Source organism: Microbacterium sp. UBA1612 (genome assembly GCF_002321605.1).
Taxonomy (GTDB): Bacteria; Actinomycetota; Actinomycetes; order Actinomycetales; family Microbacteriaceae; genus Microbacterium; species Microbacterium luteum.
This window is the reverse complement of sequence record NZ_DCMW01000036.1, coordinates 1-56,010: the sequence shown is the minus strand read 5'-3', so window position 1 is coordinate 56,010 and position 56,010 is coordinate 1. Positions and strand designations below refer to the sequence as shown.

Here is a 56,010-nt window from a genome sequence, read left to right as displayed (position 1 = left end):
CGTCGGGAGCCGTGGCGGTGCGACGCACGAGGCGGACGACTTCATGGCCGTCGGCGCGCAGGTCGTCGACGAGCGCTCGCCCGATCAGTCCGCTCGCGCCCCCGATGACGATGCGACCCGGTGAAGAATCAGGCAAGCGTCGCCTCGAGCGTGATGTCGATCCCGGCGAGGGCCTGTGACACGGGGCATCCGGTCTTCGCCTCCTCGGCGATGCGGGCGAACGCATCCGCATCCATTCCCGGCACGACCGCGTTGACGTTGAGGTGGCTGCCGGTGATGCCGGTGCCGGGCTGGAACGTGACCGATGCGGTCGTGTCGACCGATTCCGGAGGGGTGCCGTTCCCGGCGAGTGCGTGGGAGAGCGCCATGCTGAAGCACGAAGCGTGCGCGGCCGCGATGAGCTCCTCCGGCGTGGTGGTCGACGTGGATCCCTCGCTGCGCGCCTTCCAGTTCACCGGGAGGGAAGCAGCCCCCGAAGACACCAGCGAGACGGTGCCTTCGCCGTCGGTGAGGGAGCCTTTCCAGGCGGTGGTCGCTTCGCTCGTGACGGTCATGATGCCCCTGTTCCTCGTGGCGGTGACGGATGATCCGCCGGTGGCGGACGCCGTCAGCCTAACGGGGCGCTCAGCCGTCCGCGACGGCTTGACAGCTGGCGTGCGGCGGGTCGGTCAGACCGCGGGGCGCTCGCGCCCCACGACGCCCGCCCGCTGGAGCACGAGGTAGAGCTGGCAGCCGAGGCACAGCCCGAAGACGGCGTTGAGGAAAGCGGCCGCGAACGCGAGCGATGCGGCAACGGGCAGTGCCCACGGCACACCGGCGAGGTGCAGCGCGAGACCGATGACCGAGACGAAGAGGCCGACGCCCTGGGCGAAGCGCGGCGGGCGCGGGTCCTCGCGTTCGGTGGGCTTCGGCAGACGTGGCGCGATCACGCGGCGGAACAGCACGCTCCACGGCGCGGTGCGCGGCGCGATCACGCCCCACAGGAAGAGAAGGGCGATCACGATCAGCAGGAGGAACGCCGGGTCCAGAGCGCGCTGCGCGAGGCTCGCCTCCTGAATCGCCCACCCTGCGTCGGGCGTGAACGCCGCCGCGGCCAGGGGCTGATCGGCGAACCATTCGCCGGCTCGCTGCGTCGCGAGTCCCCTCAACGCGAGGAAGACGTCGATCAGCAGCAGAAGCGAGGTGATGGCGGCGGCGAAACGAGGGCCGCGCGGGTCGATGCCTGTGTCAGACATGGGCGCTGCTCCCCGTCAGGTGCGCCAGCTCCAGCTCGAGCATGTGACGGTTCGGCACGCCGCCCACGCGCGACTGCACGGCGCCGCGGGCGTCCAGGATGAGCGTCGTCGGCGTCTGCAGCACGTGGAAGTGCTTGGCGATGTCCGGACGGTGAGTGAGGTCGATGTCGAGGTGGCGGACGCCGTCGCGTGCTTCGGCGATCTGCGAGAGCGTGCGGTGCACGCCGGGACACTTGGCGCACAGTTCGGTGCTGAACTGCAGCAGCGTCGCGCGCTCGCCGAGGCTGTCGGCCCCCAGGCGCCGCGGCTGGATCACCTCGTGTGCGACGCCGCGACGGAGGCGACCTTGGCGGGCGCGCACGAGCATTCCGATGCCGGCGGTGACGGCGATCAGCACAGCGACGCCGAGGAGGGAGGCCAGGATGTCCACAACCCACAAGGCTAGACGTTCGCGCGCCGCGGGAGGCCGAATCCGGTGCGAACGCGACCACCGTCGTAACACGGCGACCCGGCGCGGCGCGGGTAGGGTGGCACCGTGACCGACGCCGACATCCAGTTCCGCAGTGACATGACCGTCGATCTCGTCAGATCGAGCGCCTCGGATTCCGACGTTCTGTTCGCGGCACGCGTGTCGACGCAGGGTGAGCAGACGCTCGAGTCCGCGCAGAGCGGCGAGGAGGCCTCGGGTCGTGACCGGGGTCTCGTGAACTTCCTGATGAGGGATCGCCACGGCTCGCCGTTCGAGCACAATTCCATGACCTTCTACGTGCAGGCGCCCATCTTCGTCTTCCGCGAGTTCATGCGGCATCGCATCGCGTCGTACAACGAGGAGTCCGGACGCTACCGCGAGCTTCGGCCGGTGTTCTACGTGCCTGCTCGCGAGCGCAACCTGGTGCAGGTCGGCCGGCCGGGAGCGTATGAGTTCCTTCCCGGCGACGACGAGCAGTTCGCCCTGGTCGACGAGGCCACGCGTGCTGCGAGTGTGCAGGCGTTCGAGGCGTATCAGCGCATGCTGGAGGCCGGGGTCGCCCGCGAGGTGGCGCGCATCGTGCTCCCGCTGAACATCTACTCGTCGATGTACGTGACGATGAACGCCCGTGCGCTGATGAATTTCCTCTCGTTGCGCACCAAGGTCGAGGGCACGCACTTCCCGTCGTTCCCCCAGCGGGAGATCGAGATGTGCGCCGAGCAGATGGAGGCGCAGTGGCGTGAACTCATGCCGCTGACCCACGCGTCGTTCAACGCCAACGGACGCGTGGCGCCGTAACCATGGTCACGGCGCTGATCACCGGAGCAAGCTCGGGACTCGGTGCGGAATACGCGCGCCAGCTCGCGGCGCGCGGCGCCGACCTCGTGCTCGTCGCGCGGGATCTCGAGGCGCTCGACGCGGTCGCCGGAGCCATCCGTGCCTGCCACCGCGTAAAGGTGGAGGTGGTCAGCGCCGACCTCGCCGTCTCCGACGAGGTGGATCGCGTCGCCGCGCGGCTCACGGCCGCCGATGCGCCGGTCGAGCTCCTGGTCAACAACGCCGGTTTCGGTCTCCCTCTCGACTTCGCGGCGAACGACGTCGCACGCGAGGTCGATCATCTGCGCGTCCACGTCGAAGCGCCGCTCCGCCTGTCCCACGCCGCTCTTGAGGGCATGCTCGCGCGCGGTCACGGCCGCATCGTCAACGTCGCATCCGTCGCCGCCTATCTGCCGCGGTCGACCTACGGGGCGTGCAAGCGCTGGCTGGTGGACTTCAGTCGTTGGGCGAACGCCGCCTACGCGGCGCGTGGCGTGACGGTGACCGCGGTGTGCCCGGGCTTCACGCACACCGGCTTCCACGAGCGGATGGGGCTGGCTCCCGGGCGCGAGGGCGTGCCCGGGTGGATGTGGCTGGACGCGCGCGAGGTCGTGACCGCGTCACTGCGCGCCGCCGCGAAGGGACGCGGGGTCTCGATTCCGTCGTTGCGCTACCAGGCGCTCGCGCGCGTGGCTGCTCTCCTGCCGGCATCGCTCGGCGCGAGCGTCGGCACGCGCGGTCGCTGAGCGGACGCCGCGAGACGATAGCCTGGAGGCATGACGCTCGACGCCAATCCCTTCGGCCAGGTGCTCGTAGCCCTCATCACCCCGATGACGGCCGACGGAGAGGTCGACTGGCCGGCGACGGAGAAGCACATCGACGACGTCGTGTCCGCCGGTGCGGACGGGGTCGTCGTGACCGGCACCACGGGGGAGACCTCGACCCTCACCGACGCGGAGAAGCTGCGTCTGGTGGAGGTCGGCAAAGACGTCGCGGCCGGTCGAGCCAAGATCATCACCGGCGGAGGCTCCAACGAGACCGCGCACGCGATCGAGCTGTACAAGGCCAGTGAGAAGGCCGGTGCCGACGGCATCATGATCGTCACGCCGTACTACAACAAGCCCACCCAGGCCGGCATTCTGACCCACTTCCGGCTCGTTGCCGACGCCACCGATCTGCCGGTCATCCTCTACGACATCCCGGGCCGCACCGGCGTGCCGATCGCCTACGAGACGCTCCTCCGCGTGGCCAAGCACCCGAACATCCTCGCCGTGAAGGACGCCAAGGGAGACTTCAGCGAGGTCAGTCGGGTGCTCAATCAGACCGACCTGATGTACTTCTCGGGCGACGACGCCAATGTCCTGCCGCACCTGTCGATCGGCGCCAGCGGACTCATCGGGGTCACCGCCAACATCGCTCCGGCGCCCTACCGCGCAATCGTCGATGCCGTCAACGCCGGCGACCTCGCCACCGCGACGGCGCAGCATCAGACCCTCGAGCCTCTCGTGCGAGCGGTGATGACGCATGTTCCCGGGACGGTCGCGGCGAAGTACATCCTGCACGGCCTGGGACGCATCTCCAGCCCTCGCGTGCGCCTGCCGCTGGTCGGTCCGGAGGAATGGGAGGCGGCCATGATCGAAGACGAGCTCGCGCTGGTGAGCGGAGTCGACGGTGCGGAGTTCCGCAACTTCCGCCCCGACCGCAACGCCGCCGCCGGCGGAGCGCTCCCGAAGGTCTCGGGGACCACCCGATGACCCCTCCCACGTCGGTCGCCATGCCGCCCGGACTCGAGAAGGGCACGCTCCGCGTCATCCCGCTCGGGGGTCTCGGGGAGGTCGGTCGCAACATGACCGTCTTCGAGATCGACGGCAAGCTGCTCGTCGTCGACTGCGGTGTGCTGTTCCCCGAGGAGCATCAGCCGGGTGTCGACCTCATCCTGCCCGATTTCGAGCCGATCAAGTCGCGCCTGAACGACATCGTCGGGGTGGTGCTCACCCACGGCCACGAAGACCACATCGGCGCCGTGCCCTACCTCCTGAAGCTCAAGGGAGACATCCCGATCATCGGATCCGGGCTCACCCTCGCGCTGACCGAGGCGAAGCTCAAAGAGCACCGCATCAAGCCCTACACCCTCACGGTCGCCGATGGCCAGCGCGAGCAGGTGGGTCCGTTCGACCTCGAGTTCATCGCCGTCAACCACTCCATCCCGGATGCGCTCGCCGTGGCCATCCGCACGGTCGCCGGCACCGTTCTGGCCACGGGCGACTTCAAGATGGACCAGCTCCCGCTCGACGGGCGCCTGACCGACCTGCGCTCCTTCGCACGTATCGGCGAGGAGGGGATCGATCTGTTCATGGTCGACTCCACGAATGCCGACGTGCCCGGGTTCACCCCGCTGGAGCGGGAGATCGGGCCGGTCCTCGACCAGGTCATCGGCAAGGCGCCGCGCCGCGTGATCGTGGCGAGCTTCTCCAGCCACGTGCACCGCGTGCAGCAGGTGCTGGATGCCGCCCACGCCCACGGCCGGCGCGTCGCCCTCCTCGGACGCAGCATGGTGCGCAACATGACCATCGCCGAGAAGCTGGGCTATCTCACGGTGCCCTCCGGTGTGCTCATCGACTACAAGAAGGCGCGCGATCTCCCCGACGACCGGATCGTCTACATGTCGACCGGTTCGCAGGGTGAGCCGATGGCCGTGCTCAGCCGCATGGCCAACCTCGATCACGAGATCGAGCCCGGCCCCGGCGACACCGTCATCCTCGCCTCCAGCCTCATCCCGGGCAACGAGAACGCCGTGTACCGCGTGATCGACGGTCTCACCAAGCTCGGCACCAACGTGGTGCACAAGGGCAATGCCAAGGTGCACGTGTCCGGCCACGCAGCGGCAGGCGAGCTGCTCTACTGTTACAACATCCTGCGCCCGCGCAACGTCCTGCCGATCCACGGCGAATACCGCCACCTGATGGCCAACGCCAAACTCGCCCAGGACACGGGCGTTCCCGCCGAGCGCACGCTGCTCGCCGAGAACGGCACGGTCATCGATCTTCGCGACGGCGAGGCGCTCGCGGTGGGTCAGCTCGATCTCGGCTTCGTCTACGTCGACGGCTCGTCGGTCGGCGAGATCACCGACGCCGACCTGAAGGACCGTCGCATCCTGGGCGAGGAGGGCTTCATCTCCGTGATCGTCGTCGTCGATGCCGCGACGGGCAAGATCATCAGCGGTCCGGAGATCCACGCGCGCGGTTTCGCCGAGGACGACAAGGTCTTCGAAGACGTCAAGCCGAAGATCGCCGCCGCGCTGGCCGAAGCGGCGCAGTCGGGAGTGCGAGACCAGCACGCGCTGTCGCAGGTGGTGCGGCGGACGATCGGACGCTGGGTCAATCAGCGTCTGCGGCGTCGTCCGATGATCGTTCCGCTGGTCATCGAGGCGTGATCGCCCCGGTGTAGGACCGCTCCAGCCCCGGGCGCAGGCGCACGAGGAGCTCCTCGCCGACCGTGTCGATCGATTCCGCGACGGTCGTAGCGCTGTGCTCGCCGTGCGCTCCCGGCCCGAAGATGTACACGCGGTCTTCGACGCGCGCGCCCGGATATCCGGCGACGGTCGAGGTCGCGCCGTCGACCGTCAGCAGGCGGCGCGCGCCGGCGTCGGTGCCGACGGTCACGCGGCCGCCGAGGGCCGACGGGACGCCGTCGAGCGATCCGATGTCGATCACCACCCGGTCCCCGGCCACGTCGATCACGTCGGCGACGAGCGTCGCGGCCGGCGAGATGCCCGGCAGATCCGGTCCGCCCGCGGAGCGGATGCCGTATCCGAAGGCGCCGACACGCACCAGATCATCGCGGAACTCCGGACGGGCGAACGCGGCCGCGCTCGCCGCAAGGTGCCGCACGTCCGGGGTGAGGCCGGCCGCGCGAGCGATCGCGACCGCATCGAGGAACAGGGCACGCGAGGCGTCGTCGTCGGCGTCACTGGTCTCGGCGATGTGGGTCCACAGGCCCACGACGCGGATGCGTCCGTCGGCTTCCGCCCGTGCGGCGCGTGCGACGACATCCGACCACTCCTCCGGGCGCACGCCGTTGCGATGCAGGCCGGTGTCGACCTTCAGATGCACACGCAGGTGCCGATCCGCGGCGATGATCCGTTCCAGGTAGGCGGCGTCGCCGACGCCGAGATCCAGGTCGGCGTCGGCGGCACCCTGCAGCGAGTCGGCGTCGAGGGTCGTCGTCCACGCGAAGATGCGCGAACCGCCGCCGACCACGCGGCGCACGCGCAGTCCACTGTCGATGTCGAAGGATCCGAACCAGTCGATCCCGGCCGCCGAGGCCGCTTCCGCGACGGGCTCGAGACCGTGCCCGTAGGCATCGTTCTTGACCACGAAGAGCGTCTCGGCGGGGGAGACGGTGCGGCGCACCGTGGCCAGATTCTCGCGGAGGCGGTCGAGATCGACCGCGAGGCGCGCGGGCATCAGGCCACGCTCCGTCGCGGCACGCACGCGCCGATCACCCCGGCCAGCTCCGCCCGCGTCCATCCCGTCGCCTCGGCCCAGCTGTCGAGGCTGCGCCGAGCCGGGCCGTCGCCTCCGAACAGCGAGACGGGCGCTCCGGGGACGACGGACGAGCCGTCGGGCCCGAGGTCGACCACGCATACGTCCATGGCGATGCGACCGATGACCGGGCACATCCGGCCCTCGACGCAGACCGAGATGCGGTTTCCGAGCGCTCGGGCCACGCCCTGCCCGTAGCCGCCGGCGACGAGCCCGATCCAGGTGTCGGCCGCTGCACGGTGGGTGTACCCGTACGAGACGCCTTCGCCCGCCCGGAGCGGTTTCGTCGAGAGGATGCACGATGAAGCGTGCATCGCGGGGTCGGCGCCCGCGGAGAGTCCGTAGAAGACCGCGGAATCCCCGTGCGGCGCGACCCCGTGGAGCCCGGCCGCTCGCAGGCGGGGGGCGTCGGCGGGCTCCACACACGCCCGGTCGACCCCCGCGGCCAGCAGGGCCCGCACTCCGGCGTCGATGCCATGGCCCCAGGCGTCGCGACGGAGGTCGACGACGATGCCGGCGGCGGCCGCGGCTCGGGCGCCGGTGACGAGGGCCCCGTCGGAGACCTCGACCGAGAGCCCGGCCGGCGTCAAAAGCCGATCACCTCACGGTAGCGCGGGCGGTGACCGGTGCGGCGGCCGAGGACCGAGGGCTTGATCTCGTAGACACCCGTGCCCCAGTTGCCCTCGATGAGCACGGGACCCTTCTCGGTGATCGCGACATCCCATCCGACGTACTGCACCTGCGGCACGACGCGCGCGGCGCGATCGATGAGGTCGAGCGCCTCCTCGAGCATCGGCAGGCGGAACTCGGCGATCGGGAATCCGGTGTCGGGGTGTCGTTCCCACACGTGGCCGTGCGAGTCGTATCCGTCGCCCATCGCCTTGCCGTGCTCGTCGAGCATCGTGTAGAAGCCGCCGAAGTCCATCTGGTCGGCGGCCTGTCCGCGCCCGAACTTCTGCGCCATGGCGAGGATGTGGGTCTTCTCACCGTCGAAGAAGGCCGCGATGCGCGTCGAGTTGACGGTGCCGGGACAGACGGCGGCCAGGTCGGGGTGCTGCACGATGTTCTCCTCGATGAGCAGCTCACCGCGCTCGAGGAGTCCGCGGTGGAAGGCCGCAGCGTCGTCGACGTCGTCGATCGTGTAGCGGGTGATGGCCGAGCCCGCCTGGCCGGTCTGGCGCTTGGTGATGATCGTGGGGTGCGTCGCCATGAACGCCGCGAGCTCGTCGGCGTTGCCGGCGTCGAGCATCATCCAGTCGCGGCCGAGAAGATCGGAGAACTCGCGCACGAACGCGAACTTGTCGTGGAAGAGGTGCCGGTAGTCCGGGTGGTCGTACTTCTGGGAGATCGCGTTCGAGATCGGATGCGTCATGAACGTCTTGCGCTCGGCGCGGGTGAGCATGGCGAAGTCGTAGTCGACGTAGTCCTGGAAGCCGACCTTGTGGAACGCCGCCTGCCAGTACATGTCCGCGACCACCGTCGCGACGGGCTTGCCGAACTGTCGAGAGACCTCGCGCGCACGCTCGACGACGGATCCGGCGTTGAGGTTGCGGACGCGGTAGACGAGGTAGTTCACATGCGACCGGAGGCCGAGACTGCGCGATGCCATTCGTTCTCTCTCGATGGGCGGGACGGGAAACTCTCCCCGCAGAGCCTAATCGCCCGCGCGGCGCGGTGCCTGTGCACCGCCGAGTCGCTCCCGGGGAACGTCGGCGCCCTCGCCTACCGTGGATCGCATGGCCAAGAGCTCCACCTCCACCTCGCGCGGGCGGGCGCCCGGGAAGGGCTCCTCGACGCGCGCCCGCAAGCCCGACCCGACGCCCACGCGCTACGTGGGAGACGAGGACAAGCCGGCTCTGACCGTGCGCGCGTGGATGGGACTCGCCCACGGGGTCGGAGGCCTGTTCCGGGCGTTCGGTCCGGAGACGCTCGAGAAGGACCAGCGCCGTGACGGCCTGCCGCTCCTGCTCGTCCTCCTCGCGGTGATCGGTGCGGTCGTGGAGTGGTTCTTCATCGGCACCGAGGCGGGCGCCGCCATCAGCGCCTACTCCGTCGGCGGCCTCGTCGGGCGCGTCGCGTTCGTCATGCCGGTGCTCCTGGTGTTCCTCGCGGGGTGGATGTTCCGCCACCCGTCCTCGGTGCACGACAACGGCCGTATCGGCATCGGCTTCGGCCTCTTCGTGGTCACCATCGCCGGTTTCTGCCATATCGCCGGCGGGCGGCCGCAGCCGCGTGAGGGGCTCCCGGCCCTGAGCGGCGCCGGCGGCGTCTTCGGGTGGATGATCGGCGAGCCGCTCGCGATGCTGCTCACCGACGTCGGCGGATGCATCGTGCTCGGCGTTCTGACGCTGCTGAGCGTGCTCATCCTGACCAAGACCCCGCCGAACCGCATTGGCCGACGTCTCGGCGACCTCTATGCGTGGATGTTCGGCGCCGAGCGCACCGAGGCGGGATCGCCGCGGTTCACAGACGACGGCGACGCCGCCGACGGCGACGGCTCCGACGATGGTGTGCCCTGGTGGCGGCGGAACAAGAGCGGCCGTGAGAAGGACGCCGACGGAGAGCTCGGATCCCAGGACCTCACCGAGCTGCTCGCGCCGGGCGCGCCCGAGGGCGGCTTCGAGAAGGCGATCCAGCCGCCGGCACCGGAGCCGACGACGATGCCCCGCCCCGCCGACGACGCGGTCACCGAGGTCATCGATCCGGTGTCGCTGGCCGGACTGTCCGCGTCGGGCTCGCAGACGTCGCTGCGCGACGACGCCGACAGCGAGTCGGATGATGATCTGCCCGGCCTGTCCGGCATCGGCGGCGACGCGCCGCGGGACCAGCCGAGCGCGCCGTATCGCCTGCCGTCCGTCACCGCACTCGCCCAGGGGACGCCCCACAAGTCGCGGTCCGAGGCGAACGATGCGGTCGTCGCCGCCATCACGGGCGTTTTCGAACAGTTCAAGGTCGACGCGACCGTCACCGGCTTCTCGCGCGGCCCGACCGTCACGCAGTACGAGATCGAGCTCGGGCCGGGCGTGAAGGTCGAGCGCATCACCGCGCTCACCAACAACATCGCCTATGCCGTCGCCTCGAACGAGGTGCGCATCCTGGCGCCGATCCCGGGCAAGAGCGCGATCGGTGTCGAGATCCCGAACACCGACCGGGAGATCGTCACCCTCGGTGACGTGCTGCGTTCGCAGACGGCCGTCCAATCGACGCATCCGATGACCATCGGCGTCGGCAAGGACGTCGGGGGCGGCTTCGTGGTGGCCAACCTCGCGAAGATGCCTCACCTGCTGGTCGCCGGATCCACCGGCTCGGGCAAGTCGAGCTTCGTGAACTCCATGATCACGAGCCTGCTGATGCGTGCGAAGCCCAGCGATGTGCGCATGGTGCTGATCGACCCGAAACGGGTCGAGCTGACCTCCTACACCGGGGTTCCCCACCTGATCACGCCCATCATCACGAATCCCAAGAAGGCGGCCGAGGCGCTGCAGTGGGTCGTGAAGGAGATGGACATGCGTTACGACGACCTCGCCTCCTTCGGCTTCCGCCACATCGACGATTTCAACAAGGCCGTCGTCGCCGGTGAGGTGAAACTGCCCGAGGGCAGCGAGCGCGTGCTGAAGCCCTATCCCTATCTGCTGGTCGTCGTCGATGAGCTCGCCGATCTCATGATGGTCGCACCGCGCGACGTCGAGGACTCCATCGTCCGCATCACGCAGCTGGCCCGCGCGAGCGGCATCCACCTCGTGCTCGCGACGCAGCGACCGAGCGTCGATGTCGTGACGGGCCTCATCAAGGCCAACGTGCCGTCGCGCCTCGCCTTCGCCGTCACGAGCGTGACCGATTCGCGCGTCATCCTCGACCAGCCGGGGGCCGATCGGCTCATCGGCCAGGGCGACGGGCTTTTCCTGCCGATGGGAGCCTCGAAGTCCCTCCGTGTGCAGGGCGCGTGGGTCAGCGAGAGCGAGATCGAGAAGGTCGTCTCGCACGTGACCAATCAGGCACGCCCCGAGTACCGCTCGGACGTCGAAGCGGCCGTGGAGAAGAAGGAAGTCGATGCCGACATCGGCGACGACCTCGAGCTCCTCCTGGCCGCAGCCGAGCTGGTCGTGTCGACCCAGTTCGGTTCGACCTCGATGCTCCAGCGCAAGCTGCGTGTCGGCTTCGCCAAGGCCGGGAGGCTGATGGACCTGCTCGAGTCACGGGAGATCGTCGGGCCCTCTGAGGGCTCGAAGGCCCGCGATGTTCTCGTCACCAACGAGCAGCTCCCGGGGGTGCTCGCGCGCCTGCGGGGGGAGGACGGACCCGCAGAGACCCCCAAGCCCTCCGCTGCGCCGGCTGACCCCTACGAGGCCGATCCGCTGGAGGCTCAGTACGAGGGCAAGCCGGTGGTCCAGGTGGATGAGGATGAGGATGCCTGGGGCCTGACCGGGCGAGAATGATGACCATGGCCGTTCCTCGTCAGCTCCCCAATGCCATCACGATCGTGCGCATCCTCTGCGCGCCGGTCTTCCTGTGGATGCTCCTCGCCGACGATGGCGCCGACGGTGGTCTGCGCTGGGCGGCCGCGGTCCTTTTCGTCGTCGCGATCGCGACCGACGGTCTGGACGGACACCTCGCGCGGGCGAACGACATCGTGACCGATCTCGGCAAGCTGCTCGACCCCATCGCCGACAAGGTGCTGACCGGCTTCGCCTTCGTGGGGCTCTCGATTCTCGGGGAGCTCCCGTGGTGGGTGACGATCGTCATCCTGATCCGCGAGATCGGCATCACGGTCTATCGCTTCGTCGTCGTGAGCGACCACGTTCTCGCCGCCGCCTGGATGGGAAAGCTCAAGACGGTGGCTCAGGGCGTCGCGCTGGCCCTCGCTCTGCTGCCACTGTGGACCGTGGTCGGCGACGGCATCTTCTGGGTCAACGGCGTCGCGATGGCGATCGCCCTCGTCCTCACGATCGCGAGCGGCGTCGACTACGTGGTGTCCGAGGTGCGCGGAGCGCGCCGCTCGCGCCGATGAACGACGCGGCGACGCTCGTCGAGGCGCTGCGGCGGAGGGGGTGGTCGCTCGCCACCGCCGAATCGCTCACCGGCGGACTCGTGTGCGCTGAGCTGACGGCTGTGCCGGGGTCCTCAGCCGTCGTGCTCGGTGGCGTCGTGGCCTACGCGACCGAGCTGAAGGCGGTGCTCCTCGACGTCGCGCGAGATCTTCTCGCCGCGCACGGTCCGGTGCATCCGGAGGTGGCGGCCGCCATGGCCGAGGGAGTGCGTCGACGGCTCGGTGCCGACGTGGGCGTGGCCACGACGGGCGTCGCCGGTCCCGCTCCACAGGGCGAATCTCCCGTGGGCCGGGTCTATGTCGCGGTCGCGTCGCCGAACGGCCGCCGTGTCGAGGAGCTCTCGCTGCAGGGCGAGCGCGATCAGATCCGTCGGCGAAGCGTCGACCGCGCGCTCGCGCTCGCGACGTCGATGATCTGACTGAATTCGACGCTCGCCGAGGGTGTTCGGGAATGCCTGGTGTTTCCCTTCGGTTACATTCGGTGATTCCCACCCCATGCAAAGGGGCCGGGATTAGATTGGACATCACGGTGTTGTACTGTGGTGCACCCGGCGATCGGAATCACAAGTGAGGAGGGGCCCGACATGATCCTTGTGCGTCAGGAGATCGGGGAAGTCCTGCGGGACTTCCGTCAGCAGAAGGGGCAGACCCTCCGCCAGGTCGCCAGCCGCGCCAGCGTCGCGCTCGGCTACCTCAGTGAGGTGGAGCGCGGCCAGAAGGAGGCTTCGAGCGAGATCCTCGCCTCACTGGCCGAGGCTCTCGACGTGCCGATCTCCACGATCATGCGCGAGGTGGGCGACCGCCTGTCCGTGCTCGAAGGTCTGCAGACGTTCCCGGACGTGGTCCCGGACGACCTCGTCGCTTCCGTCGACGCCGAGCTGACGCTCCGGTGACCGCCCTCCCTCACGGGAGAGTCCATGCGGCGCAGTGAATTCCGTCGCGCCGTCGACGATGAGTTCGGTCCCCGAGGCGGAGCGCTGCTCGACGATCTGGTCATCCCGGGGATCGGCGACCGCACGGCGTCGGCCGCGTTGGATGCCGGCGTGCCGCCGCGCGAGGTGTGGATCGCCCTCTGCATCGAGATGGACGTTCCGCCGGAGCGACGGCACGGTGTCGGGCGACTCGAACCCCGTCGATGACGACACGCCGCGTGCCTCGAAAATGTGTTCGAATCGTGCCGTAGTGTGCTGCACACGGGTCGTTTCGACCACGTGATCCCCGGCCGGTGCCGGATCTCCGACGCGATGTCGGAGCCCCCTCCTACCGTGGATCGCGTCATCGAGACCCCACGCCTTGTCGCAGCATCCGATCCGCCGGAGAGGAGCGCGACAGCCTACAGGCGACGGATTGCGAGCATAAGGAGCACGCCATGCCATCACCCGCTGACCGCGAGAAGGCCCTCGAATCGGCTCTCGCCCAGATCGACCGCCAGTTCGGCAAGGGGTCGGTCATGCGCCTGGGCAGCGACGAACGCGCCCCGGTCGAGATCATCCCGACCGGATCGATCGCGCTCGACGTGGCGCTCGGCGTCGGCGGGCTTCCTCGCGGGCGCATCATCGAGATCTACGGACCGGAGTCGTCGGGTAAGACGACGCTGACCCTGCACGCCATCGCGAACTGCCAGCGCGCCGGCGGGATCGCCGCGTTCATCGACGCGGAGCACGCCCTCGACCCCGACTACGCGCAGAAGCTCGGCGTCGACATCGATGCGCTCCTCGTGTCGCAGCCCGACACAGGAGAGCAGGCGCTCGAGATCGCCGACATGCTGATCCGTTCCGGTGCCATCGACCTGGTCGTCATCGACTCCGTCGCGGCTCTCGTGCCGAAGGCCGAGATCGAAGGAGAGATGGGTGATTCCCACGTGGGTCTGCAGGCGCGCCTGATGTCGCAGGCGCTGCGCAAACTGACCGGTGGGCTCAACACCACCAAGACCACCGCGATCTTCATCAACCAGCTGCGTGAGAAGATCGGCGTCTTCTTCGGCTCGCCCGAGACCACCGCGGGCGGAAAGGCGCTGAAGTTCTACGCCTCCGTGCGCCTGGACATCCGTCGCATCGAGACGCTGAAGGACGGCTCCGACGCCGTCGGAAACCGCACGAGGGTGAAGATCGTCAAGAACAAGATGGCCCCGCCGTTCAAGCAGGCCGAGTTCGACATCCTCTACGGTGTCGGTATCTCTCGAGAGGGAAGCCTGATCGACTTCGGCGTGGAGCACGGCATCGTCAAGAAATCGGGAGCCTGGTACACCTACGACGGTGAGCAGCTCGGCCAGGGCAAGGAGAACGCCCGGAACTTCCTGATCAAGAACGCGGATATCGCGGCGGACATCGAGACGAAGATCAAAGAGAAGCTCGGGATCGGCCAGCCCCGCGTTGAAGCCTCGGCCGACGAGTTGGCCGCCCGCCGACCGGCCTGATGGTCCGGTTCGCCGATGACGGGGGCGAGGAGGCGGATGAGCGCCTCGCCCCCGTCACGCCCCTCTTCGGCCCGCGTGGCAGTGGCGCAGACACGACGCGTATGGCCGCATCGGCGGCCGCGGATGAGCTTCCGCCCGACCGGGCCGGTGGATGGGATCGCACCTGGACGTCGGATCCGGGTCTTTCTCGAGAAGCCCACGAAACCGAGATCGTCGGTCATGCCGACGCCGACGAGGCCCGTGACGCCGCGGAGAAGCAGCTTCTGCGCAAGCTTCGGAGCAAGCCTCTGTCGATCGCGGAGGCCCGCGCGTTCCTCGCGACTCACGAACTCGACGACGGTCTCGCTGCGTCGATCATCGACCATGCGTGTCGCCGTGGCTACCTCGACGACTCGTCGCTCGCCGAGCACCTGATCCATGTCGCCGTCGATCGCAAGGGTCAGGGGCGTACCGCGATCGCCATGGCGCTGCAGAAGCGTCGCATTCCCCGTGACGTCGTCGACGCGGCGCTCGCGGGCCTGCCCGACGACGACGGCGATCGCGCGCTCGAGTTCGCGCGCACGAAGGCTCGGCAGCTGGACCGTGTCGAACAGGACGTCGCGCTGCGGCGGCTCGTCGGCCAGCTTTCGCGCCGGGGATACGCCGGTTCGGTCGCCATGGAGGCCGCGCGGCGTGCGCTTGACGAGCATCGTGGCGCGCGAGGCGTCAGGTTCTCCTGATCGCCGCCGCCCCGGGAGTGCCATGGTTGCCTTGGTGGGGCTTGATGCCGAGCGTGTGCTCGGCAGGTCACGATGGGCGATCGTAGACTGAGCAGATCATGTCCATGCCCTCCTCCGCGCCGACGCTGATCGCACCCTCTCCTGCCGCCACGACCGCCGACGGTCGAGCCCGCACCTACGAGGTGCGAACGCTCGGATGCCAGATGAACGTGCACGACTCCGAGCGTCTCTCCGGCTCCCTCGAGAGCGCTGGGTACGTCAAAGCGCAACAAGGCGACGAGGCTGACGTGATCGTCATCAACACCTGCGCGGTGCGTGACAACGCCGCCGGCAAGCTGTACGGCACGCTCGGGCATCTGAAGTCCCGGAAAGATCGTCACGAGGGCATGCAGATCGCCGTGGGCGGCTGCATGGCGCAGATGGACAAGCAGGCGGTGATCGACAAGGCGCCGTGGGTGGATGTCGTCTTCGGAACCCACAACATGGGCTCGCTGCCGAATCTGCTCGAGCGAGCTCGTCACAACGGCGAGGCCGAGCTCGAGATCCTCGAATCCCTCGACGTCTTCCCGTCGACGCTCCCGACCAAGCGTGACGCCGTTCACAGCGGATGGGTGTCCATCTCCGTCGGGTGCAACAACACCTGCACCTTCTGCATCGTGCCGAGTCTGCGGGGCAAGGAGAAGGATCGACGCCCCGGCGACATCCTGAACGAGATCCGGATGCTCGTCGACGACGGGGCCATCGAAGTCACCCTGCTCGGACAGAACGTCAATTCCTACGGCGTCGAGTTCGGGGATCGCCAGGCGTTCGGCAAGCTGCTCCGCGCCGCGGGGGAGATCGAGGGCCTCGAGCGGATCCGTTTCACCAGCCCGCACCCGGCGGCCTTCACCGACGACGTCATCGACGCGATGGCCGAGACGCCGCAGGTCATGCCGCAGCTTCACATGCCACTGCAGTCCGGAAGCGATCGGATCCTCAAGGCGATGCGACGCTCGTATCGCAGTTCGAAGTTCCTCGGCATCCTCGACCGTGTGCGCGAGCGCATCCCGCACGCGGCCATCTCCACCGACATCATCGTCGGCTTCCCGGGGGAGAGCGACGAGGACTTCGAGGACACGATGCGCGTCGTCGAGCAGTCCAGGTTTGCGTCGGCCTTCACCTTCCAGTACTCGATCCGTGAGGGCACGCCCGCGGCGACCATGCCCGACCAGCTGCCGAAGGCCATCGTGCAGGAGCGCTACGAGCGTCTCGTCGCCCTGCAGGAACGCATCAGTCTGGAGGAGAACCACGCCCAGCTCGGTCGCGAGCTCGAGGTCCTCGTCTCCACCGGTGAGGGCAAGAAGGACGCGGAGACGCACCGGCTCACCGGCCGCGCCGAGGACAACCGCCTCGTGCACTTCGAGGTTCCGCGCGGGTCCGAGGCTCCGCGGCCCGGCGATGTCGTGTCGGTGACGGTGACCCATGCCGCGCCGTTCCACCTGCTGGCGGACGCTCCGGACGGGCAGCCGCTGCGCATCCGCCGAACGCGCGCAGGGGATGCCTGGGATCGTTCGCAGGCCGAATCGTGCGGTGTGCCGGCGACGTCCGCCGCCGACGGTATCCGGGCGGTCTCCCTCGGGCTCCCGAGCCTGCGCATCGGCGGGTGAGCGCCGCGCGGCTGTGGGTGATCGCCGGCGCGACGGGCACCGGCAAGACGTCGCTCTCGCTCGCTCTCGCCGAGGAGCTGATCGGACGGGGGCGCCCGGCGGAGATCGTCAACGCCGATGCCATGCAGCTGTATCGCGGCATGGACATCGGGACGGCGAAGCTCGCCGAGTCGGCGCGTCGCGGCATCCCGCATCATCTCTTCGACGTGCTGGATGTCACCCAGGAGGCTGCGGTCGCCTGGTATCAGCCGACCGCGCGTGAGACCATCTCCGACATCTTCGCGCGTGGTGCGGATGCGGTGCTGGTCGGCGGATCGGGACTGTACGTCTCGAGCGTGGTCTTCGACTTCCGTTTTCCGCCCCACGACGACGCCGTGCGTGCCGAGTTGGAGGCCGACCTCGACCGGTACGGAGCCGGCATCCTTTTCGCGCGGCTGCGTGAGCTCGACCCCGCCACCGCCGCGCGCATCGATCCACGCAACGGTCGTCGGGTCGTCCGGGCGCTGGAGATCGTCATGCAGGGCGAGAGCACCCACGGTGCCGCGCTGCCGGAGACGCCGTCGCTGTGGCATCCGGAGACGACGCTCCTCGGCGTGCACGTCGACCGTGCCGAGCTGGTCGGACGGCTCGATCGCCGTGTGGAGGCGATGTGGGCGGAGGGGCTGGTGGCGGAGGCGGAGCGGCTGCGGGCGCGTGGCCTCGAAGACGGGGTGACGGCACGTCGCGCGATCGGCTACGCCCAGGCGCTCGCGCAGGTGGACGGCCGCATCGCTGAGAGCGACGCGATCGCGCAGACCCAGGCCCTCACGCGGCGCTACGCCCGTCGCCAGGTCTCGTGGTTCCGGCGCTATGACGCGCTGACGTGGGTAGAGCCGTCGCCCGATGCTGCCCGCGACGCCGTCGCACGCGTGCGGGCCGCAGCGCCCGTAGACTGACAGGATGCCGCAGACCGTCGCGTTCACCAAGGGCCACGGCACGGGGAACGACTTCGTCGTGATCGCCGATCCCGACGGTGCGCTCGATCTCACCGACGACCATGTCGCCATCCTGTGCGATCGACGCTTCGGCATCGGAGGAGACGGCCTGCTGCGCGTCATCCGCTCGACGTCGATCGAGGAGGGCGCCACCGCCGCCGCCTCCGGAGCGGAATGGTTCATGGACTATCGCAACGCCGACGGCTCGGTGGCCGAGATGTGCGGCAACGGCACGCGGGTGTTCGCGAAGTACCTCGTCGACACCGGTCTGGCGTCCCTGGAAGAGCCGCTGCGCATCGGCACGCGCGCGGGCGTGAAGACCCTGACGCGCAGCACCCTCGGATTCGAGGTCGACCTCGGCCGGTGGGATGTCGTGGACGACGACGTGCTCGTGCGTGCCCGCGGGCTGAGCGTCCCGCGACCGGGTCAGCATGCCGACCTCGGCAACCCCCATGTGGTCGTCGCGCTGTCGTCGGTGGAGGAGCTGCAGGACCTCGACCTCACCGTGGCTCCGATCCTCGATCCCGCGCCGCCGGCGGGAGCGAACGTCGAGTTCGTCGTGCCCGAAGACCCTCTCGTCCACGACGGCGTCGGCCGCATCCGGATGCGCGTGTTCGAGCGGGGCGTGGGGGAGACCCTCAGCTGTGGAACGGGCGTCGCCGCCGCCGCCCTCGCCGTGCGTCACTGGGCCGGAGCCGGCGCGCCCGAGCAGTGGAGCGTGGATGTCCCCGGCGGTCGTCTCGGCGTGCGCCTCGTGCCGCACGCCGACGGCTCGCACGTGCTGCTCTCGGGTCCGGCCGCCCTCGTCTACACCGGCGAGATCACCCTCGCCTGATCCGCTGCCTGCCGTGCCCCGACTCAGGCTGCTCGCCGTGCCCTGACCCGCTGCCTGCGCTGCCCTGGTTCAGTCTGCTCGCCGTGCCCTGACCCGCTGCCTGCGCTGCCCTGGTTCAGTCTGCTCGCCGTGCCCTGACTCAGGCTGAGGAGGGCGTGCCCGCACGTTGCCGCCGAATCACGGCGGCCGGGCGAGGCTCAGCCTGAGTTGGTGCCCACGCCTGCACACGCGTGCCCACGTGTGCCCACCGGTGCTTCGGATCTCAGGGCAGGGGGATGACGCCGGTCGCCGCCGCGCCGCGCCGCCGTACCTTGATCACCCGGAACCCGCGGCCGGTGGCCACCCGGTGCACGCTGTAGCCCCGTTCGAACGTCGCTGCGAGCCAGCGCTGGAGCGAGTCCGATCCGAGGTTGCGGGAGACCACGAGATGCGCGTCGGAGCGCTCGTCGAGGCGAGGGATCCACGTCTCGAGCAGCCCGTGGAGCTGATCCTTGCCGACCCTGATCGGCGGGTTCGATCGGATCGCCCGGAACGCGACATCGGCGGGAACATCCTCGGGTGTCACCGCGTTGACGTTGGCGAGGCCCAGGGATGCGGCGTTCCGGCGCGTGAGATCGAGCGCGCGCTCGTTGACGTCGACGGCCCAGATCGTCGCGTGCGGGGCTTCCAGGGCCATGCTGAGGGAGATCGGTCCCCACCCGCAGCCGATGTCCAGCAGATGGCCGCCCTGCGGCGGCATCGGCGTGTTGGCGAGGAGAACCGCCGTTCCGGCGTCGATGTGGTCTGGGCTGAACACCCCGCCGGCGGTCACGACATCCGCATCGCGGCCCGCCAGGGTCACGCGGATCGTGCGGAGGTTCTCGGGACTTGCGGGAGTCGCGGTGAAGTAGTGATCGCTCCCCATGGAGCACGAGCGTAGCGGAGCGGACAGCCTCAGGGGGAGCTAGAATTCACCGATGCCCGCTCGGCGCGAGAGAGCGCGCCCCGGGTGTGACGAGCCGCGGCTGCGATGCCGCCGGCCACGATGACGAAAGGCGAGGATGACCGATACCACCACGACGCACGGAGCCGACGACGCACCGCTCGACCCCGTCGAACGCGTGCTGTCGCGGGCGAACGGGCGGTCGGGTGTCACGGTTTTCTCGGGGGCGCAGGCGCTGCAGGATGTGCGCACCGCCGGCCGCGGTGACGACGATGGCGCCCAGTGGGATCGCGAAGACCGCGCGGCGCTGCGACGCGTGCCGGGGCTGTCGACCGAACTCGAGGACGTCACCGAGGTCGAGTACCGCCAGCTGCGCCTGGAGAACGTCGTCCTGGCGGGGGTGCACCCCCAGGGGGAGCAGGAAGACGCCGAGAACTCGCTGCGCGAGCTGGCGGCCCTCGCCGAGACCGCCGGGGCGGTCGTTCTCGACGGCGTGCTTCAGCGGCGGCCGCATCCCGACCCCGCGACCTACCTGGGCCGAGGCAAGGCCGAGGAGCTGCGCGACCTCGTCGCCGCTGTGGGCGCCGACACGGTGATCGCCGACACGGAGCTGGCCCCTAGCCAGCGGCGCGCGCTCGAAGACGTCGTGAAGGTGAAGGTCATCGACCGCACGACGGTGATCCTCGACATCTTCAGCCAACATGCCAAGAGCCGCGAGGGAAAGGCGCAGGTCGAGCTGGCGCAGCTCGAGTACCTGCTTCCGCGCCTTCGTGGATGGGGTGACTCGATGAGCCGCCAGGCCGGAGGTCAGGTCGGAGCCGCGGGCGCCGGGATGGGCTCCCGCGGACCGGGTGAGACCAAGATCGAGCTGGATCGCCGCCGCATCCGCACCCGCATGGCGCAATTGCGTCGCCAGATCGCGTCGTTCGCCCCCGCACGGGCCGCCAAACGGGCCGAGCGAGACCGTCACACCGTGCCGTCGGTGGCGATCGCCGGATACACCAATGCCGGAAAGTCGAGTCTTCTCAACCGCCTGACGAGCGCTGGCGTGCTGGTCGAGAACGCCCTTTTCGCAACTCTCGACGCGACGGTGCGGCGCACCCAGACCTCCGACGGGCGCGTCTACACGTTCACCGACACGGTCGGCTTCGTGCGCAATCTGCCGCATCAGCTCGTCGAGGCTTTCCGCTCGACGCTCGAAGAGGTCGGTGAGGCCGACGTCGTGCTGCACGTGGTCGACGGCGCTCATCCGGACCCCGCCGCGCAGCTCGCGACGGTGCGGGATGTGATCGGTGACGTCGGTGCGCGTGAGCTGCCCGAGCTGGTCGTGTTCAACAAGGCCGACCTCATCGATGACGACACGCGGCTGGTGCTGCGCGGACTCGAGCCCGATGCGGTGTTCGCCTCGTCGCGAACCGGCGAGGGCGTGGACGAGATCCGTGCCCGGATCGAGGGGATGCTGCCGCTTCCTCCGGTCGAGGTTCGCGTGCTCGTGCCGTACGACCGCGGCGACCTCGTCTCGGCCGTGCACGAGACGGGCATCATCCTGACGCAGGAGCACGTCGCGGACGGCACCGCCATCCATGCTCATGTGCCGGCGATCCTGGGCGCGCGACTCGCACCGTTCCTCACCGCCTGACCGGCCGATCGCCGAACCGTCGGCAGGCGGCGCTGCTCACCGCTGCAGCTCGATCGGCGCGACCCCCGGGGTGTCGAACCCGAAGACGGCGCCGAGGAAGGCGTACTCAGACTCCAGCGCGTGGACGATGGTCTCCGCACGACGGAATCCGTGTCCCTCGCCCTCGTACAGCACGTATGCGTGCGGCACGCCGCGCGCCGATAGCGCATCGCGAATGGCTTCGGACTGGGCGGGAGGCACGACCGCGTCCTCGCTGCCCTGCAGAAGGAGCAGGGGCGCCGAGAAGCGCTCCGCGTGGGTCAGCGGGGATCGCTGGATGTAGAGCTGCTCGGCCTCCGGCAGCGGCCCGATCAGACCGTCGAGGTAGCGGGCTTCGAAGTCATGCGTGTCTTCGGCGAGGGCGCGGGCATCGCCGACGCCATAGCGGGAGATGCCGGCGCTGAAGACGTCTCCCGTGACCAGGGCACCGAGCACCGTCCACCCTCCGGCCGAACCGCCGGCGATCGCGACGCGATCCGGGTCCGCGAGTCCGCCGTCGATGAGTCCCCGGGCAGCGGCCACCACGTCGGCCACGTCGACGACGCCCCACTGCCCGCGCAGGCGCTCGCGGTAGGCGCGCCCGTACCCGGTCGAGCCGCCGTAGTTCACATCCAGGACGCCGATGCCGCGGCTGGTGAGGTACGCGGCCCGCGAGGAGGCGACCGGACCGACATGCGAAGTGGGGCCACCGTGGACGAAGACGACGTAGGGGGGTCGTTCACCGTCGGCAGCGGTGACATCCGGGTTGGTGGGCGGGTACGCGAACGCGTGAACGGGGCCTGACGGGCCGTCCACCGTGACAGCCGTGGCCCGTGGCGTCCATTCCTCCCCCCACGGCGGGGATGATTCGCGCACCGCGACCACCGTCCCGTCCGAAGCGTCGACGCTCCAGACGCCGGTTCCACCGCCGGGCACCGCACCGGAGACGAGCGCACGCGCTCCCCGAGCGTCCTCGATCACGACGCCTGAGACCGCAGGGACCGGCAACGTCGTGGTCGCACCGGTGGCGGGATCGACCGTCACCACATGATCTGCGCCGTCCGTGCGAACCGCCACGACGTGGTCGTCCGCAATGGTGTACCAGGACAGTCCGAGCACCCACAGTCCGCCTCCGGTGTCGGCGTCGGCAGGGGCGAACGAAGCCCTCGGGGCCTCGTCCCCGAGCCGCCACCGCATGAGATTCCACCGACCGGACGCGTCGTCGAGGTACAGCAGGGTCTGCTCGTCCAGCCAGCGCGGCTGGAGGACGGAGCGGTCGCCGGTGACGGGAGCCGTCCATTCGCCTACAGTGCCGCCCTCGATGCGTCCGACGCGCACCTCGGCGCGTTCCCAGGGCATGTTCGGATGGTTCCAGGCCACCCACGCCAGGTGGGTTCCGTCGGGGGAGAGCGCGGGCTGTGCGACGAAGTCACTCCCTCGTACCAGGACGACGATCGCGGCGTCGTCGTCCGCGGCTGATCCGTCCACCGGAATGCGGACGATCGCGCGGCGGGGAACGGCCAGCCCGGGATCGTGCTCCTCGCGGACGGCGAGCAGGACGCCGTCGCGCCACTCGAGGCCGCCGTGGCGCGCGTGGCCCGCCACGGGAGTGAGGGGACGCACGGTCCCGTCGACGACGGAGTACACGCGCTGATCCGTCTTCTCGACGAAGAACAGCGTTCCGGCTTCGTCGGCGGTCCACGCGCCGCCGCCGTACTCGTGCACGGTGCTTCGCGCGTTCCAGGGAGCGGGCAGCACATCCTCAACGTCTCCGCCGTCGCCGCGGCGGCGTACCGCGACGCGACCGGCCTCGGCCGGAACGGGCTCGCCCCACCACACGTCCTCCCCGACGAAACGAGCTCCGTCGATCCGGGGCGACGCCGCTGAGGCCGCCTCGGCGGTGATCAAAGAGGGCCAGGAGCCGTAGGGGAGTTCGGAGGTCATCGTCCCACCGTACGACGCGGTGACCTCCCTGCGGGCTCAGCGCAACGGCTGCGTGGGTGCGTTGCCGGGAAGGACCGCCGTGTCGCTTTCCACATCGGCCGTCGGTTCAACACCGACCGTCGGTTCCGCGTCGCTATCAGACGGTGACCTCTCGAGCAGGGCGGTGACGAGCCACACGGCGAGAGCGAGGACGATGACCAGGGCGATTTCGCCGAAAGTCAGGGGCCGCAGTGCGAACAGCAGGAGCATGGCGAGTACGAGGACGACGACGCGCACGAGCACGCGCTGGCGATTCATCGCGTCCCCGAAGGCGCCCGTGTCGAGCCCTCGACTGCGCAGTCCCGATCGCGCCGACGCGGTGAGCGAGCCGGCCACGGAGCGGATGCGCCGTGCCGGTGCCCAGCGGCCGCTCAGCCATGCCGCCACGGCGACGACGATGCCGAGGAAGGTCAGGACGACCGCCGTGTCGCGGACGGCGCCGATCACCGTGTCGTAGATCGACTCCAGAGTGCGAGCGGGGATGCCGAGACCGGGTGCGTTGAGGCTGAGGACGGCTCCCGCGCTCGCGAGGGCTACCGCGAGCAGCCCTGCGCCGATCGTGATGGCGAGGCCGACCCCGAGCACGGCCGTCGACCGTCGGCGCGCGATCAGCACCCCGACGGCGGCGAGGCCGAGGGCGACGAAGGGGATCCAGTAGCCCGCTGTGACGGCGAGGTTGTAGACGGTGCCCACCAGAAGCAGCCCATCGGCCTGGACGATGACGATGGTCTGATCGATCGCCGGCATGGAGGTGACGAAGCCGAAACCCTGCGCGGCCAGTCGTGTCTTCAGCTCCTCGATGATCGGGCCGAGCTGGATGCCGAGGGCGCCGGTGTCGTCGATCGCGATCGCGGTGGAGTCGTCGCCGGTCGCCGCGGCGACGAGCGCACGATGACTGGCGACGAGAGCCGTTCGCCACACCTCGGGGAATGCGTCGGACTGGACCACTCCGGTGATCGCCGAGTCGATGAGGCCCTGTACGCCCTGCACGGCCGGTTGGCGGAGCAGGTCGAGCGCCGACGACGCGGCGGGCGGCAGGTCCAGGCTCTGCACGCCGTCGATGACGTCGTTCGTGATGCCCTCGACGTCGACGGCCGCGTTGACGGCGGTGGAAGCCTGGTCGATCACCAGCTGCTGCACATCGGGATCGTCGGCGAGGGGGCCGAAGGTCTGCACGAACGCGTCCTCGCTCACGAGTTCCGCCCGTGCCCACGTGCCGAGGACGGAGACGGGCACCAGGATGCCGGCGAGCACGATGCAGACGGCCGAGATGAGCGCACGCCACCATCCGGTGCGACCAGCGCGGTCTGAGACGGGTGTTTCTCCGCTGAGCTCCGAGGACGCCTGGGAACGAAGGTCGGCGTTCTCCGCTTTCAGCCGTTCGATCTCCGCGCGGAGATCGGCGATGTCTGTCGTGGCCATGGCGAGGGCTCCCTCTTGTCGGGTCAGCCCCATTGTGGCGGGAACGCCGCCCCGTTCGCACGTGTGCCCCGGATCAGGTTCTCCGACGCCCTCAAGCGGCCGGACACCCTTTTCCCGAATTCTGGTTTCTTGCCCGAATTCTGGCGCTTGTCTCCTGGATCCTGGCCTCGTGCGAGGTGAGGCGTCGGCGTGAGAGTTCCGTCCTGCCCCCGCCTCCTGCTGACCCAACTCAGGCTGAGACACCCTCGGGAAGCCGCCACGGCACCAGAGTCACCGGCACAGCCTGAGTTGTTGCACGCGCGGTGCGCTGGCCGGCCGAGGAGACGGCCGTCAGACGGCGCGCATCACCGCCACCACTTTGCCGAGCACGACGGCCTCGTCCCCGAGGATCGGCTCGAACGCGGAGTTCCGCGGCAGCAGCCACACGTGACCGTCGCGCTGGCGGAAGGTCTTGACGGTCGCCTCCCCGTCGAGCATCGCGGCGACGATGTCGCCGTTCTCGGCCGTCGGCTGCGAGCGCACCACGACCCAGTCGCCGTCGCAGATGGCCGCGTCGATCATCGACTCGCCGGACACCTTGAGCATGAACAGGTCGCCCTTGCCGACCAGCTGCCTCGGCAGCGGGAAGACCTCGTCGATCTGCTGGTCTGCGGTGATCGGTACCCCGGCGGCGATGCGCCCGACGAGGGGGACCATGGCGGCATCGCCCACCGGGGGCGCCGCGTCGGCGGGGCTTTCCGTGCTCGCGCCGGGGAGGTCGATGAGCACCTCCATCGCGCGGGTCTTCCCGGCATCGCGGCGCAGGTAGCCGCTCAGCTCCAGCTGATTCAGCTGATGCGTCACGCTCGACAATGACTTCAGCCCGACCGCGTCGCCGATCTCACGCATGCTCGGCGGATACCCGTGCCGTGCGATCGATCGCTGGATCACTTCGAGGATCGCGAGCTGCTTGTCACTGAGGCTGCGGCGCCGCCGGGTCTGGGGTCGCGCGCGGCTCGTCGGCTCGGTCATCTCGTGCTCCTGTCTCCTCACCCCTCGTCGTCCGAGGGGCACCGGCCTTCGAATGTCGGAGGTCGGTGATGGGCTCTGCTCATCGAAACGGTATCCGCCCTCGTCCGACACGGTGTGCAAGCGCTCCGCGTGTCGTGTTCGAGAGAAGTCCACCGTTCGGGCCGCTTGACAGCTTATGATATCGAAGATAGCTTCGGAAGAGAGGTTCGCATCGCCGGCTCCCGGCCGAGTTCTGCGATGCGAACCTCCCGCCGAGAAGGAGGAGAGATGACCGCGATCAGCATCACCCCGCACCACCGCACCCGCCTGCGCATGACCGTGCGCGGCCGTCGCGTTCTCGCCGCCGCCGCGGCACTGCCCGCCGCCGCGTGCGTGGCGGTTGCGGTCATCAGCGGTGGCAGCGCGCTGGCGTCGCGGGATGACGCCGGCGACGCGGCCTCGTTCTCCACGGTCGTCGTGAGTGCAGGTGAATCGCTCTGGGCGATCGCGGAGCGCGTGGCACCGGAGAGCGATCCTCGAGACGTCGTCGACGACATCGCGCGCCTGAATGCTCTCGACGGTGTCGTTGTCTCGGCTGGTCAGGAGCTGGCCATCCCGGCGCGCTACGACACGGCACCGTAGTCCGCCGGGCGAAACGCGCCCGTACCATGGGAGGGGTGACCGCTCGCCTCGACGACCTTCCTCTCCGTGACGATCTGCGCGGAATGACTCCGTACGGTGCGCCTCAGGCACCGCTTCCGGTGACGCTCAACGTGAACGAGAACACCCATCCCGTGCCGGACGAGGTCGCCGCCGACATCCTCGATGCGATCGCTTTGGCGCTTCGGGACGTCAACCGCTACCCCGATCGCGAGTTCCTGCCGCTTCGCGAGGCGTTCGCGGACTACCTGGGTGAGGGGCTGCTTCCTGAGCAGATGTGGGCCGCCAATGGTTCCAACGAGGTGCTTCAGCATGTCCTGCAGGCGTTCGCCGGGCCGGGGCGGACGGCGTTCGGCTTTGCGCCCACCTACTCGATGTACCCGCTGCTGACCCGAGCGACCGGTGCTGCCTGGGTCGCGGGATCGCGCGAAGACGACTTCTCGGTGACCGCCGATTCGGCGGCCGACCAGGTCGCAGCAGCGGATCCCGATGTGGTGTTCCTGTGCGCCCCGAACAACCCGACGGGCACGCCGCTGCCTCTTGACGTGATCGCCGCGGTCTACGACGCGAGCAGGGCGATGGTCGTGGTCGACGAGGCGTACCAGGAGTTCGCGCCTCACGACGAGCCATCAGCGATCACCCTGCTCCCGGGGCGCGAGCGACTGATCGTCTCGCGCACGATGTCGAAGGCATTCGCCTTTGCCGGAGCTCGCGTGGGTTACCTCGCCGCCGACCCCGCGGTCGTGGACGCTCTGCGTCTGGTGCGCCTGCCGTACCACCTGAGTGCCATCACGCAGGCCGCCGCGCTCGCGGCGCTGCGTCACGCGCCGGTCATGCTCGGCATGGTCGACGAGATCGTCGCGCAGCGCGACCGCATCTCCGCCACCCTCGAGGCGCTCGGCTACCAGCCGCACCCGTCGTGGACGAACTTCGTCCTGTTCGGGGGAGTCCAGGACCCGGCGGCGACGTTCGGTGCCCTCTACGACCGTGGCATCCTCATCAGGGACGTGGGTATCCCGCACCACCTCCGCGTCACGGCGGGAACAGAGGCGGAGACGAGCGCGTTCCTTGATGCGCTGGCGTCGTTAGGATCGACGTCATGACCCGCACCGCCTCGCTCACCCGATCGACCAGCGAGTCGACGGTCGAGCTCCAGCTCGACCTCGACGGCACGGGGCGCAGCAGCATCGACACCTCGGTGCCGTTCTACGACCACATGCTGACCGCGTTCGCGAAGCACTCGCTCACCGACCTGACCGTTCGCGCGTCGGGCGACACCGACATCGACGCGCACCACACGGTCGAAGACGTCGCGATCGTGCTCGGGCGGGCGATCCGGCAGGCTCTCGGCGACAAAGCCGGCATCAGCCGCTACGGGGATGCGCTCGTCCCGCTCGACGAAGCCCTCGCCCAGGCGGTGGTCGACATCAGCGGTCGACCCTACCTGGTGCACATGGGCGAGCCGGCCGGTTTCGAACACCACCTCATCGGCGGCCACTTCACGGGGTCGTTGGTGCGCCACACTTTCGAGGCGCTGTCCTTCCAAGCGGCGCTGACCGTCCACGTGCGGGTGCTGGGTGGCCGGGACCCTCACCACATCGCCGAGGCGGAATACAAGGCATTCGCGCGGGCCTTCCGCCAAGCGAAAGCGCTGGATCCGCTCATCGACGGCGTGCCGAGCACGAAGGGCGCCCTGTGACCGACCGGCCCCTCGTCGCCGTTCTCGACTACGGATCCGGGAACGTCCATTCCGCGGTCAAGGCTCTCGTCGCCGCCGGAGCCGACGCGCGGCTGACGACCGACCGAGGGCTGATCCAAGACGCGGACGGACTCGTCGTGCCCGGCGTCGGCGCTTTCGAGGCGGTCGTCACCGCGCTGCGCTCACGGCGCGGCGACGAGCTCATCGGACGACGTCTGGCCGGCGGTAGGCCCGTGCTGGGGATCTGCGTGGGGATGCAGGTCCTCTTCGAGCACGGTGTGGAGCGGGGCGCGGACACTCCGGGACTGGGCGAGTGGCCGGGCGCTGTCACCGAGTTGGATGCTCCTGTCCTTCCCCACATGGGATGGAACACCGTCACGCCGGGGGCCGGCAGTCGCCTGTTCCGGGGAATCGAGGACGAGCGGTTCTACTTCGTGCACTCGTTCGCCGCCCAGCACTGGACGATGCAGACGCAGCGCCCCCTCGCCGAACCGGTCCTGACCTGGAGCGAACACGGCGTGCCCTTCCTCGCCGCCGTGGAGAACGGGCCGCTCGCGGCGACCCAGTTCCACCCCGAGAAATCGGGGGAGGCCGGCATCCGGCTGCTCGCCAATTGGATCGACGGGCTGGCGCCGACTAACCTCTGAATCCGTGCCTGCGCCCGGCCGCCCGGATCCGGTGCCGAGACGCACGAGGAGCTATGAACGATTTCGCATCAACGCCCCAGCTTGTCCTGCTTCCCGCGGTGGACGTCGCCGGGGGAAAGGCCGTGCGACTCACGCAGGGTGAGGCCGGTTCGGAGACGAACTACGGCGACCCGGTCGACGCCGCGACCGACTGGGCGCGCCAGGGGGCCCAGTGGATCCACCTCGTCGACCTCGATGCGGCCTTCGGCCGGGGCAGCAATGCCGGCATCATGCGCAAGGTGATCAAGTCGGTGCGCGGTGTTCAGGTCGAGCTGTCCGGCGGCATCCGCGACGATGCCTCGCTGGAGGCGGCTCTCGAAAGCGGCGCCTCGCGCGTGAACCTCGGGACCGCCGCGCTGGAGAACCCCGAGTGGGCGGCTGACGTGATCGGCCGCTACGGCGACCTCATCGCCGTCGGCCTGGATGTGCGTGGGACGACGCTCGCCGCGCGGGGCTGGACCCGCGAAGGCGGCGACCTGTGGACGGTGCTCGATCGCCTCGAGTCAGCCGGATGCAGTCGCTACGTCGTGACGGACGTGACGAAGGACGGCACCCTGCAGGGCCCGAACACCGACCTGCTGCGTGAGATGGTGACGCGAACACCGAAGCCCGTCGTGGCGTCGGGAGGCATCTCGAGCCTCGACGACATCGCCGCTCTCCGAGAGCTCGTGCCCCTCGGCGTCGAGGGTGCGATCGTCGGCAAGGCCCTCTATGCGAGGAACTTCACCCTCGCTGAGGCGCTGGATGTCGCCGGGCGCTGACTCCGCGCAGCCCGACGGCGGCTCGGACTCGGCGGGAGTCCCGTGGGAGGGACGCCGCTTCTCCGACAATCCCCACGCCGCTGACGACGGCCGTGCTGATCCCGCTCTCGAGCGGGCGCTGCGGGACTTCCGGGCGGGCGAAGGCTCCGAGGCGCAGGTCGTCGACGCGTACCGGACAGCCCGTCTGCTGATCCCCCTCATCGCGCAGAAGGGCGACGGTGACGGCGACGCGGTCGGTGCACACGGACTCGCGGTGGACAAGACGCAGGAGCTGTCGATCGTCACGGTCGCCGCACCGGACGGGCGACACGTGCTTCCGGTCTTCACGTCGGTCGACACCATGCGGGTGTGGGATGCGCAGGCGCGTCCGGTGCCCGCGGAGGGCATCAGGACCGCACTGGCGGCATCGGCGGACGACACCGACCTCATCGTCATCGATCCCGGCTCGGAGACCGAGTTCGTCATCCGCCGTCCGGCGGTCTGGGCGATCGCTCAGTCGCAGCAGTGGGAGCCGAGTCATCGTTCGCCCGAGGTGGCGGCCGGACTCAACGAGAGCGTCGGCGGCGAGCTGGCCATCATCGACCTCGCACTCGAACCCGGCGATCCGGGCGCGCGTGGACGCGGGCCCGAGCTGATCGTGCGCCTGCACCTGGCTGACGGTCTCGATCAGTCGCAGCTCGATGCCGTCCTCGCACGCCTGGCGAGACGATGGGCCGCGGATGACCGCGTCGCCGTGCTGGTGGACTCGCTCGCCGTGAAGCTCGTGCGCTCGGATCCGCTCAGCTGACCGGCCCGGTCCATTTCTCGCCCGGTCCCTTGCCGATGGGGTCGGGAATCGCCGATGCCTCGCGGAAGGCGAGTTGCACCGAGCGCAGTCCGTCGCGGAGGGATCGCGCGTGCATATCGCTGATCTCCGGGGCGCCGGCGGTGATGAGCCCGGCGAGGGCGTTGATGAGCTTGCGGGCCTCGTCCAGATCCTTCTGCGTGTCGGGGTCGTCGGCGAGTCCGACCTTCACGGCGGCCGCGCTCATCAGATGCACCGCGGCGGTGGTGATCACCTCGACGGCGGGGACATCCGCGATGTCGCGGGTCGCCGACTCGGCGGCGGCTTCCTGAGAGGCCCACCGAGCGTGACGTTCGTCGTCTGCGTGGCCGTGGTCGGGGGGAATCGTGGACACGTGGTGCTTTCTGGTAGACTTCAGCGGGCTTCAGAGCACTGTGCTCTGGAACGAAAGAGGATCACATCCCACCCGCGCTTGCCGCTCCAGGCTACCGGGTCCACGCACTCCGCTCCGGCGACACCATGTCGGAGTCGACCCGGAGACATGCATGTCGACCGAGGTACGGGTGCACGATGTCGGCGTTCGGACGCCGCGTCGGGTGGAATGGGGACTCTTCCGCCCGCGACATACCGTGTCGCGGTGGCCACCACCCGCACGAAGAGGAGTTCCGCATCAGCGATCCCCGCACCAACGAGCGCATCCGCGTGCCTGAGGTCCGTCTCGTCGGCCCCAACGGCGAGCAGGTCGGCGTCGTCCGCATCGAGGTTGCGCAGCGTCTTGCTCAGGAGGCGGATCTCGACCTGGTCGAGGTCGCGCCCAACTCGAAGCCGCCCGTGGTCAAGATCATGGACTACGGCAAGTTCAAGTACGAGGCTGCGCAGAAGGCCAAGGAGGCGCGTCGCAATCAGGCGAACACGGTCCTCAAGGAGGTCCGGTTCCGACTGAAGATCGAGGCGCACGACTACATCACCAAGCTCAAGCGCGCCGAGGGCTTCCTCCAGGCCGGTGACAAGGTGAAGGCCATGATCCTGTTCCGCGGGCGCGAGCAGTCGCGTCCGGAGCAGGGCGTGCGACTGCTCCGCAAGTTCGCCGAAGACGTCGCCGAATTCGGCACCGTCGAGGTCAACCCGACGCAGGACGGCCGCAACATGACGATGGTGATCGCCCCGCACAAGAACAAGTCCGAGGCGAAGGCCGAGCAGAACGCTCAGCGCGCGGCGAACAAGGAAGCCTCGCGCGCATCGCGCACCGGCACCGACGGCGACACCGCCCCGGCGCAGTAGCGCTCCCCAAGACCCCCGCTCCGTCGGGACCCCGTTCCCGCCCGAGCGGGAAGAGACACGAAGGAAGAAAAATGCCGAAGCAGAAGACCCACTCGGGTGCCAAGAAGCGCTTCAAGATCACCGGCAGCGGCAAGCTCAAGAAGCAGCAGGCCGGAATGCGCCACAACCTCGAGGGCAAGTCGAGCCGCCGCACCCGCCGTCTGAACCAGGATCAGGTGCTGTCGAAGGCCGACACCAAGCAGGCCAAGAAGCTTCTCGGCCGCTGACGCGGCCCGTGCACGAATAGGAACGAAACGAAATGGCTAGAGTCAAGCGGGCCGTCAACGCCCACAAGAAGCGTCGCGTCATCCTCGAACGCGCCTCCGGTTACCGGGGTCAGCGCTCGCGTCTGTACCGCAAGGCGAAGGAGCAGGTCACCCACTCGCTCGTCTACGCGTACCGCGACCGTCGCAAGCGCAAGGGCGACTTCCGTCGCCTGTGGATCCAGCGCATCAACGCAGCCAGCCGTCAGCACGGCATGACCTACAACCGCTTCATCCAGGGCCTCGGCCTCGCGGGTGTGCAGGTCGACCGTCGCATGCTGGCCGAGCTCGCCGTGAACGAGCCGACCGCGTTCGCCTCGCTCGTCGAGACCGCCAAGAAGGCGCTGCCCGAGAACGTCAACGCCAAGAAGACGGCGTAAGGCTCTCTCTCGAAAGGGCGTCCTCCTCCGGGAGGGCGCCCTTTCGGCATCCCGTGCCACGCCCCGCGCGGCCGCATCGTCGGAGATTCGGCCCGATGTCGGACGATCGCGCCGGAATCCTCCGACATCGGCGCGATTCTCCGACATCGGGCCGGGCAGGTGGGGCGGGCGAGGCAGGGGGTGTGACGCGGGGCAGGTGGATGCGGGGCGCCGCGGGGCGCCGCCCCTAGACTGGTCGCGTGCTCGAGAACCCCCGGTCGCCGCGCGTGCGCGCCGTGGCGAAGCTCACCAAGCGCAGCGCACGCAAAGAGACGGGGCTCTATCTCCTCGAGGGGCCACAGGCCGCGCGGGAGGCGCTCGCCTTCCAACCCGGAACGGTCGTCGAACTGTTCGCGACACCGGCCGCGTTGGAGAAGCACACCGACATCCGCGATGCGGCCGCGTCCGCCGGAATCGAGCCGGTCTACACGACCGAGCCCGTGCTCGACGCGATGGCCGACACGGTGACACCCCAGGGGATCGTCGCGGTCGCGCGGCAGGCTCCCACGTCGGTCCGTGAGATCTTCGCCGGCTCGCCTCGGCTGGTGGCGGTGTGCGAGGAGGTGCGCGACCCGGGGAACCTCGGCACGATCATCCGTGCCGCCGATGCGGTCGGCGCCGACGCCGTCATCCTCACGGGCAACACTGTCGATCCGTACCACCCGAAGGTGGTGCGTTCGACGACCGGTTCGCTGTTCCACCTACCGATCGCCATCGGCGCCGACCTCGAGACCGTCGTCGAGCTCGCTCACGCCGCCGGCGTGCGGGTGGTCGCCGCCGACGTCGGAGGAGAGGACTTCCTCGCTCGACGTGAGATCCTCGCCGAACCGACCGCCTGGGTCTTCGGCAACGAGGCGCGGGGTCTTCACGACGAGGCCGTCTCGCTGGTCGACATGTCGATGCGGCTTCCGATCTACGGACGCGCCGAGTCGCTCAATCTGGCTACCGCTGCCAGCGTCTGCCTCTACGAAACGGCGTTCGCGCAGCGCGCCGACTGAGCCATCTGACCAGCGCGAGTCGATTACAGCTCGGTTAAGGTCGCGCGTCACCTCTGGAGCGGCGGTTCCCCCGGGGCTATGTTCAGGCCATGACGACATCCGATGCCTCATCGGCGGCCCGAACGTCGAACATCACCGTGCGACGCGGTGAGCCGCTCGTCGTCATCGACCACGTCGACAAACACTTCGGCGAACTCCATGTGCTGCGCGACATCAACACCGTGGTCAACCGCGGCGAGGTCGTGGTCGTGATCGGGCCCAGCGGGTCCGGAAAGTCCACGCTGTGTCGCGCCGTCAACCGTCTTGAGACGATCGATTCGGGGACCATCACCATCGACGGCGTCCCGCTGCCCGAAGAGGGGCGCGCGCTGGCGAAGCTGCGTGCCGACGTCGGCATGGTGTTCCAGTCGTTCAATCTGTTCGCCCACAAGACGGTGCTCGAGAACGTCACTCTTGGTCCGATGCGCGTGCGGGGCCTCAAGAAGAAGGATGCCGAGAAGCAGGCGATGGAGCTCCTGGATCGCGTGGGAGTCGCCAATCAGGCGGCCAAGATGCCCAGTCAGCTCTCGGGTGGCCAGCAGCAGCGTGTCGCCATCGCCCGTTCGCTGGCGATGAATCCAAAGCTCATCCTCCTCGACGAACCCACCAGCGCACTCGACCCGGAGATGATCAACGAGGTCCTCGACGTCATGGTCGGTCTCGCCCAGGAGGGCATGACCATGATCGTCGTCACACACGAGATGGGATTCGCACGCAAGGCCGCAGACCGCGTGCTGTTCATGGCCGATGGAGCCATCGTCGAAGAAGCCGCACCCGAGCAGTTCTTCACGAACCCGCAGAGCGAGAGGGCCAAGGACTTCCTGTCCAAGATCCTCGAGCACTGAAAGGACCGCTCCGCGACGCAGGGCGGGAATCGAGAAGAGGTCGCTTCGGCGACCGCACACAGCAAAGGACGAGACATGAAGCGAGCGAGACTCCCGCTCATCGCGCTGGCCGCCGCCGGCGCCTTGGCGCTGACGGCCTGCGGTGGCGGGGACACCGCCGGTGACGATGCCGCTCCCGAGCCGGCAGAAGATGTCACCTTCGACGAGGGCACGACGATGGCGGCGCTCAACGAGGCCGGCACCATCACCATCGGCACGAAGTTCGACCAGCCGCTGTTCGGCCTGGTCGGTCCCAGCGGCGAACCCGAGGGCTTCGACGTCGAGATCGGCAAGATCATCGCCGCCCAGCTGGGCATCGCCGAAGAAGACATCGAGTGGGTCGAGACCGTGTCGGCGAACCGTGAGCCGTTCATCGAGAACGGCCAGGTCGACATCGTGGTCGCGACGTACACGATCAACGACGCCCGCAAGGAGGTCGTCTCTTTCGCCGGGCCCTATTACATGGCCGGGCAGTCCATCCTCGTTCTCGCCGACAACGAGGACATCGCCAGCGAAGAGGACCTCGTCGGCCAGCCGGTGTGCTCGGTGACGGGGTCGACTCCGGCGGCCATGCTGGAGGAGATCGGTGCGGAGCCGGTCCTCACGGACACCTACTCGAACTGCCTGGAGCCCCTGCGAAACGGTCAGGTCGTCGCGGTGTCGACCGACAACGTCATCCTGGCCGGCCTCGCCGCGCAGAACGAGGGCGAGTTCAAGGTCGTGGGCGAGCCGTTCACCGATGAGCCCTACGGCATCGGCTTGGCGCTGGATGACACCGACTTCCGCATGTGGATCAACGACGTGCTGGAGGAGTCGTACGCCGACGGCAGCTATGAGCAGGCGTGGAACGACACCGCCGGTGCCGTGCTGCCCTACGTCGAGCCGCCGACACCGGACCGCTACTGACCCGATGAGGGTGTGCCGCACTCGCCTGCGGGACACCCTCATCCCACCGATCGAGAGGAGGCCCGATGGAGCAGCTCTGGTCGCTCATGCCCGAGTTCTGGGAGGGATTCCGCGTCACCCTGCTGCTGCTGGTCGTCTCGGGTGTGCTGGCCCTCGTGCTCGGCACCGCGATCGCGGCGATGCGCATCTCGCCGGTTCCGGTGCTGCGCGGATTCGCCGCGGCGTGGACCGAGATCGCGCGCAACACCCCGCTGACGCTCGTGTTCTTCTTCACGGCCTTCGTCATGCCGATGCTCGGCGTGCGTGCGCCCTACGTGCTGCTCGCCTTCGTCGCCCTCACCTACTACACGTCGCCCTTCGTGGCTGAAGCCCTTCGCTCGGGCATCAACGGCGTGCCCGTCGGTCAGGCCGAGGCGGCGCGCAGCATCGGGCTCGGATTCCGGCAGACGGTCTCGCTCGTGGTGCTTCCGCAGGCGTTCCGGATGACGGTGCCGCCGCTCATCAACGTCTTCATCGCCCTCACCAAGAACACCTCGGTGGCGGGCGGATTCTTCGTGGTGGAACTGTTCGCCACGACCCGGCAGCTCGCGAACGACAACGGCAACATCGTCATCCCGATCCTGCTGGTGGCCGCGGCCCTCTACCTCGTCATCACGGTGCCGCTCGGCTTCGCGGCCGGCCAGCTCGAGAAGCGGTGGGTGGTGTCACGATGAGCGGATCGAGCGTCCTCTTCGACGCGCCGGGCCCGAAGGCTCGTCGCAATTCGCTGATCGCCTCCGTCGTCGCGGGGGCGGTGCTGATCGCGCTCGCCGTCTGGGTCTTCCTGATCCTCGCCGCGCCCCGTCAATCCGGCGGCATCACCCTTCCGGGCATGTTCGACGGGAGCCGATGGGACATCTTCACCGATCCCGAGGTGTGGCAGTTCATCGGGCGAGGGGTGCTGGCGACGCTGCAAGCCGCGGCGGTGGCCGCTGTCGGTGCCGTGGCCCTCGGAGTCGTCTTCTCGCTCCTGCGGAGCTCGGAGCACGCGTGGATCCGCGTGCCGACCGCGTGGCTGCTGGAGTTCTTCCGCGGTATGCCGGTGCTGCTGATGATGCTGTTCATCCTCCTCGTCGCATCGACCGGTGCGTTCTGGGCGGTCGTGATCGCCCTGATCATCTACAACGGCACCCTCATCGGCGAGGCGCTGCGAGCGGGACTCGCGGCGCTGCCGCGCGGTCAGCGTGAGGCGGCGCTGTCCGTCGGCATGCGCTACTTCCAATCGAAGATTCTCGTCGAGTTCCCGCAGGCGTTCCGCCAGATGCTCCCGATCATCGTGGCGCAGCTGGTCGTGCTGCTGAAAGACACGTCTCTCGGATACATCGTGGGATACAACGAGCTCATCCGCACCACGATGAACAATCTCGGCAGCTTCTACGGCAATCGGTACATGTTCTCGCTGTTCGTGGTGACCCTGGTGCTCTACCTGGCCATCAACCTGAGCCTGTCGTGGTTCGCTCGATGGCTGTCGCGGCGCACCGCGTCCGGCGGTGGCAAGGTGCGGAAGGGGGCGTCCACGCCGGAGGATCCCGATCAGGCACTCCTCGTCGCCGAGGCCAACGCCAAGGCGCGGATGTCGGAGTCGCAGACGGGGCGCTGACGGGCGGAGTGTCGCACGTCGGTAGACTCGTCTCTCGTGTCCGACGAGGTTGCCCCCGAGATCACCCCCGAGGCGGTGGAGACCGCGGTGACCGCCGCGCTGTCCGCCATCGCCGAGGCTGCCGACTCCGCAGAGTTGAAGGCGGTGCGCGCCGCGCACACGGGCGAAGGCTCGCCCCTGGCGCGCCTGAACGCACGAATGCGCGATGTGCCCAAGGACAAGAAGGCGGAGTTCGGCAAGCTCGTCGGTCAGGCCCGCGGACAGGTCTCGCAGGCGCTCGCCGCACGAGAGGCCGAGATCGTCGAGGCCGAGACCGCGGCGCGCCTGGAGGCCGAACGCGTCGACATCACGGCCCTCGCCCATCGCGCGCGCACTGGCGCTCGCCATCCGCTGACCCTGCTCCAGGAGGAGATCTCCGACATCTTCGTCAGCATGGGGTGGGAGATCGCCGAAGGACCCGAGCTCGAGCACGAATGGTTCAACTTCGACGCGCTGAACATCGCGCCGGACCACCCGTCCCGGCAGATGCAGGACTCCTTCTACGTCGACCCGGTCGAGCGGCACCTCGTGATGCGAACCCACACCAGCCCGGTGCAGATGCGGTCGATGCTCGAACGCGACATCCCGATCTACGTGCTCTCCCCGGGGCGCGTCTACCGTGCCGACGAATTCGATGCCACGCACCTTCCCGTCTTCTCGCAGTTCGAGGGACTGGTCATCGACCGCGGCATCACGATGGCGCACCTCAAGGGAACGCTCGACCACATCGCACGCGTGCTGTTCGGCAGTGAGGCCAAGACGCGCATGCGCGCCAACTACTTCCCGTTCACCGAACCGTCCGCCGAGTTCGACCTCTGGCACCCGACCTTCACCGGCGGCGCCCGATGGATCGAATGGGGGGGATGCGGAATGGTCAACCCCAACGTGCTGCGTGCGGCCGGGATCGACCCGGAAGAGTACTCGGGCTTCGCCTTCGGAATGGGCTTCGAGCGGACCCTCATGTTCCGCAGCGACGTGAAGGACATGCGTGACATGGCCGAGGGCGATGTGCGCTTCAGCAAGCAGTTCGGAATGGTGGTCTGATGCGCGTCCCCCTGTCATGGCTGCGTGAGTACGTCGACGTCGCCGCCGAGTCCACGCCCGAGGACGTCCTCGCGGCTCTGGTCGCCGTCGGGTTCGAAGAGGAGGACGTGCATCGGTTCGAGCTCTCCGGGCCCATCGTCGTCGGCGAGGTGCTGGAGTTCGTCGAGGAGCCGCAGAAGAACGGCAAGACCATCCGCTGGTGCCAGGTCGACGTCGGCGACGGCGTGCGCGGGATCGTGTGCGGTGCCGCCAACTTCTTCGCCGGTGACAAGGTCGTCGTGACCCTGCCCGGCTCGGTCCTTCCGGGGCCGTTCCCCATCGCCGCGCGGAAGACGTACGGTCACGTGTCGGACGGCATGATCGCGTCGGCCAAGGAACTCGGCCTCGGCGAGGAGAGCGACGGGATCCTGCGTCTGGTCGAGATCGGCATCGACGCCCCGGCCGGGACGGATGCGATCGGTCTGCTGGGGCTGGACGACGTCGCCGTCGAGATCAATGTGACCCCCGACCGCGGCTACGCGCTGTCCCTCCGGGGTGTGGCGCGGGAGTACTCCCACGCCACCGGTGCGCCCTTCCGCGATCCGGCGGAGCGCGACGGTGCCGAGGTGCGCATCGACCGCCACGAGTTCGCGGTCGCCGTCGACGATCAGGCGCCGGTGCGAGGCCGCGCGGGGGCGACGGAGTTCGTCGCCCGCGTGGTGCGCGACGTCGACCCGACCAAGCCCACCCCGTCGTGGATGGTCGCCCGCCTCACGCTCGCCGGCATCCGGTCTCTCGGGATCCTCATCGACATCACCAACTACGTGATGCTCGAGCTGGGGACGCCGATCCACGGCTACGACCTCGACGCGCTCAGCGGGGGGATCGTCGTCCGTCGCGCGCGTGCGGGGGAGCGGCTCGAGACCCTGGACGGGAAGGTCCGCGACCTCCACGTCGAAGACCTGCTGATCACCGACGCGTCAGGCCCGATCGGTCTGGCCGGCGTCATGGGCGGCGGGACGACCGAGATGGGCGCTTCGACGCGCAACGTGCTCGTCGAAGCGGCCGTCTTCGAGCCGATCACGATCGCGCGGACCGCCCGTCGGCACAAGCTGCCCAGCGAAGCGTCGCGCCGGTTCGAGCGAGGCGTCGACCCCGCCCTGCCGGCGGTGGCCGCGCAGCGGGTGGTCGATCTCCTGGTGGAGCTCGCCGGCGGCACCGACGAGCGCGTCGGAGGTGCGCTCGGGACCGACATCGCGCGGACGTCGATCGAGCTGCCGAGTGCGTTCGTCGCCGGCCTCGTCGGCGTCCCCTACACGGTCGAGGAGATCGTGTCCTCGCTCGAGATGATCGGGTGCGCCGTGACGACGACCGATCCAGGATGGACGGTCGTCGCGCCGACCTGGCGTCCCGACCTCACCGACAAGTGGACGCTCGCGGAGGAGGTCGCCCGGATCACCGGCTACGACCGCATCCCCTCTCAGCTGCCGCTCCCGCCGTCCGGTCGCGGACTGACCGCCGCGCAGAGCGGTCGTCGCCGCGTGTCGAACGCGCTCGCGGCTGCCGGCTACGTCGAGACGCCCTCCTTCCCCTTCACGACCGAGGCGCAGAACGATCTCCACGGTTCCGCGGACGGCGGGCACCTGCCGAGCATCGAACTCGCCAACCCGCTCGACGGCCAGGCCCCGTTCCTGCGCCGGTCGCTCGTCCCCGGCCTGATGCAGGTCGCCCACCGCAACGTCTCGCGCGGCCTGACGGATCTGGCGCTGTACGAGACCGGCGTCGTCTTCCTGCCCCGCGCCGGAGTCTCCTACGGAACCGCGCACGTCCCGCCGCCGGCCGTGCGCCCGTCGGCGGCCACGCTCGCCGAGCTGGATGCCGCGATCCCGCCGCAGCGTCGGCATGTCGCCGTGCTGCTGACCGGATCGCTCGTGGCGAAGCAGCCGGGTGAGCCCGCGCGTGCGGCGGACGTCGCCGATGCCCTCGACGCCGTCCGCACGATCGCGCTCGCGGCGGGGGTCGAGGTCGACGTGTCGCAGGACACGCGAGCGGCGCTGCACCCCGGTCGCACGGGCACCCTGCGTGTGCGCGGCGAGGTCGTCGGTCACGTCGGCGAGCTGCTCCCGGCCGTCGCAGCGGACGCGGACCTGCCGGGCCGCGTCGTCGTCGCCGAACTCGACCTCGACCGCATCCTCGGGCTCGCGGGCGACCGCGTGGTCGCCGGATCGCTCTCGACCTATCCCGCGGCGACGCAGGACGTGTCTCTGGTCGTCGCGGCCGAGGTTCCGGCCGCGGACCTCGCGGAGGCGTTGCGCGAAGGCGCAGGAAACCTCCTCGAAGACCTCCACCTGGTGGACGACTACCGCGGGCAGGGCATCGCGGAGGGGGCCAAGAGCCTGACCTTCGCGCTGCGCTTCCGTGCCGCCGACCGCACGCTCACCGCCGCGGAGGCGACCACGGCGAAACTCGCCGGCGTCGCCGTCGCCGAAGAGCGTCACGGCGCGGCCATCCGCGACTGAGCCGAACCCGAGAGGCCTGCCGATGTCGTCATTCCTGTACCGAATCGGTCGCTTCTCGGCCCGCCGCCGCTGGTGGGTGATCGCCGTCTGGCTGATCCTCGCCGTCGGCGGCGGCGCGCTGTCCAACGCGTTGGGCGGACAGCTGCAGAGCTCCTTCGAGATCCCCGGCACGCAGTCCCAGAACGCCCTGGACACCCTCGAACAGCGCTTCCCGCAGCTGAGCGGTGCGAGCACGCGCATCGTGGTGGCGACGCCGGACGGGTCGGACATCTCCGCCGACCAGGACCTCATCGTCACCGCCTGCGAGGACGTCGCCGCACTCGATGACGTCGCGATCGTCGAGTGCCCGTACGCCATGACCGCATCCGGGCAGACGCCGGCGTCGTCGGGGAACGCCGCGCAGGTCTCCGACGACGGCTCGATGGTTTACATCACCGCCGACCTGACCGTCGCGTCGACCGCCATCACCGACACGCTCGAGGACGGCATCGAATCGGCCATGGAGCCCGCCGTCGACGCCGGACTCGACGTCGCGTACTCCGGGCTGCCGGCGACGGCCGCGTCGGGCGTCGACTGGACCGAGATGGTCGGCCTCGGGATCGCCTTCGTCGTCTTGGCGATCACCTTCCTGTCCGTGATCGCGGCGGGCGTGCCGCTGGTCACGGCGCTGGTGGGCGTCGGCGTCGCCTCCAGCTCGATCCTCATCGTCGCGGCGTTCGCGCCGGTGTCGTCGACGGCGCCGCTGTTGGCGACCATGCTCGGCCTGGCCGTGGGCATCGACTACTCCCTGCTCATCACGTCACGTCACCGCACGCAGCTGGCCTCGGGAGTGGCGGTGCGGGAGTCGGTCGCCGTGGCCATCTCGACGGCCGGAACGGCGGTCGTGTTCGCCGGTCTCACCGTCATGATCGCGCTGCTGGGTCTCGCCGTGGCCGGAATCCCCTTCCTCACGATCATGGGGATCGGCGCAGCCGCGGCCGTGCTGTGCGCCCTCGCCGTGGCGGTCACGCTGCTGCCGGCGATCCTCGCCGTGCTGGGTCGTGCGCTGCGCCCGCGGCAGAAGCGGCCGTCCGGCCGGTCGCGCGCGCAGGAGACCCCGGGCGCCCCGGAGCCGCCCGCGGGCGAACCCGCCGCCGACGTCGAGGGGTCCGTCCCCGACGCGCCCGAGACCGAGGAGACGGCTGCGCCCCGGAGGCCGGCATTCTGGGGGCGCGCGGCGACCGCATCGCCGGTGGTCACCGTGATCGTCGTGTTCGCCGCGCTCATCGCCCTCGCGCTCCCCGCGATGGGGCTGAGACTCACTCTGCCGGACGCCGGCTACGACCCCGAGGGCACGACGGCGCGGACCGCGTACGACATGCTCGACAGCGGGTTCGGGCCGGGCTTCAACGGACCGCTCGTCATCACCGCCGACATCTCGGAGACCCTCGATGTCGAGGGCGCGCTGTCGGCCCTCGACGACGAGTTCTCCGCGGTGCCCGACGTCGCCTCGACCAGCCAGGCGGTCCCCAACGAGGCTCTCGACCTCGCGGTGCTGACGATCATCCCCGACAGTGCCCCCGCCGACCAGAAGACGGCCGACCTCGTCAGCGAGCTGAGGTCGATGGCGCCGGCGTTCGATGCGGCGAACGGTTTCACCTACGAGGTCACCGGTCAGACCGCCCTCGCCATCGACATCTCCGACCGGCTCGGGGCCGCGCTGCCCCCGTTCGCCGTGGTCGTGGTGGGGCTGTGCATCGTGCTGCTGACGATCATGTTCCGATCCCTCGCCGTCCCGCTGTCGGCGACGGTGGGCTACCTGCTCACGGTCGGAGCGTCCCTGGGCGTGGCGACGCTCGTCTTCGAGCACGGCGTCGGGGCCGGGCTCGTCGGCGTGGTCAAGGTCGGCCCGGTCGTGAGCTTCATGCCGATCCTCGTCATGGCGGTCCTGTTCGGCCTCGCGATGGACTACCACGTGTTCCTCGTGTCGCGGATGCGCGAGCACTTCTCCGAGACGCACGACGCCCGCGCGTCCGTCCTGCAGGGTTTCACGGCCTCGGCCCGAGTGGTCACCGCAGCGGCGCTCATCATGTTCTCGGTCTTCTTCTCCTTCGTGCCGGGCGGATCGGCGATCATCCAGCCCATCGCGCTCGCGCTGGGCGTCGGCGTGCTGATCGACGCGTTCATCGTGCGGATGACCCTGGTCCCGGCGGTGATGATGCTGCTCGGCGACAGGGCGTGGTGGTTGCCGGCGTGGCTCGAGCGCCTCCTGCCGGACGCGGACATCGAGGGCGAGGAGGTCCAGCGGATGCTGCGCCAGCGTGAATGGGCCGATGCCGGCGAGCGCGGGGGCGTGCACGCCGACCGGCTGCGGGTCGGCGACAGCGGCACGGTGACCTTCTCCGCGCGCGCACGGGACCTGATCCTGATCGGCGGACGTGGTGCCGGGGCCGTGGTGGCGGCGGTGGCCGGACGTGCGGCGGAGACCGAGGGCGACCTGCGCGTGTTCGATCGGATCGTGCCGTTCGACCGGGGCGCGGTGGCCCGTACGGCCGCCTATGTGCCGGCGGTGCCCGACGCGCCCGCGGGGGAGAGCGTTGCGGAGAGACTGCGGTCGCGGATCCCGAAGGGCGCGATGGGCGACGAGCGCGTGGCGGACGCCGCCGAGACCTTCGATCGGCTGTGGGATACCCTGCGGCCGGGGGAGGCACCCGAGATCGCGCCGGACACGCCCGTGTCCCATCTCGACGACGGCGGCCGGTGGGCGCTCGATGCCGCGGCGGCGCTGGCGGGCGAGTCGCCGCTGATCGCGATCGATCTCGCCGGGCGCGAGCCGGCGGCGGCGCTGCTGGCCGTCGTCATCGCCCGCGCCCCTCACCGGGCGACGCTCGTCCTCGCGTCGGATGCGCCGAGTCCCGTCACCGACCGGACGATCGTCACGGTCGCCGCGTCCGCAGCGGAGGTCCCCGCATGACCCGGTTCTGGCCGCTGACCCCCTCGCCGGCCGTCGGCCGCGCTCGCTGGCCGATGATCCTCGTGATCGCCCTCGCCGTAGTGGCCCCCGTGCTCATCGTCCTCGCGCTGGCGCCGCGGACGAGCGGCGACGCGGTGCCCGCGGCGATCGTGAACCTCGACGTGCCGATCCAGGACGGCGACTCGACCGTGGCCGCCGGCAAGCTCCTCACGCAGAACCTCGTCACCGCCGACGACGACATCGCGTGGACCCTCACCGATGCGGACACGGCGTCGTCTGGTCTGGCCGACGGAACGTTCCAAGCCGTCGTCACCATCCCCGCGGATTTCTCCCAGACGGTCTCCCGCATCTCGACCGACGACCCCGCGGTGTCGACGCTCGCGGTGCAGACCAGCACCGAGCACGGGTACGTCGGCGGGGTGGTGGCCGAGGCCGTCGCGGTCGGCCTTCCCGCCGACGTGTCGCAGGAGCTCACCGAGGAGTACGTCGCCGGCACGCTGGCGGCGTTCGCGGAGCTGCACGACGGACTGTCGGACCTGGCCACCGGGGTGGACGGGCTGCAGGAGGGCACCGACGCGGCGACGGAGGGTGCCGAGGAGCTTGCCACCGACGCGCAGCTTCTCGCCGACGGCCTCGCCGAGATCGATCGTGTCATCGACGCGCTGCCGGCCGGCGCGGCCGACCTCGGCACGCTGAGCGCCGACGGTGCGGCCGCGTCGGCGCGCCTGGCCGAGTCGCTCGCGGCGTCGGCGGTCGTGCTGGCGGAACTCGCCGTCGAGCAGAGCCTCGGAGCGGATGCGCTCGGGGCGCTCGAAGATGCGGTGCGGGCCGACCCGACGGCACCGGCGGGCGATCTCCTCGACGACATCGCCGCGCTGCAGCAGGGGGCGGCATCGGTCGAGTCGGGCATCGCGGATCAGTCGCGCGCGATCGCCGCGGATGCGGCCGACGCCGCCGTGATCGCGGTGGGGGCCGAGGGCATCGCGCTGATCAGCGGACCGGTCGCGCAGGGCCTCGGGACGCTCGCCGCGCTCACCGACGATGCCGCCGCGGGATCGGTCGGACTCGCGGAGGGTGTCGCGGCCCTCGCCGGGGGTCTCGCGCAGCTCGGTGCCGCGACGGAGGAGGTGGCATCGGGCACGCAGGAGATCGCGTCGTCGGTGCCCGATTACAGCGACGACCAGCAGAAGGAGATCGCCTCGGTCGTGGCCCAGCCGATCACCTCGAGCGTCGAAATGGTCGCCGGGCCGCCGAGTGCGCTCGCCGCCACACTGGCCGCGGTCGTCCCGATCTCGCTCTGGCTGGGGTCGATGGCGACCTTCACCGTGGTCGCACCGTTCTCGCGCTCGCAGGTGTCCACGTCGCGATCGCCGGTGCGGATCGCGACGGACGGAGCGCTGGTCGCGATCGGCGTGGGAGCCGTTCAGGCTGTGCTGGTCTGGATCGCGATGGCCCTCCTGGGGGCGACCCCGGAGAGACTGCTCGTCGCGTTCGGTCTGATCCTGGCCGCCGCGATCGCGTTCGCGCTAGTCCATCAGGCGCTCGTGGCCCTCCTCGGCCGCATCGGATTGGTCCTGTCGGCGGTCGCCCTCGGACTGCAGCTTGTCGCATCGGGAACCCTCGTCGCCGGGGTGCACGACCCGACGGTGGCCCTCCTCCCGCTGAGTGTCGCGCTGCAGGGCGGTGAGGCGCTCATGGGCGGCTCCCTGCATGCGGTCCTCGCATCCGCGGTGGGCCTCGGGATCTGGGCTGTGCTCGCCGTCTTCGCGACCGCCTTCGCCGTCGCGCGCGAGCGGAGGCGGACGCTGTCGGGACTCGTCGCCGGAGCGGTGTGACCGCCGGCCTCCCTGAGCGGGGCGATTTGCCCTGCCTGCGCGGGCGCGACTATCGTCAGCCCCATGCTTCCGGCTGCCTCGCTCCCGACGGCGCCCGCCCTGGGCGCCGTGATCGTCGTGGGCCCGCAGCCGGTTCGCACCGCGTCGCCGCGCCGACGCCACCTCGGTTCGCTCCGTCGCGGTCGCCGACTCTAGGCGACCCCGCACACGGTCCGGTTGGACCGGCGGGCGTCGCCGCCTTCAGGCTCCGACTCCTTCGAAACTAAGGTGGAACGCATGACCTATTCGGTCGCCGTCTCCGGCGCATCCGGCTATGCCGGCGGTGAGATACTTCGGCTCCTGGCCGCCCATCCCGATGTGGAGATCCGCACCGTCACGGCGCATTCGACCGCGGGGCAGCCTCTGGTCCAGCACCAGCCGCACCTGCGATCGCTGGCGCATCTGACGATCCAGCAGACGACCCCCGAGGTGCTCGCCGGGCATGACATCGTCGTCCTGGCGTTGCCCCACGGGCAGTCGGGACAGTACACGGATGCGCTCGCGGAGACGCCGCTGGTGATCGATGCGGGCGCTGACCATCGACTCGAGTCGCGGGATGCGTGGAACGCCTTCTACGGCGGCGACTTCCACGAGCCGTGGACCTACGGCGTGCCGGAGCTGATCGTCGACGGTGGAAAGCAGCGTGACCGGCTGGTCGACGCCACCCGCATCGCCGCACCCGGCTGCAACGCGTCCACCGTGAGCCTGAGTCTCGCCCCGGGCGTCGCGGGCGGGGTCATCGATCCGTCCGACATCGTGAGCGTGCTCGCCGTCGGACCGTCGGGAGCCGGCAAGGCGATGAAGACGAATCTGCTGGCCGCCGAGATCCTGGGCACGGCGAACCCGTATGCCGTCGGCGGCACGCACCGCCACATCCCGGAGATCCGGCAGGCGCTGACCGCGGCGATGTCGGAGAATCGCGCCGATGTCGGAGGGAACGCGCCGGATTCTCCGACATCGGGCTCGATCTCCGACGATCACGCCGTCGGCATCTCCTTCACGCCCGTCCTCGTGCCGATGGCGCGCGGGATCCTCGCCACCTCGACAGCGCCGATCGCGCCGGGGGTGACGGATGCGCAGATCCGCGACGCGTGGGAGGCGGCCTACGCGGACGAGACCTTCGTCCAGCTGCTGCCCGCCGGCTCCTTCCCCCGCACGGCCGATGTCATCGGCGCGAACACGGCGCTGATCGGCCTCGCGGTCGATCGCGCGGCCAACCGCGTGGTGGTCGTCACCGCGGTGGACAACCTCGTCAAGGGCACCGCGGGTGCCGCTGTGCAGTCCATGAACATCGCGCTCGGACTCCCCGAGGACCGAGCCCTCGCCGTGAACGGAGTGGCACCGTGAGCGTCACCGCCCCCCAGGGATTCGAAGCGGCCGGCGTCGCGGTCGGTCTGAAGTCCACCGGCAAGCCGGATGTCGCGGTGGTCGTCAATCGAGGCCCGCTCACCGCGGGCGCGGCCGTCTTCACGTCCAATCGCGCGAAGGCCAATCCGATCCTGTGGTCCGAGCAGGTCGTGAAGGACGGGGCGATCGCGGCGATCGTGCTCAATTCCGGCGGGGCGAACTGCTTCACCGGCAGCTTCGGGTTCCAGACCACGCATCAGACCGCCGAGAAAGCCGCGGAACTGCTCGAGATCGGCGCCGGCGACGTGGTGGTGTGCTCCACCGGGCTCATCGGCACCGGCGACGCGGTCTTCCGCGGCAAAGTGCTCGAAGGGACCGAGAAGGCGATCGCCGCGCTGTCCACCGACGGCGGAGAAGACGCCGCGCTCGCGATCATGACGACGGACTCGCGGGCGAAGCGGTCGGTCCGCTCCGTCGACGGGTGGACGATCGGTGCCATGGCGAAGGGGGCGGGGATGCTCGCGCCGGGCCTGGCGACGATGCTCGTCGTCGTGACGACCGACGCCGTCCTCACCCCGGCTGAGGCGGATGCGCACCTGCGCGCGGCCACTCGGGTGAGTTTCGATCGGCTCGATTCCGACGGCTGCATGTCCACCAACGACCAGGTGACCCTCATGGCGAGCGGCGCATCCGGGATCACGCCGGAGCCCGATGCGTTCCGCGCCGCGCTCATCGACGTGTGCACCGACCTCGCGATCCAGCTGCAGTCCGATGCGGAGGGGGCGAGCCACGACATCACGATCGAGGTCGTCGGTGCCGTCTCCGAAGACGACGCCGTCGAGGTGGGTCGCTCGGTCGCTCGCAACAACCTGTTCAAGGCCGCCGTCTTCGGCAAGGACCCGAACTGGGGGCGCGTGCTCGCCGCGATCGGCACCACCGATGCCGCGTTCGACCCCTACGACGTGGACGTGTCGATGAACGGTGTGCGCGTATGCACCTCCGGCGGCCCCGACCGGCCGCGTGAAGACGTCGACCTGTCGCCGCGCGCCACCCATGTCCTGATCGATCTGAAGGTCGGCGACGCCTTCGCGACGATCTACACCAACGACCTCACCCACGATTACGTCCACGAGAACAGCGCGTACTCCTCATGACCGACATCCAGGACACCGACCCGACCGCTGCCAGCGCGCGCGTGGAGGCGATGATCGAGTCGCTGCCGTGGCTGCAGCGCTTCCGCGACCAGACGGTGGTCATCAAGTACGGCGGGAATGCCATGGTCTCCGACGAGTTGCAGGAGGCCTTCGCCGCCGACGTCGCCTATCTGCGCTACGTCGGCGTGAAGCCGGTGATCGTGCACGGCGGAGGCCCGCAGATCTCCTCGATGCTCGACCGCCTCGCGATCCCGAGCGAGTTCAAGGGCGGCTATCGCGTCACGACGACCGAAGCGATCTCGGTGGTGCGGATGGTGCTGACCGGCCAGATCAACCCTCAGCTGGTGGCCAAGATCAACGCCCACGGGCCCCTCGCCACCGGCCTGTCCGGAGAGGACGCGGGCCTGTTCACCGGGCGACGTCGCGGCGTGATGCTCGACGGGGTGGAACACGACCTCGGGCGCGTCGGCGACGTGGTGAGCGTGGACCCGCAGCCGGTGCTCGACCAGCTCGAGGCCGGCCGGATCCCGGTGGTCTCGAGCATCGCCCCGGACAGCGACAACCCCGGGCATTCGCTCAACGTCAATGCGGATGCGGCAGCGTCCGCCCTCGCCGTGGCGCTCGGGGCGGCGAAGCTGGTCGTGCTCACCGATGTCGCCGGGCTCTACGCCGACTGGCCGAACCGCGACTCCCTCGTGTCGCACCTGACCTCGACCGAGCTCACCGAACTGCTGCCCACCCTCGAGTCGGGGATGATCCCGAAGATGACGGCGTGTCTGCACGCAGTGCAGGGCGGCGTCGAGACGGCGGCGATCATCGACGGCCGGGTGCCGCATTCGGTGCTGGTGGAGATCTTCACGAACAAGGGAATCGGAACCGAGGTGGTGGACGGATGACCGGGACGGCGACGTGGCGGGATGACGCGGGACGCGATCTGATCCGGAACGCGGGAGATCGCTTCGCGCTCTTCGTCCGAGGGGAGGGGGCGTACGTCTGGGACGAGCACGGTACGCGATATCTCGACTTCCTGGCGGGGATCGCCGTCAACTCCCTCGGGCACGCGCATCCCGTCTTCGTGGATGCCGTCGCCACTCAGGCGGCGACGCTCGCTCATGTGTCGAATTACTTCGCCACGCCGCCTCAGCTCGCCCTGGCCGCCAAGCTCAAGGATCTCGCGGGGACCGGGCCGAGCGGACGCGTCTACTTCGCCAATTCCGGTGCGGAGGCGAACGAGGCCGCCTTCAAGCTGGCGCGGCTCCACGGTGCGGCGCGAGATGGACGTCCCGCACGGCTGCGCATCCTCACCCTGGAGAACGCCTTCCACGGGCGCACGATGGGAACGCTCGCGCTCACCGGGAAGCCCGCGATGCAGGAGCCGTTCCTGCCCATGGTGGCGGGCGTCGAGCACATCGCCCCGACGATCGAAGCGCTCGAGCATGCGATGGGTGACGACGTCGCGGCGCTCGTGGTGGAGCCGATCCAGGGCGAGGCGGGTGTCGTCGACCTGCCGGAGGGATATCTGGCGGCCGCACGCGAGCTTACGGCTCGCCACGGTGCTCTTCTCATCGTCGATGAGATCCAGACCGGTGCCGGCCGCACGGGGGAGTGGTTCGGCTACCAGCATGCCGGGATCACCCCCGACGCGATCACCGTCGCGAAGGGGATCGGAGGCGGCTTCCCGATCGGCGCTCTGGTGACCTTCGGCGACAGCAGCGAGCTCTTCTACCCGGGAACCCACGGGTCGACCTTCGGTGGCAACGCCCTCGGGACCGCGGTCTCCCTCGCGGTGCTGTGCGAGATCGAGCGGGCCGACCTGGTCGAGAACGCCGCGACGCGCGGCACGCAGCTGCGCGAGCGGATCTCCGCCATCGGCTCGCCCCTCGTCGCGGGAACGCGTGGCCGCGGACTCCTGATCGGGGTCGCCCTGAAGCATCCGGTCGCCGGTGCCGTCGTCGCCGCGGCGCAGGAGCACGGCCTGATCGTGAACGCGGCGAACCCGTCGACCGTTCGCGTCGCACCGCCGCTGAACATCGGCGACGTCGAGATCGATGACTTCATCGGACTGTTCGCCCGCGCCCTCGCCACGGTGGAGACGTCCGTTCTGCTGGACGCCGATGAATCGGCCACGACGGAGGTACCCGCATGACCCGCCACCTGCTGCGCGACGACGACCTGACCACGGACGAGCAGACCGAGATCCTCGACCTCGCCGTCGCGTTGAAGAAGGACCGCTGGAAGCTCAAGCCCCTCGAAGGTCCGCAGACGGTCGCGGTCATCTTCGACAAGTCGTCCACGCGCACCAGGGTCTCGTTCGCGGTGGGAATAGCCGACCTCGGCGGCTCGCCCCTGATCATCTCGACCGCAAGCAGCCAGCTCGGCGGCAAGGAGACTCCCGCCGACACGGCCCGGGTGCTCGAGCGACAGGTGGCCGCCATCGTCTGGCGCACGTACGCCCAGGCGGGACTTGAGCAGATGGCCGCGGGAACCCGGGTGCCGGTCGTCAATGCGCTCAGCGACGACTTCCACCCGTGTCAGCTGCTCGCCGATCTGCTGACGATCCGCGAGCACAAGGGAGATCTCGACGGTCTCACGCTCGCCTTCTTCGGAGACGGTCGCAGCAACATGGCGCACTCGTATGTGCTCGCGGGCGTCACCGCCGGCATGCACGTGCGCGTCGCATCCCCGGAGCACTACGCCCCGCGCGACGATGTGATCGCCGACGCCGATCGTCGCGCCGCGGAGACCGGTGGTTCGGTGACGCTGTACACCGACGCGAACGAGGCCGCGGCCGGTGCCGACGTCGTCGTGACCGACACCTGGGTGTCGATGGGCAAGGAGGAGGAGAAGCTCGCGCGTCTGCGCGATCTGGGCGAGTACAAGGTCACCACCGAACTCATGCGCCTCGCGAAGGACGATGCGATCTTCATCCACTGTCTTCCCGCCGATCGCGGATACGAGGTCGACGCCGAGGTGATCGACGGCCCCCAGAGCGTCGTATGGGACGAGGCGGAGAATCGCCTGCACGCGCAGAAGGCCCTGCTGGTCTGGCTTCTGCGTCAGGGCTGACGGGGCGGGATGGAGGATAGGTGACCGATCCGGCATCGGATGCGACCGGAGCGGTTCGTCCGCGCCTGTCGCGCAACGGGATCCAGCTGAACGGTGCGGGCCGCATCGCCGGCCTCGACTTCGCCCGCGGGCTGGCGATCATCGGGATGCTGGCGGCGCACCTGCTCTGGCTGGGGGACGACGTGGTCCTCGCCGATCCGTCGACCTGGTCGAACATCGCAGCCGGACGGTCATCGATTCTCTTCGCGACGCTTGCCGGCGTGTCGCTCGGCCTCATGACGGGAGGGCGTCATCCGGCCCGCGGCGCAGCCATGGGTGTTGCACGACGCCGGATCGCGCTGCGTGCAGCGCTGCTGTGGGTGCTCGGGGTTCTCCTGATCGGAACCGGCGTGCCCGTCTACGTCATCCTCCCGGCATACGCGGTGCTGTTCCTGCTCGCGCTGCCCGCTCTCACTCTGTCCACCCGCGTCGTGCTCGTCCTGGCAGGCGTGCTCGCCGTGGTGATGCCGTTCGCACAGGTCCTGCTGGATGCCCTGCCGTTCTGGGGCACGCCGATCGGCGAATCGGCCGCGCTCATGATCGGATGGCAGTATCCGTTCCCCGTGTGGATCGCCTTCGTGCTGGCTGGCCTCGGCATCGCGCGCGCGGGTCTGCAGCGCAGGAGCGTCCAGGTCGGCGCTGTGCTCGCCGGCGGAGCTCTCGCTGCCCTCGGCTACGGGCTGAATGCTGCGAGCGGGCTCGCCGCGGCCGACGAGTGGACCTCCTTCGCCGGGGCGGTGTGGACTGCTCGACCGCATTCGAGCGGGCTGCTGGAGGTCATCGGTTCCGGAGGTTTCGCGCTTGCCGTCATCGGCGGGTGCGTGCTGGTGTGCGGTCCCTGGTGGCGGGGGAGCGTGATGAGCCCGGCGGGGTGGATCGTCCTGCCCGTGCGCGCCGTCGGAGCGATGCCGCTGAGTGCGTACACCGCGCAGCTCGTGATCTGGGCGATCGCAGCGGCGGTGATCCTGGGGGATCCGTCCGACCTTCAGGGCTTCCGCGACCTCGACCCGTTCTGGCCGATCACGGCGGTCCTGATCGTCGCCGCGACCGTCTGGGCGCTGACGATCGGACGCGGACCGCTGGAGGCGGCGACCGACCGGGTCACGCGAGTGCTCGTGCCCGGTCGTGCGGACACGGCGGCGGAGACCCGTCTCGGACCTCGCTAGGCTGACACGGTGAGTGAGAGCAAGACCGAAGGCACGAACGAGGGCGCCCTCTGGGGAGCACGCTTCGCGACGGGTCCGTCGCCCGAGCTGGAGGCCTTGAGCCGTTCCACCCACTTCGACTGGGCGATGGCGCCGTATGACCTCGCCGGTTCCCATGCCCACGCCAAGGCGCTCGCCGCTGCGGGGTATCTCACGGCGGACGAGGAAGTTGCGATGCACGCGGGGCTGGATGCTCTCGCTCGACGTGTGGCCGACGGCACGTTGCTTCCGGCTCCGCACGACGAAGATGTGCACGGCGCCCTCGAAGCGGCGCTGATCGCGGAGGTCGGTGCTCACCTCGGCGGGAAGCTCCGTGCCGGTCGCAGTCGCAACGACCAGATCGCCACCCTCGTGCGGCTTTACCTGCTGGATCACTCACGCACGATCGCGCGCGACATCCTCCGTGTCATCGATGCGCTCACTTCGCAGGCCGAGGCGCACCCGGATGCCATCATGCCCGGGCGAACACACCTTCAGCACGCGCAGCCGGTCCTGCTGGCGCATCACCTCCAGGCGCACGCCTGGCCTCTCGTGCGCGATCTCGAGCGCCTGCGCGACTGGTCCGTCCGCGCCTCCGTCTCGCCGTACGGGGGCGGCGCGCTCGCCGGATCGACGCTCGGGCTCGACCCGCAGCTCGTCGCCGACGAACTCGGCCTGGCGCGCCCGGCGGAGAACTCCCTCGACGGCACGTCGTCCCGTGACGTCGTGGCGGAATTCGCTTTCATCGCGGCGATGATCGGCGTCGATCTGTCGAGGCTGTCGGAGGAGATCATCCTCTGGAACACCCGCGAGTTCGGATTCGTGACGCTCGACGACGGATACTCGACCGGGTCGAGCATCATGCCCCAGAAGAAGAACCCCGACATCGCCGAGTTGGCCCGCGGCAAGTCTGGGCGCCTGATCGGCAATCTGACCGGCCTGCTCGCGACCCTCAAGGGGCTGCCGATCGCGTACAACCGCGACCTTCAGGAAGACAAGGAGCCCGTCTTCGACTCGGTCGCCACCCTCGAGCTCGTCCTGCCGGCTTTCGCGGGCATGGTCGCCACGCTGCGCTTCGATACGTCGCGGATGGCCGAACTGGCCCCTGCCGGCTTCTCGCTGGCCACCGACGTCGCGGAATGGCTCGTCAAGCAGGGGGTGCCCTTCCGCGAGGCGCATGAGATCTCGGGCAGCCTCGTGCGTGCGTGCGAGGATCGTGAGATCGAGCTGCACGAGGCCTCGGACGAGGTGCTGGCCGCCGTCTCGCCCCATCTGACGCCGGAGGTTCGCGACGTGCTGACGGTCGAGGGTTCGGTCGGCAGCCGCCTCGGGGTCGGCGGCACGGCGCCGGTGCGGGTCGCTGAGCAGCGCGTGGAACTCATCGAGCGTTCGCAGACCGCGGCTCACGCCCTGGGAATCTGACCCGCGCGGCGCGGCCTACCAGATCGCGAGGCGCACGGTGGCCGCGACGGCGCTCGCCCACACGAGGCTCGCGAGCGTTCCGATGATGAACCGTTCCCGCGCCTCCGCAGACGCGAGTTCCGAGAAGCGTCCGATGCCCTTGAGGGCGACGACGACGGCGAGACCTTCCGGAAAGCCGACGAGAATCGTGAGTGTCGTCGCGACGCGCTCCAGATACCCGATCGTCGTCCCCCCGAGGAGCACCTCGCGGACCGCGGCGGCGTCATCCTCCCGTGCGGAACGCAGAAGGATTCCGCCGTGCTCGCCGTCGCGGACGGTGCCCTTGGTGGCGAGACGGAGCACCTCGCGAGTCAGCGGATTTCCTCCGACGACGGCGACCGACGCGCCGAGGAGAGCGAGGGGCAGCGCGATCGGGAGCGGCACGTCGGTCGGGACGACGACGACGGTGATGAGCATCGCCGCGACGATGGCCGCGGCGATCATGACGAACACCGCCGACGAGCGACGCGTCGTCACGATCACGGCGATGAGCGCCATCGCCATGCCGAGCAGGAGGCCCGCCGATACGGTAGCGGTCGCAAGCGACTCCGGCAGCATCATGGCGTCAGTCTGTCATGCGGGCTCGTCCTCGGCGCTGCTGTCGGCGCGTTCCAACACGTGGACGAGTGCGGGGACAGCGGCTTCTTCGAGGCGGAGCGCAGCGGCCTTCGCCCGCAGGCTCACTGCTCCGGCGCTGATGCCCAGCCGCTCGGCGGCCTCGCGCTGGGTGAGTCCCTCGGCGAGCAGGTCGTAGACCTCCCATCCCTCGTCGCTGCGCCGGTCCCGCACGTCGACGAGGAGGTGCACGAGGGCCTCGCCGTCCTGGGCAGCGGCGCCGCCGGAGACCGCACACCGCAGGGCCGTGGTCTTGGCGCGGTCGACCGCGTCACGAGCGGCGATGAACGCCGCTCCCCGGCCGGCACGCACGCTGCGGGGGAGCGGCGCCTCCACCGCGCCGACGCCGACGCCGACGCTCCAGGCTCCGCTCCTCGTGCTCGTCAGGAGAACACGGAGCGCCAGCGCCGCGTCGGTCGTCGCCATCTGCATCTCGTCACCCGCGGTACGTTCGGGTCTCGCCGCCCAGCCGTCGCCCCCGAGTTCGGTGAGGCCGTCGAGGGCGGCGGGCACGAGATCAGCGCCGCGGCGGCTGTCTCGCTGGTCGATCGTCAGGACGAACATGCGAAGCAGTTTAGCTAAAAAGCATAATCAAGGTCATATATAGTCTATAAGCTAAAGAGTCCCGGACGTGAGTCTGGAGCCGATACGCTCGCTGATAGCCTTTCACGGTGTCTGAAACCGTTGTGAAAGCGGTGACCCCCACGAACGACCCGACGTTCGAGAACGTCTGGGACGAACTGGTGTGGCGGGGTCTCGTGCAGGTGTCCACCGATCAGGATGCGCTTCGCGCGCTGCTCGCCGGGGATCCGATCACGTACTACTGCGGCTTCGACCCGACTGCTCCGAGCCTCCATCTCGGTCATCTCGTGCAGCTGCTGACCATGCGCCGTCTTCAGTTGGCCGGCCACCGTCCCCTCGGCCTCGTCGGTGGCTCGACCGGGCTCATCGGAGACCCTCGTCCCACCGCGGAGCGCACGCTCAACACGCGCGAGACCGTCGCGGAGTGGGTCGAGAGGCTTCGGGCACAGGTCGAGCGCTACCTGAGCTTCGAGGGTGCGAATGCCGCGCGCATGGTGAACAATCTCGACTGGACGGCCCCGCTGTCAGCCATCGACTTCCTGCGCGAGATCGGCAAGCACTACCGCGTCGGCACGATGATCAAGAAGGATGCGGTGAGCGCGCGTCTGAACTCCGACGCCGGCATCAGCTACACCGAGTTCAGCTACCAGATCCTGCAGGGGCTGGACTTCCTCGAGCTCTACCGCCAGTACGGCTGCCTGCTGCAGACCGGGGGCAGTGACCAGTGGGGCAATCTCACCAGCGGCACCGACCTAGTCCATCGCGTCGAGGGCGTCTCCGTGCACGCGATCGGAACGCCGTTGATCACGAACAGCGACGGGACGAAGTTCGGCAAGAGCGAGGGCAACGCGATCTGGATCGACGCAGAACTCACGAGCCCGTACGCCTTCTACCAGTTCTGGCTCAATACCGATGACCGTGATGTGATCGAACGTCTGAAGGTCTTCACGTTCCTCACCCGCGCAGAGATCGCACAGTACGAGGAGCTCGTCGAGAAGGAGCCGTTCCGCCGTGCCGCACAGCGCCGACTCGCACTCGAGGTTTCTGCGCTCGTGCACGGTGTCGAGACCACGGATGCGGTGGTCGCTGCGTCGGACGCGCTCTTCGGCAAGGGGGATCTGACGGCACTCGACCCCGTAGCCCTGCGTCAGGCTCTTCGGGAGTTGCCGCACGCGTCGGTCGAGCCCGGTAGCTCCGTCGTCGACGCGCTGGTCGCGACCGGACTGGTCTCCAGCCTGTCGGAGGCGCGTCGCGCCATCGCCCAGGGCGGTGTTGCGATGAACGGCGTCAAGGTGGCCGACGATTCAGCCGGTGTCTCCGGCGATCTGCCGGGCGGGCTGGCGGTGCTGCGTCGCGGCAAGAAGACGCTCGCGGGTCTCTTCATCGAGGCCTGAACGCTCACGACACGCCCGGGGTGTGGT

At 69.5% G+C, this 56,010-nt stretch carries 55 protein-coding genes (1 of these 55 only partly in view); 41 read left to right on the top strand and 14 right to left on the bottom strand.

Annotated elements, in window-relative coordinates:
- The 4 genes from B3S45_RS13545 to B3S45_RS13530 form a co-directional block, all read right to left on the bottom strand.
- Positions 1-136, bottom strand: the 5' portion of a protein-coding gene (locus B3S45_RS13545) for a TIGR01777 family oxidoreductase (RefSeq protein ID WP_286721247.1). 779 nt of this gene lie to the left of the window's left edge; only the first 136 of its 915 coding nucleotides appear in the window; its start codon is at positions 134-136; the stop codon falls past the left edge of the window.
- Complete coding sequence (locus tag B3S45_RS13540) at positions 129-554, bottom strand: OsmC family peroxiredoxin (protein ID WP_071045697.1); 426 nt, start codon at positions 552-554, stop codon at positions 129-131. Before B3S45_RS13540 ends, B3S45_RS13545 begins: the two co-directional genes overlap by 8 nt.
- A 114-nt stretch (positions 555-668) precedes the next feature.
- Positions 669-1,235: a DUF4395 domain-containing protein gene (locus B3S45_RS13535; RefSeq protein ID WP_071045698.1), complete on the bottom strand. Its 567-nt coding sequence runs from the start codon at positions 1,233-1,235 to the stop codon at positions 669-671.
- Positions 1,228-1,665 carry a TlpA family protein disulfide reductase gene (locus B3S45_RS13530; protein ID WP_286721243.1) on the bottom strand — a complete coding sequence of 146 codons (438 nt, stop codon included), beginning with the start codon at positions 1,663-1,665 and terminating at the stop codon, positions 1,228-1,230. The genes B3S45_RS13535 and B3S45_RS13530 overlap by 8 nt, the downstream gene beginning before the upstream one ends.
- Positions 1,666-1,803: 138 nt before the next feature.
- On the opposite strand from B3S45_RS13530, the gene thyX reads away from it, so the two are divergent.
- The 4 genes from thyX to B3S45_RS13510 are packed head-to-tail and all read left to right on the top strand — an operon-like array spanning position 1,804 to position 5,953.
- The gene (thyX, locus tag B3S45_RS13525; protein ID WP_071045750.1) at positions 1,804-2,502 is read left to right on the top strand and encodes an FAD-dependent thymidylate synthase; all 699 of its coding nucleotides are present in this window, start codon (positions 1,804-1,806) and stop codon (positions 2,500-2,502) included.
- 2 nt (positions 2,503-2,504) lie between these two features.
- Positions 2,505-3,266: an SDR family NAD(P)-dependent oxidoreductase gene (locus B3S45_RS13520; RefSeq protein ID WP_286721241.1), complete on the top strand. Its 762-nt coding sequence runs from the start codon at positions 2,505-2,507 to the stop codon at positions 3,264-3,266.
- A gap of 30 nt (positions 3,267-3,296) precedes the next feature.
- Positions 3,297-4,274, top strand: coding sequence for a 4-hydroxy-tetrahydrodipicolinate synthase (dapA, locus tag B3S45_RS13515; protein ID WP_071045701.1), 978 nt, complete (start codon positions 3,297-3,299; stop codon positions 4,272-4,274).
- A gap of 20 nt (positions 4,275-4,294) precedes the next feature.
- Positions 4,295-5,953 carry a ribonuclease J gene (locus tag B3S45_RS13510; RefSeq protein WP_414683096.1) on the top strand — a complete coding sequence of 553 codons (1,659 nt, stop codon included), beginning with the start codon at positions 4,295-4,297 and terminating at the stop codon, positions 5,951-5,953.
- Here the strand turns inward: B3S45_RS13510 and B3S45_RS13505 are convergent.
- The 3 genes from B3S45_RS13505 to B3S45_RS13495 are packed head-to-tail and all read right to left on the bottom strand — an operon-like array spanning position 5,940 to position 8,673.
- Positions 5,940-6,986 carry an alanine racemase gene (locus B3S45_RS13505; protein WP_286721237.1) on the bottom strand — a complete coding sequence of 349 codons (1,047 nt, stop codon included), beginning with the start codon at positions 6,984-6,986 and terminating at the stop codon, positions 5,940-5,942. The genes B3S45_RS13510 and B3S45_RS13505 overlap by 14 nt on opposite strands.
- Positions 6,986-7,654 carry an alanine racemase C-terminal domain-containing protein gene (locus tag B3S45_RS13500; RefSeq protein ID WP_286721235.1) on the bottom strand — a complete coding sequence of 223 codons (669 nt, stop codon included), beginning with the start codon at positions 7,652-7,654 and terminating at the stop codon, positions 6,986-6,988. The genes B3S45_RS13505 and B3S45_RS13500 overlap by 1 nt, the downstream gene beginning before the upstream one ends.
- Positions 7,651-8,673, bottom strand: coding sequence for a sugar-transfer associated ATP-grasp domain-containing protein (locus tag B3S45_RS13495; protein ID WP_286721233.1), 1,023 nt, complete (start codon positions 8,671-8,673; stop codon positions 7,651-7,653). The genes B3S45_RS13500 and B3S45_RS13495 overlap by 4 nt, the downstream gene beginning before the upstream one ends.
- A 127-nt stretch (positions 8,674-8,800) precedes the next feature.
- Between B3S45_RS13495 and B3S45_RS13490 the strand changes: the two genes are divergently transcribed.
- The 10 genes from B3S45_RS13490 (at position 8,801) to dapF (ending at position 18,701) form a co-directional block, all read left to right on the top strand.
- Complete coding sequence (locus B3S45_RS13490; RefSeq protein WP_286721231.1) at positions 8,801-11,500, top strand: FtsK/SpoIIIE family DNA translocase; 2,700 nt, start codon at positions 8,801-8,803, stop codon at positions 11,498-11,500.
- Between the two features lie 5 nt (positions 11,501-11,505).
- Positions 11,506-12,072, top strand: a complete 567-nt coding sequence (gene pgsA, locus B3S45_RS13485; protein ID WP_286721229.1) for a CDP-diacylglycerol--glycerol-3-phosphate 3-phosphatidyltransferase — start codon at positions 11,506-11,508, stop codon at positions 12,070-12,072.
- On the top strand, positions 12,069-12,530 hold the full coding sequence (locus B3S45_RS13480; RefSeq protein ID WP_286721227.1) for a CinA family protein: 462 nt from the start codon (positions 12,069-12,071) through the stop codon (positions 12,528-12,530). Before pgsA ends, B3S45_RS13480 begins: the two co-directional genes overlap by 4 nt.
- A 165-nt stretch (positions 12,531-12,695) precedes the next feature.
- The gene (locus tag B3S45_RS13475; protein WP_071045706.1) at positions 12,696-13,004 is read left to right on the top strand and encodes a helix-turn-helix domain-containing protein; all 309 of its coding nucleotides are present in this window, start codon (positions 12,696-12,698) and stop codon (positions 13,002-13,004) included.
- Between the two features lie 24 nt (positions 13,005-13,028).
- Complete coding sequence (locus tag B3S45_RS13470) at positions 13,029-13,250, top strand: DUF3046 domain-containing protein (protein ID WP_286721224.1); 222 nt, start codon at positions 13,029-13,031, stop codon at positions 13,248-13,250.
- Between the two features lie 230 nt (positions 13,251-13,480).
- A complete protein-coding gene (gene recA, locus B3S45_RS13465) occupies positions 13,481-14,527 on the top strand; it encodes a recombinase RecA (protein ID WP_071045708.1) in 1,047 nt (348 codons plus the stop codon).
- Positions 14,527-15,246: a regulatory protein RecX gene (locus B3S45_RS13460; RefSeq protein WP_286721222.1), complete on the top strand. Its 720-nt coding sequence runs from the start codon at positions 14,527-14,529 to the stop codon at positions 15,244-15,246. The genes recA and B3S45_RS13460 overlap by 1 nt, the downstream gene beginning before the upstream one ends.
- 98 nt (positions 15,247-15,344) lie before the next feature.
- Positions 15,345-16,892 (top strand): tRNA (N6-isopentenyl adenosine(37)-C2)-methylthiotransferase MiaB, encoded by a 1,548-nt coding sequence (miaB, locus tag B3S45_RS13455; RefSeq protein WP_286721220.1) that lies wholly within the window; start codon positions 15,345-15,347, stop codon positions 16,890-16,892.
- Positions 16,889-17,827, top strand: coding sequence for a tRNA (adenosine(37)-N6)-dimethylallyltransferase MiaA (gene miaA / locus B3S45_RS13450; RefSeq protein ID WP_286721219.1), 939 nt, complete (start codon positions 16,889-16,891; stop codon positions 17,825-17,827). The genes miaB and miaA overlap by 4 nt, the downstream gene beginning before the upstream one ends.
- A 4-nt stretch (positions 17,828-17,831) precedes the next feature.
- Positions 17,832-18,701 (top strand): diaminopimelate epimerase, encoded by an 870-nt coding sequence (gene dapF, locus B3S45_RS13445; protein ID WP_071045712.1) that lies wholly within the window; start codon positions 17,832-17,834, stop codon positions 18,699-18,701.
- Positions 18,702-18,963: 262 nt separating this feature from the next.
- Here the strand turns inward: dapF and B3S45_RS13440 are convergent, their stop codons facing one another.
- Complete coding sequence (locus tag B3S45_RS13440; RefSeq protein ID WP_286721217.1) at positions 18,964-19,605, bottom strand: class I SAM-dependent methyltransferase; 642 nt, start codon at positions 19,603-19,605, stop codon at positions 18,964-18,966.
- Positions 19,606-19,741: 136 nt separating this feature from the next.
- Between B3S45_RS13440 and hflX the strand changes: the two genes are divergently transcribed.
- Positions 19,742-21,262 (top strand): GTPase HflX, encoded by a 1,521-nt coding sequence (hflX, locus tag B3S45_RS13435; RefSeq protein ID WP_286721215.1) that lies wholly within the window; start codon positions 19,742-19,744, stop codon positions 21,260-21,262.
- Positions 21,263-21,298: 36 nt separating this feature from the next.
- Here hflX and B3S45_RS13430 read toward each other — a convergent pair whose 3' ends face one another.
- The 3 genes from B3S45_RS13430 to lexA form a co-directional block, all read right to left on the bottom strand.
- Positions 21,299-23,224 (bottom strand): S9 family peptidase, encoded by a 1,926-nt coding sequence (locus tag B3S45_RS13430; RefSeq protein ID WP_286721213.1) that lies wholly within the window; start codon positions 23,222-23,224, stop codon positions 21,299-21,301.
- A gap of 36 nt (positions 23,225-23,260) precedes the next feature.
- The gene (locus B3S45_RS13425) at positions 23,261-24,685 is read right to left on the bottom strand and encodes a hypothetical protein (protein WP_286721212.1); all 1,425 of its coding nucleotides are present in this window, start codon (positions 24,683-24,685) and stop codon (positions 23,261-23,263) included.
- 330 nt (positions 24,686-25,015) lie between these two features.
- Positions 25,016-25,696, bottom strand: a complete 681-nt coding sequence (lexA, locus tag B3S45_RS13420) for a transcriptional repressor LexA (RefSeq protein ID WP_071045718.1) — start codon at positions 25,694-25,696, stop codon at positions 25,016-25,018.
- A 267-nt stretch (positions 25,697-25,963) separates the two neighbouring features.
- Between lexA and B3S45_RS13415 the strand changes: the two genes are divergently transcribed.
- The 6 genes from B3S45_RS13415 to B3S45_RS13390 are packed head-to-tail and all read left to right on the top strand — an operon-like array spanning position 25,964 to position 30,268.
- On the top strand, positions 25,964-26,317 hold the full coding sequence (locus tag B3S45_RS13415) for a LysM peptidoglycan-binding domain-containing protein (RefSeq protein ID WP_286721209.1): 354 nt from the start codon (positions 25,964-25,966) through the stop codon (positions 26,315-26,317).
- Positions 26,318-26,343: 26 nt separating this feature from the next.
- Positions 26,344-27,438 (top strand): histidinol-phosphate transaminase, encoded by a 1,095-nt coding sequence (locus tag B3S45_RS13410; RefSeq protein ID WP_176759458.1) that lies wholly within the window; start codon positions 26,344-26,346, stop codon positions 27,436-27,438.
- Complete coding sequence (hisB, locus tag B3S45_RS13405) at positions 27,435-28,034, top strand: imidazoleglycerol-phosphate dehydratase HisB (RefSeq protein ID WP_414683095.1); 600 nt, start codon at positions 27,435-27,437, stop codon at positions 28,032-28,034. The genes B3S45_RS13410 and hisB overlap by 4 nt, the downstream gene beginning before the upstream one ends.
- Positions 28,031-28,681 (top strand): imidazole glycerol phosphate synthase subunit HisH, encoded by a 651-nt coding sequence (gene hisH, locus B3S45_RS13400; RefSeq protein ID WP_286721206.1) that lies wholly within the window; start codon positions 28,031-28,033, stop codon positions 28,679-28,681. Before hisB ends, hisH begins: the two co-directional genes overlap by 4 nt.
- Positions 28,682-28,734: 53 nt before the next feature.
- A complete protein-coding gene (priA, locus tag B3S45_RS13395; protein ID WP_071045726.1) occupies positions 28,735-29,481 on the top strand; it encodes a bifunctional 1-(5-phosphoribosyl)-5-((5-phosphoribosylamino)methylideneamino)imidazole-4-carboxamide isomerase/phosphoribosylanthranilate isomerase PriA in 747 nt (248 codons plus the stop codon).
- Entirely contained in the window at positions 29,465-30,268 is an 804-nt protein-coding gene (locus tag B3S45_RS13390; protein WP_071045728.1) for an SseB family protein, read from the top strand. Before priA ends, B3S45_RS13390 begins: the two co-directional genes overlap by 17 nt.
- On the opposite strand, the gene B3S45_RS13385 is transcribed toward B3S45_RS13390, so the two are convergent.
- Positions 30,261-30,659 (bottom strand): DUF1844 domain-containing protein, encoded by a 399-nt coding sequence (locus tag B3S45_RS13385; protein WP_071045729.1) that lies wholly within the window; start codon positions 30,657-30,659, stop codon positions 30,261-30,263. The two genes, B3S45_RS13390 and B3S45_RS13385, sit on opposite strands and share 8 nt — an antisense overlap.
- A 308-nt stretch (positions 30,660-30,967) precedes the next feature.
- Here B3S45_RS13385 and infC point away from each other — a divergent pair, with 308 nt between their 5' ends.
- The 19 genes from infC to argH all read left to right on the top strand — a co-directional run bounded on the left by infC (position 30,968) and on the right by argH (position 53,353).
- A complete protein-coding gene (gene infC, locus B3S45_RS13380; RefSeq protein WP_286721203.1) occupies positions 30,968-31,546 on the top strand; it encodes a translation initiation factor IF-3 in 579 nt (192 codons plus the stop codon).
- Between the two features lie 71 nt (positions 31,547-31,617).
- Positions 31,618-31,812 carry a 50S ribosomal protein L35 gene (rpmI, locus tag B3S45_RS13375; protein WP_071045731.1) on the top strand — a complete coding sequence of 65 codons (195 nt, stop codon included), beginning with the start codon at positions 31,618-31,620 and terminating at the stop codon, positions 31,810-31,812.
- Positions 31,813-31,844: 32 nt separating this feature from the next.
- A complete protein-coding gene (rplT, locus tag B3S45_RS13370; protein WP_071045733.1) occupies positions 31,845-32,228 on the top strand; it encodes a 50S ribosomal protein L20 in 384 nt (127 codons plus the stop codon).
- 239 nt (positions 32,229-32,467) lie between these two features.
- Complete coding sequence (locus tag B3S45_RS13365; protein ID WP_071046061.1) at positions 32,468-33,265, top strand: TrmH family RNA methyltransferase; 798 nt, start codon at positions 32,468-32,470, stop codon at positions 33,263-33,265.
- Positions 33,266-33,354: 89 nt separating this feature from the next.
- Positions 33,355-34,149 (top strand): amino acid ABC transporter ATP-binding protein, encoded by a 795-nt coding sequence (locus tag B3S45_RS13360; protein WP_286721199.1) that lies wholly within the window; start codon positions 33,355-33,357, stop codon positions 34,147-34,149.
- Between the two features lie 75 nt (positions 34,150-34,224).
- Positions 34,225-35,094 carry a glutamate ABC transporter substrate-binding protein gene (locus tag B3S45_RS13355; RefSeq protein ID WP_071046071.1) on the top strand — a complete coding sequence of 290 codons (870 nt, stop codon included), beginning with the start codon at positions 34,225-34,227 and terminating at the stop codon, positions 35,092-35,094.
- Between the two features lie 65 nt (positions 35,095-35,159).
- Positions 35,160-35,807, top strand: a complete 648-nt coding sequence (locus B3S45_RS13350; protein ID WP_071046073.1) for an amino acid ABC transporter permease — start codon at positions 35,160-35,162, stop codon at positions 35,805-35,807.
- A complete protein-coding gene (locus B3S45_RS13345) occupies positions 35,804-36,733 on the top strand; it encodes an amino acid ABC transporter permease (RefSeq protein WP_286721196.1) in 930 nt (309 codons plus the stop codon). Before B3S45_RS13350 ends, B3S45_RS13345 begins: the two co-directional genes overlap by 4 nt.
- A gap of 36 nt (positions 36,734-36,769) precedes the next feature.
- Positions 36,770-37,816, top strand: a complete 1,047-nt coding sequence (pheS, locus tag B3S45_RS13340) for a phenylalanine--tRNA ligase subunit alpha (RefSeq protein WP_286721194.1) — start codon at positions 36,770-36,772, stop codon at positions 37,814-37,816.
- A complete protein-coding gene (gene pheT / locus B3S45_RS13335) occupies positions 37,816-40,314 on the top strand; it encodes a phenylalanine--tRNA ligase subunit beta (RefSeq protein ID WP_286721192.1) in 2,499 nt (832 codons plus the stop codon). The genes pheS and pheT overlap by 1 nt, the downstream gene beginning before the upstream one ends.
- Positions 40,315-40,336: 22 nt before the next feature.
- The gene (locus tag B3S45_RS13330) at positions 40,337-43,267 is read left to right on the top strand and encodes an MMPL family transporter (protein WP_286721190.1); all 2,931 of its coding nucleotides are present in this window, start codon (positions 40,337-40,339) and stop codon (positions 43,265-43,267) included.
- Entirely contained in the window at positions 43,264-45,102 is a 1,839-nt protein-coding gene (locus B3S45_RS13325; protein ID WP_286721187.1) for a hypothetical protein, read from the top strand. The genes B3S45_RS13330 and B3S45_RS13325 overlap by 4 nt, the downstream gene beginning before the upstream one ends.
- Positions 45,103-45,378: 276 nt before the next feature.
- Positions 45,379-46,488 carry an N-acetyl-gamma-glutamyl-phosphate reductase gene (locus tag B3S45_RS13320; RefSeq protein WP_286721185.1) on the top strand — a complete coding sequence of 370 codons (1,110 nt, stop codon included), beginning with the start codon at positions 45,379-45,381 and terminating at the stop codon, positions 46,486-46,488.
- Positions 46,485-47,642 (top strand): bifunctional glutamate N-acetyltransferase/amino-acid acetyltransferase ArgJ, encoded by a 1,158-nt coding sequence (gene argJ, locus B3S45_RS13315; RefSeq protein ID WP_286721183.1) that lies wholly within the window; start codon positions 46,485-46,487, stop codon positions 47,640-47,642. Before B3S45_RS13320 ends, argJ begins: the two co-directional genes overlap by 4 nt.
- Positions 47,639-48,538 carry an acetylglutamate kinase gene (gene argB / locus B3S45_RS13310; RefSeq protein ID WP_071046088.1) on the top strand — a complete coding sequence of 300 codons (900 nt, stop codon included), beginning with the start codon at positions 47,639-47,641 and terminating at the stop codon, positions 48,536-48,538. The genes argJ and argB overlap by 4 nt, the downstream gene beginning before the upstream one ends.
- Positions 48,535-49,788 (top strand): acetylornithine transaminase, encoded by a 1,254-nt coding sequence (locus B3S45_RS13305; RefSeq protein ID WP_194383353.1) that lies wholly within the window; start codon positions 48,535-48,537, stop codon positions 49,786-49,788. The genes argB and B3S45_RS13305 overlap by 4 nt, the downstream gene beginning before the upstream one ends.
- A complete protein-coding gene (gene argF / locus B3S45_RS13300; RefSeq protein WP_194383352.1) occupies positions 49,785-50,708 on the top strand; it encodes an ornithine carbamoyltransferase in 924 nt (307 codons plus the stop codon). The genes B3S45_RS13305 and argF overlap by 4 nt, the downstream gene beginning before the upstream one ends.
- 20 nt (positions 50,709-50,728) lie before the next feature.
- The gene (locus tag B3S45_RS13295) at positions 50,729-51,913 is read left to right on the top strand and encodes a heparan-alpha-glucosaminide N-acetyltransferase domain-containing protein (RefSeq protein ID WP_286721180.1); all 1,185 of its coding nucleotides are present in this window, start codon (positions 50,729-50,731) and stop codon (positions 51,911-51,913) included.
- 9 nt (positions 51,914-51,922) lie between these two features.
- Entirely contained in the window at positions 51,923-53,353 is a 1,431-nt protein-coding gene (gene argH / locus B3S45_RS13290) for an argininosuccinate lyase (RefSeq protein ID WP_194383350.1), read from the top strand.
- A 15-nt stretch (positions 53,354-53,368) separates the two neighbouring features.
- On the opposite strand, the gene B3S45_RS13285 is transcribed toward argH, so the two are convergent.
- Complete coding sequence (locus B3S45_RS13285; RefSeq protein WP_286721178.1) at positions 53,369-53,953, bottom strand: hypothetical protein; 585 nt, start codon at positions 53,951-53,953, stop codon at positions 53,369-53,371.
- Positions 53,954-53,965: 12 nt separating this feature from the next.
- Positions 53,966-54,571, bottom strand: coding sequence for a DNA-binding protein (locus B3S45_RS13280; RefSeq protein ID WP_194383349.1), 606 nt, complete (start codon positions 54,569-54,571; stop codon positions 53,966-53,968).
- 107 nt (positions 54,572-54,678) lie between these two features.
- On the opposite strand from B3S45_RS13280, the gene tyrS reads away from it, so the two are divergent.
- The gene (gene tyrS / locus B3S45_RS13275) at positions 54,679-55,983 is read left to right on the top strand and encodes a tyrosine--tRNA ligase (protein WP_194383348.1); all 1,305 of its coding nucleotides are present in this window, start codon (positions 54,679-54,681) and stop codon (positions 55,981-55,983) included.
- Positions 55,984-56,010: the final 27 nt, after the last annotated feature.

Bases quoted from the DNA above. Each gene is read 5' to 3' on its own strand.
- thyX (WP_071045750.1), top strand. From the start codon at position 1,804: ATGACCGTCGATCTCGTCAGATCGAGCGCCTCGGATTCCGACGTTCTG.
- B3S45_RS13330 (WP_286721190.1), top strand. From the start codon at position 40,337: ATGTCGTCATTCCTGTACCGAATCGGTCGCTTCTCGGCCCGCCGCCGC.
- B3S45_RS13510 (WP_414683096.1), top strand. From the start codon at position 4,295: ATGCCGCCCGGACTCGAGAAGGGCACGCTCCGCGTCATCCCGCTCGGG.
- B3S45_RS13345 (WP_286721196.1), top strand. From the start codon at position 35,804: ATGAGCGGATCGAGCGTCCTCTTCGACGCGCCGGGCCCGAAGGCTCGT.
- B3S45_RS13540 (WP_071045697.1), bottom strand. From the start codon at position 554: ATGACCGTCACGAGCGAAGCGACCACCGCCTGGAAAGGCTCCCTCACC.
- B3S45_RS13360 (WP_286721199.1), top strand. From the start codon at position 33,355: ATGACGACATCCGATGCCTCATCGGCGGCCCGAACGTCGAACATCACC.
- lexA (WP_071045718.1), bottom strand. From the start codon at position 25,696: ATGACCGAGCCGACGAGCCGCGCGCGACCCCAGACCCGGCGGCGCCGC.
- pheT (WP_286721192.1), top strand. From the start codon at position 37,816: ATGCGCGTCCCCCTGTCATGGCTGCGTGAGTACGTCGACGTCGCCGCC.
- B3S45_RS13535 (WP_071045698.1), bottom strand. From the start codon at position 1,235: ATGTCTGACACAGGCATCGACCCGCGCGGCCCTCGTTTCGCCGCCGCC.
- B3S45_RS13470 (WP_286721224.1), top strand. From the start codon at position 13,029: ATGCGGCGCAGTGAATTCCGTCGCGCCGTCGACGATGAGTTCGGTCCC.
- B3S45_RS13490 (WP_286721231.1), top strand. From the start codon at position 8,801: ATGGCCAAGAGCTCCACCTCCACCTCGCGCGGGCGGGCGCCCGGGAAG.
- dapF (WP_071045712.1), top strand. From the start codon at position 17,832: ATGCCGCAGACCGTCGCGTTCACCAAGGGCCACGGCACGGGGAACGAC.
- recA (WP_071045708.1), top strand. From the start codon at position 13,481: ATGCCATCACCCGCTGACCGCGAGAAGGCCCTCGAATCGGCTCTCGCC.
- dapA (WP_071045701.1), top strand. From the start codon at position 3,297: ATGACGCTCGACGCCAATCCCTTCGGCCAGGTGCTCGTAGCCCTCATC.
- argF (WP_194383352.1), top strand. From the start codon at position 49,785: ATGACCCGCCACCTGCTGCGCGACGACGACCTGACCACGGACGAGCAG.
- B3S45_RS13440 (WP_286721217.1), bottom strand. From the start codon at position 19,605: ATGGGGAGCGATCACTACTTCACCGCGACTCCCGCAAGTCCCGAGAAC.
- B3S45_RS13505 (WP_286721237.1), bottom strand. From the start codon at position 6,986: ATGCCCGCGCGCCTCGCGGTCGATCTCGACCGCCTCCGCGAGAATCTG.
- pgsA (WP_286721229.1), top strand. From the start codon at position 11,506: ATGGCCGTTCCTCGTCAGCTCCCCAATGCCATCACGATCGTGCGCATC.
- B3S45_RS13305 (WP_194383353.1), top strand. From the start codon at position 48,535: ATGACCGGGACGGCGACGTGGCGGGATGACGCGGGACGCGATCTGATC.
- rplT (WP_071045733.1), top strand. From the start codon at position 31,845: ATGGCTAGAGTCAAGCGGGCCGTCAACGCCCACAAGAAGCGTCGCGTC.
- B3S45_RS13475 (WP_071045706.1), top strand. From the start codon at position 12,696: ATGATCCTTGTGCGTCAGGAGATCGGGGAAGTCCTGCGGGACTTCCGT.
- B3S45_RS13355 (WP_071046071.1), top strand. From the start codon at position 34,225: ATGAAGCGAGCGAGACTCCCGCTCATCGCGCTGGCCGCCGCCGGCGCC.
- B3S45_RS13520 (WP_286721241.1), top strand. From the start codon at position 2,505: ATGGTCACGGCGCTGATCACCGGAGCAAGCTCGGGACTCGGTGCGGAA.
- rpmI (WP_071045731.1), top strand. From the start codon at position 31,618: ATGCCGAAGCAGAAGACCCACTCGGGTGCCAAGAAGCGCTTCAAGATC.
- B3S45_RS13480 (WP_286721227.1), top strand. From the start codon at position 12,069: ATGAACGACGCGGCGACGCTCGTCGAGGCGCTGCGGCGGAGGGGGTGG.
- B3S45_RS13320 (WP_286721185.1), top strand. From the start codon at position 45,379: ATGACCTATTCGGTCGCCGTCTCCGGCGCATCCGGCTATGCCGGCGGT.
- B3S45_RS13280 (WP_194383349.1), bottom strand. From the start codon at position 54,571: ATGTTCGTCCTGACGATCGACCAGCGAGACAGCCGCCGCGGCGCTGAT.
- B3S45_RS13325 (WP_286721187.1), top strand. From the start codon at position 43,264: ATGACCCGGTTCTGGCCGCTGACCCCCTCGCCGGCCGTCGGCCGCGCT.
- B3S45_RS13430 (WP_286721213.1), bottom strand. From the start codon at position 23,224: ATGACCTCCGAACTCCCCTACGGCTCCTGGCCCTCTTTGATCACCGCC.
- hflX (WP_286721215.1), top strand. From the start codon at position 19,742: ATGACCGATACCACCACGACGCACGGAGCCGACGACGCACCGCTCGAC.
- argB (WP_071046088.1), top strand. From the start codon at position 47,639: ATGACCGACATCCAGGACACCGACCCGACCGCTGCCAGCGCGCGCGTG.
- B3S45_RS13390 (WP_071045728.1), top strand. From the start codon at position 29,465: ATGTCGCCGGGCGCTGACTCCGCGCAGCCCGACGGCGGCTCGGACTCG.
- B3S45_RS13285 (WP_286721178.1), bottom strand. From the start codon at position 53,953: ATGATGCTGCCGGAGTCGCTTGCGACCGCTACCGTATCGGCGGGCCTC.
- B3S45_RS13495 (WP_286721233.1), bottom strand. From the start codon at position 8,673: ATGGCATCGCGCAGTCTCGGCCTCCGGTCGCATGTGAACTACCTCGTC.
- hisB (WP_414683095.1), top strand. From the start codon at position 27,435: ATGACCCGCACCGCCTCGCTCACCCGATCGACCAGCGAGTCGACGGTC.
- B3S45_RS13410 (WP_176759458.1), top strand. From the start codon at position 26,344: ATGGGAGGGGTGACCGCTCGCCTCGACGACCTTCCTCTCCGTGACGAT.
- B3S45_RS13415 (WP_286721209.1), top strand. From the start codon at position 25,964: ATGACCGCGATCAGCATCACCCCGCACCACCGCACCCGCCTGCGCATG.
- B3S45_RS13460 (WP_286721222.1), top strand. From the start codon at position 14,527: ATGGTCCGGTTCGCCGATGACGGGGGCGAGGAGGCGGATGAGCGCCTC.
- priA (WP_071045726.1), top strand. From the start codon at position 28,735: ATGAACGATTTCGCATCAACGCCCCAGCTTGTCCTGCTTCCCGCGGTG.
- B3S45_RS13350 (WP_071046073.1), top strand. From the start codon at position 35,160: ATGGAGCAGCTCTGGTCGCTCATGCCCGAGTTCTGGGAGGGATTCCGC.
- miaB (WP_286721220.1), top strand. From the start codon at position 15,345: ATGTCCATGCCCTCCTCCGCGCCGACGCTGATCGCACCCTCTCCTGCC.
- B3S45_RS13425 (WP_286721212.1), bottom strand. From the start codon at position 24,685: ATGGCCACGACAGACATCGCCGATCTCCGCGCGGAGATCGAACGGCTG.